The organism is Ruegeria sp. AD5 (genome assembly GCF_056542345.1).
In genome coordinates, this window is sequence record NZ_JBQFZR010000002.1 from 1407923 (window position 1) to 1464968 (window position 57046).

Consider the following 57046-nt stretch of genomic DNA (forward strand, 5'->3'; position numbering starts at 1 on the left):
TTGTCGTGGGCGTTTTGGGATTGTTCATGATCCTGGTCACAATCCCGCTGATGCTGAACCAGCCGGAAGACCCACTAAAGAAGTTGCAGCGGTCAAATTCACCGCCAAAAAACAACAAGAAAGAAAAGAAAGAGCGTCTCAGAACAGCCAGCCGGAACGAACAGCTTGAGAAGTTCGCCAACTTTCTAGAACCAAAGAACGAAGAAGAGTATACCGCCGTTCAACTCAAGTTGAGGCAAGCCGGCTATCAGTCCAAGGACGCGGTTCGTTTCTATCACTTCGCTCAGTTCGCATTGGGCATAATCGGGATCCTGATCGGCGTCTCGCTGGTTACCGTGTTTGCGGGCGATCAGGAATTTGACTCGACACAAATCCTCATTCGCGTTCTGGGACCTGGTATTGCGGGTTACTTCGTGCCCAAATACTGGATCACGCGGCGCGTAGAGGAACGCAAGGAAGCGATCGTAAATGGTTTCCCTGATACGCTCGATCTGATGTTGGTATGCGTCGAGGCCGGGCAGTCCTTGGATCAGGCCATTGTACGGGTCGCGTCTGAGATGAAAGCATCTTACCCAGACATCGCGCTTGAGTTCGAGGTTGTCGCCTACGAAATGAAAGCCGGTAAAGAAAAGGACACCGTTTTGCGCGACTTCGCGACGCGATGCGGCGTTCAGGACGTTAGTGCGTTCGTCACCGTGATGATCCAATCAGCGACATTCGGGACATCCATTGCCGAAGCGTTGCGGGTTTATGCCGATGAAATGCGTGACAAACGCGTGATGCGCGCCGAAGAGGCAGCGAATAAGTTGCCAACCAAAATGACCCTTGCGACAATGATGTTGACCGTCCCTCCTCTGCTGGTCATCCTTGTTGGACCTTCGGCAAAAGGTATTATGGAGTTTGGAAACCGATAACGCCTTCCCGCTTCTTCGCTGGGTTGCCAAATCAGGTTGTTGGCACCTTCGTATGACAATTCAGGCCGCCATGGTTTTCACCATGGTGGCCTCTTGCACTGAAACAGGCGCGATAGACGATCCGTTTGCCCCTGGCGTCGACCCAGATGGGCCTGCGGTAGATGAGGTGACCGTCGGAAACCGATTGATGGCGGCGGGCGAATATGAGCTTGCACTTGAATCCTTCACCCGTGCCGCGTTGCAACAGGGTATGACCCCGCAAATCCTGACTTCGCTTGGGACAGCTAATTTGGGATTGCGCCGGATTGGCCAAGCTGAACCGCTATTGCGTCGTGCTGTCGAGGACGATCCCGAGTGGCCTGTGGCATGGAACAACCTGGGTGTCTTCTTGGTGGAAACGGGCGAATATGCCGAAGCCGCGCAGATGTTCCGCAGAGCCTATGCGCTGGACAATGGCGAAAGTGACGCAATCCGCGACAATCTGCGGTTAGCACTCGCAAAAATGGAAAATCCTGTTAATAATACCCCACAAGAACAAGAATTTGAACTGGAGCAGCGCGGCAACGGGCAATTTGTTCTGCGTAAAATCCAGTAATAGAGGCAGAGCAGTAAAGGACGCACAAAAATGCGCCAACCCTTCTTGATTCCGACGATGCTGGCGTGCGGGCTGGTTTTGGCCGCCTGCGCAAAGGAAACCGAAGAGGAAAAGGTTGAACGTACTTTTCAGGAAGTGAACGTCATCGACGAGACCAACCTGAATGACGTGATGCTGAATGCGGCCGATCCCAATGAGGCGGTGACCTATTTCCAAAGTGCGGCCGCCAAGAACCCCGACCGCATCGACCTGCAACGAGGACTAGCAATCACGCTGACCCGTGCCAAGCGCAGCACTGAAGCTTCCGCCGCGTGGAAACGAGTGCTGAGCATGAAAGGGGCCAACAACGCCGACCGTGTCGAATACGCTGATGCGCAGATTCGCAGCGGCAACTGGGATGGCGCAAAGGCGACATTGGACAAAATCCCTCCTACATATGAAACCTTTAAACGGTATCGGCTTGAAGCGCTGGTGGCAGATGCCAAAAAAGACTGGAATCGCGCCGATCATTACTACGAAACCGCAGTGGGCCTGACGACCCGCCCTGCTGGCGTCATGAACAACTGGGGCTATTCCAAACTGACGCGCGGGCAATATGCGGAAGCCGAGCGGCTGTTTACCGACGCCATTCGGCAGGACAATTCTATGTTCACCGCCAAGAACAACCTTGTTCTGGCGCGCAGCGCACAGGGCAACTACAGCGTTCCTGTTGTCCCAATGACGCAGACCGAACGGGCGAAACTGTTGAACACCATGGCCATTTCAGCCGTGAAACAGGGGAATATCAACCTGGCCAAGAACCTCTATCGCGAGGCGATTTCCACCCACCCGCAGCATTATGACGAGGCGGTCCGCTCGCTTCGGGCCCTTGAGGACGCCTGATCCATGATCATACCAGCGGCAGCGGCGGCGTGGTTTCTACCTTTTGTTCTGCCGATCTGTTTCTACGTTGCCTTTACGGATATGCGTGAGATGCGGATCAAGAACCACGCTGTCGTCGCGCTGGCGGTTGTTTATCTCATCGTCGGGCTTATCGCATTGCCACCGTGGTCCCGACCGTGGATCCCCGGCAACATCGGGCCGTTAAGCCTGTCTCTGCCTGTCTACGGATGGCAGCTGCTTCACATGGTTGTCGTTCTTGTTATCGGCATCGTGCTAAATGCAGCTGGTGTGATGGGGGCCGGAGACGCGAAGTTCTGCGCCGCTGCCGCAGCGTTTGTCTGGGTCGGTGACCTGATGTGGGTCATGGTGATTCTGACGGCAACTCTGCTGGGAGCGTTCTTTGCCCACCGGCTGGCGAAATACACCCGGCTGCGCCAGATCGCGCCACATTGGGAAAGCTGGGATCGAGGTAAACAGTTCCCCATGGGTCTGACGCTGGCTGGCAGCCTCGTAGTTTATTTGATTTTGGGCATAATCCACGGATCGTGAACAATCATCAGCGCGCCTTGCCCGCGCCTTTGTCCTGCCACAAATCCGCGCCAAATTCTTCCAAAGCGGCCCCGCAAGGGCCTTTGGCGTGATTTTTGGATGGACGAGCCCCGCTCATGAATATGCAGACCTCCTCTGTGATTGCCCCCCCTGCCCCTAAAGGCCTGGGAGAAATGCAACTTCCGCTGGTGATGATGCGGGACATTCTGTTGAAGACCGTCTTTCGCAAGAACGTGGATACGGTCAGCGAAATCGCGGGTGCCATCTGTTTGCCCGGGTCCGTGACACAGGAACTAGTTGATATCGCACGCGAGCAGAAACTGCTTGAAGCGACCGGGACTCTGAACGCCAACTCCGGCAATGAAATGGGCTATCAGCTGACCGATGCAGGCAAAGCGCGGGCGTTGGATGCGTTGAGCCAGTCTGAATATTTCGGTGCGATGCCGGTGCCGCTCGATGTTTACCGCGAGCAGGTCAAGCGCCAGTCGATCCGCAACATTCAAGTCACACGCGACCAGCTAACTGGCGCGATGGGCCATCTTGTTCTGCCCGACAGCCTGCTGGATCATCTGGGCCCGGCGGTCAGCGCCGGTCGCTCAATTCTGATGTATGGCCCTCCGGGCAATGGTAAATCCTCGATCTCGAACGGCATTCGTGATGCTTTGGGGGACAACGTCTATGTTCCGCGCGCAATCGAATATGCCGGTCAGGTGATTACGGTCTACGACCCGATCGTGCACACCGCGATCGAGCAAGAAGAGGACGATCCCAGCAGTCTGCGCCGCCGCAAGCGGTTCGACACTCGCTATGTTCAATGCGAACGCCCCACCGTTGTGACTGGTGGTGAACTGTCACTGAGCATGCTGGATTTGGTCTACAACCCCACCGCGCGTACCTATCAGGCGCCTTTGCAGCTGAAATCCACCGGCGGCATCTTCATCGTGGACGACCTTGGACGTCAGGCAGAGCCCCCTCAGGCCCTGATCAACCGCTGGATTGTTCCGCTTGAAGAAAGCAAGGATATCCTTGGCCTGCAATCGGGTGAGAAGTTCGAAGTACCATTCGACACGCTGGTTATTTTTTCGACCAACTTCCACCCGAATGAGATTTTCGACCAAGCGGCCCTGCGCCGGATTTTCTTCAAGATCAAAATCGACGGCCCGAACCAAGAGAACTTCCTGAAGATCTTTGCCATGGTCGCCCGCAAGCGCGGTATGCCACTAGACGAGGCGGCGCTAGTGCATTTGCTGAAGGTCAAATACCCGACCATCAACAACATCTACGCAAACTATCAGCCGATCTTCCTGATCGACCAGATGATCTCAATCTGCGAGTTTGAGGGTATCCCGTATCAGATGAGTCCGGACCTGATCGACCGAGCCTGGGCCAACATGTTCGTGAAGGAAGAAAAGATCATTCACTGATCCCCTTGTCCTGGTTTCCATGGCCTGAGGGCTGCGCTAGGTTTGCCGGATGGTGCAGATTCCCCCGGCAATCCAAAACTGGTTTTCGAACAAAGGCTGGTCGATTCATCCACATCAGCAAGAAATGTTTGAGCGGGCGAATGATCCCGCGACCCTTCTTATCGCTCCAACTGGTGGCGGCAAAACCATGGCCGGTTTTCTGCCTTCCTTGGCCGAGTTGGCGCAGGGGCAGCATGACGGATTGCACACGCTTTATGTGTCTCCTCTCAAGGCGCTGGCAGCGGATATCAGGCGCAATCTGCGCGTTCCCGTCGAGGAAATCGGCCTACCAATTCGGATCGAAGATCGCACCGGCGACACATCGGCCACGCAGAAGAAACGCCAGCGCGTCGATCCTCCACATATCCTGCTGACCACGCCCGAAAGTCTGGCGTTACTTACTTCATACGAAGATGCTCCGCGCATGTTTGCTGGGGTCCAGCGCATTGTTGTCGACGAAATACATGCACTGGCAGAAAGCAAACGGGGGGATCAATTGATGCTGGCGCTGGCACGATTGCAGACACTCTGCCCCGATCTGCGCCGCGTAGGCTTGTCCGCCACGGTTGAAGACCCCGAAGGCATCGCACGATTTCTAGCCCGCAATCCCGATCCTTGCCGAATTATTCAGGCTGATCCCGGCCCTGACCCCGATATCTCGATGCTGCAAACACAAGAGATGCCGCCATGGTCGGGCGGTGGCGCAGCCTATTCCATCCCCGCTGTGATGGAGCAGATCAAAAAGCACAAGACGACACTTATCTTTCACAATACTCGGGCGCAGGCCGAGATTTTCTTTCACAACCTCTGGCTCGCCAACGACGACGCTCTGCCCATCGGCATTCACCACGGCAGCCTGGATCGGCAACAACGCGAACGGGTCGAGGCCGCGATGGTCAGGGGTGATCTGAGGGCAATTGTCTGCACCGGCAGCCTCGATCTGGGGATCGACTGGGGCGATGTGGATCTGGTGATCCAGATCGGCGCGCCGAAGAACGTCAAGCGGCTAGTGCAGCGGATCGGGCGCGCAAATCACCGCTACAATGCCCCTTCCAAAGCTATTCTCGTCCCAGCCAACCGGTTCGAAGTGGTCGAATGTGTTGCTGCACTGGAAGCTGTGCAAGAACATGATCTGGATGGCGACCCCCGCGGGCCAGGACCCAGGGACGTTTTGTGCCAGCATATTCTGATCGCCGCCGCAGCGGGACCGTTTGATGCAGATGCACTCTACGCCGAAATGACGGCTGCCGGGCCTTATGCGCAGATCACCCGTGCTGAATTCGATGCCTGTTTGGAATTCTGCGCCACCGGTGGATATGCCCTGCGAGCCTATGATCGGTGGCAGAGGCTTCAGCAGCGCCCGGATGGAGCCTGGCAATTGCGCGACCCGAGGGCGGCACAGCGTATCCGCATGAACCTTGGCACGATTCAGGACACCGACACGCTGAAGGTTCGGCTTAAGCGCAATCGCGGGGGCAAGCCTCTGGGTGAGGTAGAGGAGGGATTCGCGGCCTCGCTAACCCCTGGTGATACCTTTCTGATCGGTGGTCAGATCGTCCGCTATGAGGGTCTGCGAGAGATGGTGGTCGAGGTCAGCCGCCGCGCTGACCGCAAGCCCAAGATCGCGACCTTTTCGGGTACTAAGTTCGCCACGTCCACCCAGCTGAGCGACCGAATCCTACGGATGTTCGCACAGCCGGATTGGCCTCAACTGCCCGGACATACTGCCGAATGGCTGGGTCTTCAGCGCGAGATATCACGCCTGCCGCAAAGTGACCGCCTGTTGATTGAGAGCTTCCCTGACAGGGGGCGCGAGCATCTATGCGTCTACGGATTTGCCGGCCGCAATGCGCAACAGACGCTGGGCTTGCTGTTGACCAAACGCATGGAGGAAACCGGCCTTGCGCCGCTGGGATTTGTAGCCACTGACTATGCCACCTTAATCTGGGGGCTGGATGCGGTGACCGATCCGCGCCCACTATTTCAGTTGGACGCGCTACGAGAAGGATTGGAGACTTGGCTGGCGGGTAACGCCGTGATGAAACGCACATTTCGTGCTTCGGCCACAATCGCGGGCTTGATCGAACGCAACACTGGTGGGCAGCGCAAGAGTGGTCGGCAGGCGACATTTTCGTCAGATATCCTCTATGACACCTTGCTGAAATACGATCCTGAACATCTGCTGATGCAAATCACCCGCGAAGAGGCCATGCGCGGGTTGGTCGATTTCGGACGGATCGAAGCCATGGTCGCCCGGATCGGAGACCGGATTGACCTGCTGCGGCTAGACCGCGTCTCACCCCTGGCGGCGCCTCTGTTCCTCGAAGTTGGCAAAGTCCCCGTCAAGGGTGAAGCCGAGGAACGCCTGCTTGCGGAAGAAAGTGCCCGTTTACTGCAGGCGGCCGGATTGCAACCGGCATAAACCACTTGCGCAATCCGCAAAATCGTATGAAGAACGGATCATGAACAAGATCGCGTTTTCATTTTCTGGCCAAGACCTGACTGCGCTTGGGTCGGGCGCACTATGGTGGCCGGAACAGGGCTTGCTCTGTGTTTCCGATCTGCATTTAGGCAAATCCGAACGGATCGCCCGCAGAGGCGGCCCGACCTTGCCGCCGTATGACAGCCGCGAAACATTGACCCGATTGGCAAGTGATCTTGCCCGTACCGGTGCCACGACGGTCATCTGTTTGGGGGACAGCTTTGACGATCTCGATGCCTCGGGCGCGTTGGCTGCTGAGGATAGGCAACAGATCACCGCAATGCAGGCTGGTCGACGTTGGATCTGGATCGAGGGGAACCATGACCCCGGCCCGGTAGAAATGGGCGGCACACATCTGTCCGAGTGGGCTTGCCACGATCTGATTTTTCGCCATATCGCCCAGCAAAACAGTGCAGGTGAAGTCTCGGGCCACTACCACCCCAAAGTTAACCTGAATGCCCGAGGGCGCTCGATCACCCGCCCGGCTTTTTTGTTGGATCAATCACGTCTGATCCTTCCAGCTTATGGCGCTTACACTGGGGGGTTGCGCAGTTCAGCAGAGGCTCTGAGCGGCATCATGGCACTGGATGCGCGGGCAATTCTGACCGGCGCGCAACCTCAACTCATCCCGATGCCCAGATAGGTTCTAGAGCAACCCGTCGTCCACGAGCTGTTGCTTGTATTTCCTGCTGACAGGAACCTGATCGCCGTTGCTTAGGTGCAAAAAGGATTTTCCCTTTTCTTTTTCGACCCCAACAATCGCCGAATCCACGACCCAGTGTGAACGGTGCGTACAATGGCCTTGTACCGGCTCCATCTCGGCAATCGCGTCGGTAAAGCGCGAGCGAATTGTAAACGTGCCATCGGACGTGACCACGTCGACATAGTGATCGCGCACGGTTAACCGATAAACCTGCCCCTCGAAAGTGGCGGGCAAACGATTGAAAAGACGTGGTCTGGGTTCGAATACCGGTGCTGCAGTTTCTTCCCGCTGACGCACCAGCAAAAGTCCGGTGGCGAAGAGAAGACCATAAGGGGCGACTTTCAATATGCCCGGTGCCATCAATCCATTTAGCGTGAACAGAATCCAGGTCAGCAACCACAGCGACGGGGCAAACAATGTCAGGATCAACAGGACGAAGGCAAAATCACGCACCAGCAATCCTGATCGATTGAGCCGTTCGCGTACCAACTTTCCAGCCGACCAAGTCGCTGCAAGCGCGAGCAGCATAACACCTGTCCAGAACACCATCCGCTGACTGAATGGCAGTGTCATATCCCGAAAGGGGGCAAAGGAATACGCCAATAAAGGAATAAAAACGAGGCCCGCCACTACCCGTTGAAGGCTTACTAACGAGAAGATCGGACTCAGCTTCATCATACCAGGTAACGCACCTCGCCAAAGGTAAAACCATGAAACACGAACAGACAGGATTATAACCCCTTAAACGGCTGGAATAGAAGGATTATCACCGACCGACGCTAGGTCAAGTCAAGATGTAGTTATATAAATATCCTAATCTAATGAAAAAGGCCGGAGAGCTTTTCGCTCTCCGGCCAATTCAATCATTGACCTTGCGCCCGAATTGAACTCGGAGGTTGCAATTAGGCAGTCAGGCCTTCCGGTTCAGGCAAGCCGTTTGCGCGGCAAGCCGCGGTGAGCGTGTTCGCAAGAAGGCAGGCGATCGTCATAGGGCCAACTCCGCCGGGAACGGGGGTAATCGCACCAGCGCGTTCTGCCGCAGTGGCGTAGTCAACGTCGCCAACCAGCTTGTTCTTGCCGTCGCGTTCGATCCGGTTGATGCCGACATCGATCACGGTTGCGCCTTCCTTGATCCAGTCACCCGGAACCATCTCGGGGCGACCAACTGCGGCGACCACAATATCAGCACGACGCACAACATCGGGAAGATCTTTGGTGCGGCTATGCGCGATGGTCACGGTGCAGCTGTCGCCCAGAAGCAACTGCGCCATCGGCTTACCCACGATGTTCGACCGACCGATCACTACAGCATCCATGCCGGACAAAGAGCCGTGGTGATCGCGCAACATCATCAGACAGCCCAGCGGAGTGCACGGCACCATTGACTTCTGACCTGTTCCCAGCAGGCCCACATTCGAGATGTGGAACCCGTCCACATCCTTTGCCGGATCGATCGTGTTGATCACCAGATCTTCGTTCAGATGCTTGGGCAGCGGCAGTTGCACCAGAATGCCGTGCACCGCAGGGTCATTGTTCAGTTTGTCAATCAGCGCAAGCAGGTCCTCTTCGGACGTGTCCACATCCAGCTTGTGCTCGTACGAGTTCATGCCGACCTCGACGGTCATCTTACCCTTAGAACGGACATAGACCTGGCTGGCCGGGTCTTCGCCCACCAGAACCACCGCCAGACCGGGGGTGATGCCGTTCTCTTCTTTCAGCTTTGCAACCTGGTCAGCCACCTGCGCGCGCACTTTGGCGGCAAAGGCCTTTCCGTCGATAACCTGCGCTACCATTCTTTGATCCCTTCTTTCACAAAACGGATCGGGCGCACTAGGCGCCCGTTTCTTCAGTCTGGGCCGAGCACGCGTTCTTCGCGGGCAATCGACCAATCAATCAGTATACGCCAGAGCTTTTCGGCAAGATCGGGGTCCATACCCAACTCATCCGAGTTCTTGCGGACGCGCTGCACCACATCTTCGACACGTTCCGGGATGCGGGCTGGCAGGCCCTCGCCGGGTTTCAGCTGCGACGCGCGGTCGATATAGGTTGCGCGCGTTACCAGCAATCCAATCAATTGGCGGTCCAGCTTGTCGATCTGAGGCCGCAATTCCTGCATCGAATGACAGTCTTGCGGAGGTATCAGAGTGGGCATTTTGGTCTCCTGCGGCCCGGGGATATCCCCGGACCACGAGATGTCTTATTTGAGCGCTTAGAACAAGCCCTCGATCTCACCTGCGTCGTTAAGGCAGATGGTTTCGGCGGCCGGTTTGCGCGGCAGACCGGGCATGGTCATGATCTCACCGCAGACAACGACGATGAAACCAGCTCCGGCGCTCAGGCGCACCTCACGCACCGGAACCGAATGGCCGGTGGGCGCGCCGCGCAGGGTTGGGTCGGTCGAGAACGAATACTGGGTTTTCGCCATGCAGACCGGCAGATTGCCATAGCCTGCTTCTTCCCATTCGCGCAGCTGGTTGCGGATCTTGTTGTCGGCCAGAACTTCGTCGGCGCGATAGATACGCTTGGCGATGGTTTCGATCTTCTCGAACAGCGGCATGTCGTCTGGGTAGATCGGTGAGAAGTTCGCGGCACCATTTTCGACGATTTCGACAACTTTTTCGGCCAGAGGCGCAGAGCCATCCGAACCCAGCTCCCAGTGACGCGACAGGATCGCCTCAACACCATGCTCGCCGCAGTAGTCCTTGACCGCCTGAACTTCGTCATCGGTGTCGGTGACGAAGTGGTTGATCGCGACGACAACCGGAACACCGAAGGATTTGACGTTTTCGATGTGACGACCCAGGTTGGCGCAACCTGACTTCACAGCGTCAACGTTTTCCGCACCCAAGTCAGCCTTGGCCACGCCGCCATTCATTTTCATCGCGCGCACGGTGGCCACCAGCACCACTGCCGACGGAGCAATACCCGCCTTGCGGCACTTAATGTTCATGAACTTCTCGGCACCGAGGTCAGCACCAAAGCCCGCTTCGGTGACAACATAGTCGGCCACTTTCAGAGCGGTTTTGGTTGCGATGACCGAGTTGCAGCCATGCGCGATGTTCGCGAACGGGCCGCCGTGGACGAAGGCCGGGTTGTTTTCCAGCGTCTGCACCAGGTTCGGCTGCATCGCGTCTTTCAGCAGAACGGTCATAGCGCCTTCTGCCTTGATGTCGCGGCAGTAAACCGGGGTCTTGTCGCGGCGGTAAGCAACGATGATATCGCCCAGACGCTTTTCCAGATCTTTCAAGTCGTTTGCCAAGCAGAGGATTGCCATGACTTCGGACGCCACAGTGATGTCAAAACCTGCCTCACGCGGGAAACCATTCGACACGCCGCCCAGAGACGCCGTGATCTGACGCAGAGCACGGTCATTCATGTCGACGACGCGGCGCCATGCAACGCGGCGGGTGTCGATTTCCTGCTCGTTACCCCAATAGATATGGTTATCGATCATCGCCGACAGCAGCGAGTGGGCCGAGGTGATGGCGTGGAAGTCACCCGTGAAGTGCAGGTTCATTTCTTCCATCGGAACAACCTGCGCGTAACCGCCGCCTGCAGCGCCGCCCTTCATACCGAAGTTCGGGCCAAGCGAAGCTTCGCGGATACAGATCATCGCGTTTTTGCCGATGCGGTTCAAGCCGTCGCCCAGACCTACGGTGGTGGTGGTCTTGCCTTCACCTGCGGGGGTTGGGTTGATCGCGGTCACCAGGATCAGCTTGCCGTCTTCGCGGTCCTGTACCGAGTTGATGAAGTCCTGGCTGACTTTGGCCTTGTCATGGCCGTAAGGCAGCAGATCATCGCTGGAGATACCCAGCTTCGCGCCGATTTCCTGAATCGGCTTTTTGTTCGCCTCGCGGGCAATCTCAATGTCGGATTTGTAGCTCATTGGGCAGGGTCCCTGATTGAATTCCGTGCAAAACCGACGCACGGGCGTCGGCGCTGCGCAACATATACTGATGTACACAACACTGATGGCTAAGGATTCCGACATTTTCATGCCGCGAAACGGCGTTGCGAGAAATCGTAATGCGCAAATCGGAAACGGATTGAACCTATGGGTTCCAAAGGGGCTGATCCGGCACAAACAATTGCATCTTGTCGCCGCGTTTCAGAGCCCCCGGGCGTTCGACCCAAGCCGTTATCCCGCGTCGCCCATTGGCCGCAGGTTTGAATGCAGCCCCGTAACCAGTGTGATCTGCCTCGATCTCGCGGCCCGGAAGAACGCAGGGGGCGTTTACCATGTCCACAGTGATCGTCAACCCGCTCTCGGCCTTCAACCGCGACGATGGAGGGATATGAGAGAAATCGGGAATGCCCTTTAGGACAATCGAAGCCCCAAGGTAAGACGGATCAAGCGTTGCCAACTCCATCTCAGCCGCAATATCACCCAATTCCTCTGCCGACAGCACTGACAGTTGCCGCACATTCCGGATCTCGGTGCCCTTTTTATAGAGATTCGCTACCCGAACACAGGACGCCCGATTGAGCCCCTGATGCCGTTCCCCCTGAACGCCATCAAAATTCAGATCCAAAGCGTTGACAGGCTTGGCCCGCAAAGACTGGCCTGCTGGAACATGGCCCAGCCATACCACCTCGGCTGAATATTCTGTTTCACGCAAGAATGGCATGAGGCGCCCCCCTTCAATGACAGGTTAGCAGGCATAATGCCCAGCAACGCCCTGATGAAAAGAGAAAACCCGGAGGCTGGCTCCGGGTTTTGCAATTATGCAGTGGGTTCTGGTTCCATCCCGCCATCTGGCGGCGATTTCTTGGACTTGGTCTTCGGGATGGCAGTTACGCTGGGGGCGTTGCCCTCATCGGGGCTGTCACCCTCATCATCGCTTTCGGTGGGCGGTTCGCCATTCATGACGCGCTTGATCTCATCGCCGGTCAGGGTTTCGTATTCCAGCAAACCTTGCGCCAGACGCTCCCATTCCTCGTTCTTATCGGTCAGGATCTTGTGCGCGCGCTCATAGCCTTGCTGGATCAGGCGCTTCACCTCTTCTTCGATCAGCTCTTTGGTATGAGCGGACACGGAGAAACCGGCAGTATTGCCCTGATAGCCTTCATGGGCTTCGGCATAATCGATATTGCCGACCTTGTCCGACATGCCCCAGCGCATCACCATGGCGCGCGCCAGTTGGCTGGCCTGCATGATATCGCCCGCAGGGCCGTTCGACACGTGATCTTCGCCGTATTTAATCACCTCGGCGGCCTTGCCTGCCATAGTCATGGCCAGCTTCTGCTCACACTCATCGCGGTGATAGTTCAGACGATCCATTTCGGGCAGTGACACAACCATACCCAGCGCTCCACCGCGCGGAATGATGGTCGCTTTATAGACCGGATCGCACAGCGGCAGTTCCAGACCCACAACGGCATGGCCGGCCTCGTGATAGGCGGTTTTTTCCTTCTGGTCCTGCGTCAGCACCATCGAACGGCGCTCAGCCCCCATCATCACCTTGTCTTTGGCGTTCTCAAAGTCCTCCATGGTGACAAAGCGACGACCGACGCGGGCGGCCATCAATGCGGCCTCGTTCACGAGGTTCGCCAGATCAGCACCCGAAAAGCCCGGCGTGCCGCGCGCGATGATGCGCAGATCGACATCGGGACCCAGAGGCGTCTTGCGCGCGTGAACGCCCAGAATTTTTTCACGGCCTTTGATGTCGGGGTTGCCGACGGTCACGTTACGGTCAAACCGGCCCGGACGCAGCAGCGCGGGGTCCAGAACGTCCTTCCGGTTGGTGGCAGCCAGAATGATCACGCCTTCATTGGCCTCGAAACCGTCCATCTCAACCAGCAGCTGGTTGAGGGTCTGTTCGCGTTCGTCGTTACCGCCGCCATAGCCAGCACCACGATGGCGCCCCACGGCGTCAATTTCGTCGATGAACACGATACAAGGCGCGTTCTTCTTGGCTTGCTCGAACATGTCACGCACACGCGATGCACCAACACCAACGAACATTTCAACGAAATCGGAACCCGAGATCGTAAAGAACGGCACACCTGCCTCGCCCGCAATCGCACGGGCAAGCAGCGTCTTACCAGTGCCCGGAGGGCCAACCAGCAGCGCGCCTTTGGGAATCTTACCGCCCAAACGCGAAAATTTCTGCGGGTTGCGCAGGAATTCCACGATCTCTTCCAGCTCTTCCTTGGCCTCGTCGATGCCCGCAACGTCGTCGAACGTCACCCGGCCGTGCTTTTCGGTCAGCATCTTGGCCTTGGACTTGCCAAAACCCATCGCGCCACCTTTGCCACCACCTTGCATCCGGTTCATGAAATAGACCCAGACACCGATCAGCAGCAGGAAGGGCAGCAGCGTGATCAGGAACGACTGGAAACCCGATTGCTGCTGTTTTTCAGCACGAACGGGGATGTTCTTGTCGATCAGCAGCTTCGTCACCTCGGCATCGGTGGGTTTGATGGTGACAAAGTCCTGATTCTCATTCGTGCGATAGCGGATCTGTTCGCCATCTAGCGTGACGCTGGTGACGTCTCCGGCGTCCACGGCGCTGACGAATTCGGAATAGGTGCGTTCATTGTTCTGAAGCGACCCGCTGGGTCCACTGAACAGGTTGAACAGTGCCAGGATCAGCAGAAACAGAACGACCCAGAAGGCGATGTTGCGAGCGTTGCCCAAGGAAAATCTCCCGAAAGGTTTCGGCAGGTGGGGACCTGCCGGGGTTGTTCCTTAAAATAGAGAGGATTGTGGCAGGTTCAATGAGATAAAATCACCGCATCGAAGTCGGACCTTTCTGGAAGCAGTTCGGCCCGCCATTCGTTTGCAAATCCGACCAGGGGTGCAGCCAGTAGAGTGCCTTCGGCCCAGACCGAGGGCGTCGACAACACTGCAGCGCGAGGTTTGCCCACAGAGCGCCGGTTTTCCAGCTGCAATATACCATCCTCACCAAGCGCCCGGATTTCCGCAACTTCAGTTTTTGGCCCGGATATAATCCAACGCCTGTCCCAAGGTTCTGAGGGGCGCGCGTGCTGATTGCTGACAGCGTTTAGCTCTCTGCAAATCCAAGTTTTTTTGCCTTCCGGGATTAAAATGCATCCCCCCAGGGTGGCCGTCTGAGCAGACGATATCAAATCCAGCACTTGATCCACCGCTTTGTGTCGCGGCGGATATTCTCCCCCTGCGATCCATGAAACAGACGCGGTCACAAGCCGACGACGGATTTCTTCGGGCAGAGTTTCGAAACCTTCGCGATCAATGCAAAGATCGCCATCCGTCACCGTCATGCACCGGAAAGCGGATTCTTGCGCGTATTGCGCCAATGCTTCACGCGCTTGCGCCATATTTTCAGCGACCCGTGATAATGACTCTGCCGTGATCCCGATTTGATTTAATCCGGAAAGTGCCTGGCGGGCTTTGATCCGGTCAAAACGAGGGTCCTGATTCGACGGATCATCAATCCACGAGATACCCTGCGCAATCAGATATTCCCGAAGATTTGAGCGTGTTGTGGACAGCAAGGGGCGCAGCAATGTGACCCGACCTTCTTTTCGCGATACAGCCATGGCCGAAAGCCCCGAAACGCCCGAAGCACGGGCCAGCCGCATCAGTACCGTTTCAGCCTGATCATCCTCCGTGTGGCCCAGCGCAACTGCCTCTAGGCCCTTCGATTCGGCCCACGCGACCAGCAACCGGTATCTCGCACGCCGCGCCTGATCCTGCAGATTTCCGGATCCATCCCACCCCTGCCATTTCAGCGTTTCATGAGGAATGCCTAAGCGCTGCGCCAGTGTCGCGACGGCCAAGGCCTCTGACGCAGATTCAGCTCGCAGGCCGTGATCAACGGTCGCCGCAAACAGCTCGATCTGCTCTTGTCGCGCGATATCAACAAGTAATCGCAACAGGGCAGTCGAATCACTGCCCCCTGATACCGCCACCCCCAGACGGCGCGGCAGTGGATCGGGCAGACCTGCCCGCAAATTGGCCCGAAGCGTATCGGCGTCAGAGGTCAAGAACAGCCCAGTGTTGCCATTTCCTGTGTGGCCGAAGCTGCTGGCGCCGAGGTCGGGAACCGTACGCCAACTTCGCCGAGGGTGATGCAAGCCTGATCGGTTTGGCCCAGCTGTCCAAGAGCTGCGCCCAACTCAAACAACGCCTCGGGTGCCAGAGGCCCTTCGGAGTCGCCCGTGAAGCTGGCCAGAAAGGCGCGCGCCGCTTCGCGTGTATCACCCACCCCTTTCAGCGCCTGCCCGCGCCGCAGATTGGCTTGGCTCGCCAATGGGCTGCCCGGATAGGACTGGTCGAATTGCGCAAACAGATCGGCCGCGGTCTGGAAATCTCCATCCACCAGGGCCTGCGAAGCGGCATCAAAATCCGCTTGTTCACCGACTGCAAGCTCCCCCTGATCAGTGACCGTGGGTTGCGTAGGGTTGGGGGTGGGTGCCACAGCCACATCGGTCGATGTCTCACCACCCAGCGTTGAGGTTTCGCCCAACGCGCTCAGATCACCGCCTTCAAGTTCAACCAGACGAAACTCCAAATCACCGATACGGTTGGAGCCATCGGTCACGACATTCTGCACCCGTTGGTTCAACTGCTCGGTCTGACGAGTCAGGCGCTGTAGTTCGGCCTCGATCGCATCAACGCGCTCAAGCACGGAACTGCCGGACAGGTTTGGCGCAGGGGAACCAGTGGTTGAAAACTCGCGCTTGAGACGCTGAATTTCCACATGCAGCACGGTTAATTCCTGACGGATATCCGCCAGCGTCTGCTGATCCTGTGCCTGTGCCATACCAGCGACGGTCACGACCGCCGCCAGAACCAAACCTGCAATTCGCATCATCTTACCCCAAGGTTGAACCGGTCAGCACCGTCACCGCGCGGCGGTTTTTCGAGTAGCAATCCTCGGTGCTGCAAATTTCGATCGGGCGTTCCTTGCCATAGCTGACGGTGGTCAACCGGTTGCCTGCCACCCCGCGTGAGATCAGATACTCCCGCGCCGCATTGGCCCGACGAGCTCCAAGCGCAAGGTTGTATTCGCGCGTGCCCTGCTCGTCCGCATGGCCTTCGATATTGGCGACAAAATCCGGATTGGCGAGCAGCCAATCGGCCTGCCCTTGCAGAATTGTTTGCGCCTGCGGGCTGAGCGTGGACTGATCGACTGCGAACAGGACCCGGTCACCAACTGTCTGCTGGAAATAGGCTGGCGAACGCGGATCACTGGGTGAGCCCGGAACCAGCGCGCCGCTGCCACCAGCGTCGCCACCCAGAGCCGACGGATCATTATTGGAACAGGCCGCAATCAGGGTCAGCGCCCCAATTGCCGCGACTTTGCTCAACAGTTTCATCTCAAGTGCCTCGTGTTTCGTTGTTTATTGCCGCGCTTCTATCACATTGCGGGTTTGTTGTGAACTTTACCTGCTGTCAGTTCCGATCAATTCTGCAGTGGCCCCCAAGACGGGTCGCTACCGCCATCCGGCGTTCTAACAGGACGCAAGTTACGGCCCGAAATATCCACAGAGTAAAGCGTCGATCGACCGCTTGCCCCCTGCGTTTCGCGGGTGAACATGATGACCCGCCCGTTTGGCGACCATGTGGGACCTTCGTCCAGGAACGAGGCGGTCAAAAGGCGCTCTTCGCTGCCATCCGTGCGCATAACACCGATGTGGAAGCGACCTTTGTACTGCTTGGTAAAGGCAATCAAGTCACCACGCGGAGACCAGACCGGCGTGCCATAGCGGCCTTGCCCAAAACTGATCCGCGTTGCCTCGCCTCCGTTGGCGGGCATGATGTAAAGCTGCGGGGTGCCCGACCGGTCGCTTTCAAACACGATCCGACTGCCATCCGGCGCATAGCTTGGTGCAGTTTCAATCGCGGGCGTATTGGTCAGTCGCACGCTTTGGCCCGAGGCCAGATCCATTTTCCACAAATCCGTGTTTCCGCCTTGGGTCAACGAATAAACAATTGAACGACCATCCGGAGAGAAGCGCGGTGAGAAACTCATGGTGCCTTCCTGCGTTTTCAACTCCTGCCGCTTCACGCGGCCGACATCCAGAACGTAAATACGCGGCTGACCGGTCTCGTAGCTGGTATAGAGCAACTGGTCGCCCGTCGGTGAGAACCGAGGCGCCAGAACAATCGCTGCGCTGTCGGTCAGATACTGCACATTAGCGCCGTCGTAATCCATTATGGCCAACCGTTTGCGCCGTTGATCCTTTGGGCCGCTCTCCGACACGAACGCGACACGGCTGTCGAAATAGGCGCCCTCTCCCGTGATCCGGGTATAAACCTGATCCGCGACCTTATGCGCCATGCGCCTCCAACCGTCGGTTGTTCCTGCAAACTGCAAACCGTTGCCGAGTTCCTGCCCCGAAAAGACATCCCAAACCCGGAACCGGACCGTCAGGCGCTTGCCCGACATGTTGACCGCCCCTGTCACCAGCGCTTGAGCGTTGATCGCCTTCCAATCAGCGAACTGTACCGGCGCATCGAAACTGCTGACGCGGCTGATATATGCATCCGACGAGATTTCACGAAACAGGCCCGTTCCGGTCAGGTCAGACACGACCACCCGCGAGATATCTTGTGCATATTGTGCCGCCGAGGGACCGTCAGGCACAAAGCTTGGCACGGCAAACGGCATAGGTTCGATGATCCCTTCATCGATTTCCAGACGCAGCGGGCCACTTTGGGCGTAGGCCGAGGTCGAAAGAAGGGTCAGGCCAATTAAGAGGCTGGTCAGAAGTTTCATCATTTGATCCGCATCCTCTCGGGATTGAATGTAATCTCAATATCCTGCCATTGATCGTATTTGTCAGCAGGTAGGTCATATCCTTTAGACCCACAGCGCAAAATTGCGCGGCGCGCAGCTTCGTAGGCTTGTTTTGCTGATGCGGCCGAGCCGCCGGTACTGTCGAGTAGCTGCAAACTGCCGCCAACCACTTTGCCATCTCTGGTTAACGAAAACCCGACAACAACCACAGTTTCCAGCGCATCCGTCGACAGGGACCCGACATTCCAACACCGCGACACCGCAACCCGCATCGCGTCTTTTTCACCGCTAGTCAGTGGTGGGCCCGAAGGTTCGGTGCCATTGCCCAATGCTTCGGCCAGGGCGTCATTTATTGCTTGCTCGTTTTGCGCAGGTTCAGTCGGCGCGGGCTCGGGCGTTTCTGCAACCTCAGGCTCTGGCTGGGGTGCCGGTCGGTTCGGGCGCACGCGCGGACGAGGAGAGGTTCGCGGGGCCGGATCTTCGACTTCTTCCGCCTCGGTCACGATCTCGGGCGCGGCCTCTTCTGGTGCCGTTTGATCCTGCTGTTCTTGTTGGATTTCCGCCCCTTCATCCAGCGAAACCGGAGGGGTTTCAATGTCATCCGGCTTGGCCTCGGGCGGAGAAGGAGCAATCTGCTCGGGCGCGATCTTATCCGCAGGGCTTGGTTCTGCCTCTGGGCCTGGGGGCGCAGGAAGCGCCGCCAGCTCAGGCTCGGGCTCTTCAAGCGTTGGAGGCTGTTCTATCAGTTCGGGTTCAGGTGGGATTTCCACTGTTTCTGGTTCTGGTTCCGGTTCCGGATCCGGTTCGGGTTGAGCAACCTGCTCAGGTTCGGGCGTATCTTCCGGCGTCGGGTCCAGTATTTCGATCTCATCAGGTTCTGCAGGCTGTTGCAGTTCAGCCGGGTCAGTCGGCACCTCGGGTGCCTCGCGTTGCGCGGTCATGGCCGCAAACTGCTCAGCCGAGATCACCGAGACATCCTGTACAGCCATCGGCAGCGGCTCGGACCGGAAGTTCCCGCCGATCAGCGCCCAGCCAATCAGGCTGACATGCGCAATTGCCGAAATCTTGGTGCCGGTATCCACCGCGCAGCCTCACTCTCACCCTTCGTCCAGCGTTGGCCCGCCGGTATCGGTCACAAGGCCAACGTTGGAAAACCCACCCGCGTTCAAAGCGCCCATGACCTGCATCACTTGCGCGTAGGGAATCGCGCCGTCAGCACGCAAGAACACACGGTCGCTGCTGCGCTCAGCTGCGATCGCGCGCAGCTTACCGATCAGTTCTTCGCGCAGCACATCCGTGGTCTGGATCTGCACGCGCCCATCTGCGGTCAGGGTCACAGTCAGCGGCTCTTCGTTGTCACCGGGCAAGGCACTTGCGGCAGTCTTGGGCAGATCGACAGGTACGCCGACGGTCAACAATGGGGCCGCCACCATAAAGATGATCAGCAACACCAGCATGACATCAACAAAGGGCGTCACGTTGATCTCGGCCATCGGTTGGGCGCGCCCGCGCCGCCGCCCGCGCCTGCGTCCGTTCCCGCCCGAGCTTTGCTGAACTGCCGCACCCATCGTCAGCTATCCAACTGACGCGACAGGATAGTGGCGAATTCATCGGCAAAGGCCTCGTAGCCGCCGACGATGCGGTCACTGTCTGCGCTGAGTTTATTATAGAATATCACCGCCGGGATCGCGGCCAGCAAGCCAAGACCGGTGGCCAGCAACGCCTCGGCAATACCCGGGGCCACAACGGCGAGGTTTGTGTTCTGCTGCTCGGCAATCTCGATAAAGGCATTCATGATGCCCCAAACGGTGCCAAACAGGCCGATAAACGGCGCTGTCGATCCAACAGTGGCCAGAATGGGCAACCCTTTTTGCAGCCCCTCGGCCTCTTTCGCGATCGCCACGTCCATCGAGCGATCGATCCGCGCCGTCGCCCCTGCGATCAAGCCGCCATCGGTGCGGTGCGAGCGTCGCCACTCGATCATCCCCGCCGCGAAAATCTTCTCGGAACTGCCATCGGGCTGGGTTCCGATCTGCTCGAACAGCTCATCCAGCGGATTGCCAGACCAGAAGCTTTCATCGAATACCTGCGCCTCGCACCGCGCGGCTCGGTAGTTGATCAGTTTCTGAATGATAATGCCCCAGGACCAGATGGATGCACCGATCAGCATCAACATCACCAGTTTGACGATAAAGGTCGCGCGGGCATACAGCCCCCACATGGAGAAATCGATCTCCTGCGCCAGCGCCAGCGTTTCAGCTTCCATGAACCTGCTCTTTGTTTTGCCTGATGGCCATTTGGCCTTGTTTTGCCAAACGCTAACGCAGATGGAGATGAAAAGCCAACAGAACCACCCCGGAGGCTGAAAATGTTACATCAATGCGCGAATCTCTGCCGGAAGACGCACGGGCTTACCCTGCGCATTCATGCAGACAGCCGTTACCTCGGCGCGGAAAATCTCGGTCTCGCCACGCTTGACCAATTGCGACATTGTCAACCGAGCGCCCGATAGCGAAACCATCTCGGTCTCGACCATCAGCTCGTCTTCAAACCTAGCGGCGGCGAGATAATCCGCCTCGATCCGCCGCACGACCCAGACAATGCCTGCGTCCCGCATCGCGTTCTGATCATTACCCAGTTTACGCACCCAGTCCGACCGGGCGCGTTCGATGAATCTCAGATAATTTGCGTGATAGACCACGCCTCCCATGTCGGTGTCTTCGTAATAAACACGGACCGGGTAGTGATGCTTCATTGCGACGGCTCCAATCTGGCGAACAAGCGCAACGCATGAGAGGGGTCCTGCGCGGCACCGGGCAGAACAGGATCGTAGGCGGCGCGGATCAAGGCCGCAATATCAGGCCGCAAGATCGTCGCGTCACCAGCAATCGCCAGAGGTGAGGCGCTGCGAAAGGCAGTATCGGACCAAAGCAAGATCGTTTGCACGACCTGGTTTAGCGCCAGCGTTTCTGCCGGCACTTTCGACAGCTCTTTGTCCATGCGCAAAAACACAAATGCCGCGCGGATAGCGCCGTCATCCTCGAACCGAAATATGCGATACTGATTGGCATCGGCAGCCACCAGCCGGTCGACCAGTGGGGCCAGATCCGGGATCAGGCGATCCAGATCGGGCACGTCCAACAATTCCTGCCACTCACGGAAGAAGAACACCATGCAATTGGCACCCAGTTCGGGATCCGTCTCGGCCATCTTGTGATTTGCCAGAGTGACAACCGCCTCGAACGCACCTTTTACGGTCGACAGCGTTTCATCCTCGACACCAAACACGATGGGCACAATGGGTCTGCCCCAGCGCGCAAACAGAAACTCACCGCTATCGCGTGTGAACAGCGCCTCAATCTCATCGGGTGTCACGCCCAGTCCTTCTTCTCGATTTAGATACGACTGCCTGAGCCTTAAAATCTAATGCGCCCCACTTCAACCAAACAGATCGCTCTGTCCTTTGGGTGCAGCCATCCCCAGATGCGTCCATGCCTTTTGCGCCAGCATCCGTCCGCGCGGAGTGCGCTGGATCAGGCCTTGCTGCAGGAGATAAGGCTCGATCACCTCTTCCAGCGAATCCCGGCTTTCGGACAACGCCGCCGAGAGTGTTTCAATCCCCACTGGCCCGCCCGCATAGTTCTCGGCAATCAGCTTCAAATACCGGCGGTCGGCCCCGTCCAGACCAAGGTTATCGACCCCCAGCCGGGTCAGTGACCCATCCGCCAAGTCGCGCGTAATCCGCCCATCGCCTTCAACAATGGCAAAATCCACCACGCGTCTTAGCAGACGACCGGCGATCCGTGGTGTTCCACGAGACCTGCGCGCGATCTCACGCGCGCCTTCGTCATCCGCAGGTGCGCCCAGTTTGCGGGCATTGCGGGTGACGATCTCGTGCAACTCGTCGACCGTATAGAACTGCAGCCGGGTCGGGATGCCAAACCGATCGCGCAACGGCGTGGTAAGCAACCCCATCCGCGTTGTCGCCCCGACCAGCGTAAATGGCTGCAGCTCGATCCGTACAGTCCGCGCCGCCGGACCTTCACCGATGACAAGATCCAGCTCGAAATCCTCCATCGCGGGGTACAGCACCTCTTCGACTGCCGGGTTCAGACGGTGAATCTCGTCGATGAACAAGACATCCCGCGATTCCAGATTGGTCAGAATCGCCGCCAAATCCCCCGCCTTGGCCAGAACCGGCCCCGAGGTCATGCGGAAATTCACTCCCAACTCGCGCGCCATGATCTGCGCAAGCGTGGTCTTACCCAATCCAGGTGGACCATGGAACAGCGTGTGATCCATCGCCTCACCGCGTTGGCGGGCCGACTGGATGAAGATGCGCAGGTTGGCCCGCGCCTCGGCCTGACCAATGAATTCATCCAGCCCCTGCGGGCGCAGGGCGCGGTCATTGTCCTCGGGCATCGGTTCGGGTCGCAGGGCGGGATCAGAGTCTACCATTCAGTTACCCTTTCACTCAGCCCTTGGGGGCCAGTAGCTTCAGCGCGGCGCGTATCAGATCGGCCTCGCCCGCATCTGGCATATTAGCCGCTGCCTCGGCCACGGCCGATGCCGCCTCGGACGGTCCATAGCCCAGATTGCCCAACGCCGACAGCGCATCCGCAGAAGCAGCGGCAGCGCCCGAGGCCGGTTTCGCCACCCGTTTCGGAACAGGCGCAGGCTCGGTCGTCTCAACCACTTCAAGTGCCGGGCCATCCATCGCTTCGGTCACCGTGCCGCCCATCGCCATCACACCCGGGGCCTTGTCCTTGAGGTCAAGCACGATCCGCTGCGCGGTCTTGGGGCCGACACCCTTTGCGGCCTTCACGGCCCCCCAGTCGCCCAAGGCAATCGCGCGGCTGACACCATCAGGCCCCAGCGCACTAAGAATGGCCAGCGATACCTTCGCACCCACACCCTGAACCGAGCACAGCAGACGGTGCCATTCCTTCTCGACCAAGGACAGAAAACCATAAAGCTGCATCAGGTCTTCGCGCACGACCATATCGGTGTAGATCGACATTGCCTCACCCACCCCCGGCAGGGCCGCCATGGTCCGGTCCGAGCAATAGACGATATAGCCGACCCCCCGCACGTCGATCAGAACGTGATCCGCCGCGCGGTAATCCAGCCGTCCAGTGAGCTTGCCGATCATGCGCGTACCTCTTTCATCCGTGCCTGCGGTGCGGCGCCATAGTAGGAATGGCAGATGGCAATCGCCAATGCATCCGCAGCATCCGCCCCTTTGGGGGAACAACCGGGCAGTTGGAGTTTGACCATATGCAGAACCTGCTCTTTTTCGGCGTGCCCGACGCCCACCACCGTTTTCTTGACGCGGTTGGGGGCGTACTCGCCAACCGGCAAACCCGCCTGCGCAAGCGTCAGAAGCGCAACACCACGCGCCTGACCCAGTTTCAGTGTACCGGCCCCATCTTTGTTGACGAAGGTCTGTTCAATTGCCGCCTGATCTGGATTGTGCTCGGCGATGACTTCGACGATTTGATTGTGTAGCGACAGCAGCCTTTCCCCCAGATCATCACCATCGGATTTACACAATCCATTCGCAACGTGGCTCAGGCGGCTGCCATGCGATTCGATGACGCCCCATCCCAAGGTTCTAAGCCCTGGATCAATGCCCAGAATTCGCATGTTTTGTCTCGGCCTGCTCGGGTTTGTGTGATCTTTTTTCATCGACTAGCACGAAGCGTGAACATTTTCCAAGGAAATCAACTCAAGGTCCAAAACCGACATTCATGTCGCCGCCGGTTCCTCGCGGCCTGTTTGCGACCGGGTTAGGTTCGTTTTCGACGCTTATCCGATCGAACATTAACCAATGATTTAAGGGGTTTTCATCAATTTCGAGCGTTGCAAAAAATGCATAGGACACATGCAATTTCTGCGCTTGCGCACGGCGAAACTCATCACTAGATGCCGCTCAGATCGCAAGATCAGAGTTTAACACAAACCAGAAGGAAACAGGATATGGCTGCACTGGATACCACCCGCACCACCACTGGCTCATTCGGCCTCGTCGGCCGTATCGGCGCACTTTTTGCATCGGTTGTAAACGCCGTTGTTGAATGGAATGACGCCCGCGCAACCCGTAACGCGCTGAACGGTCTTTCTGACCGCGAACTGGACGATATCGGACTATGCCGCGGCGACATCGACGTTGTCGCCGAAGGCCGCCGTTACTGAGATAACGGACTACCGCATACGCCCCTTCCTCCTCCCTGTGGGGCAAACAGAAACACCGCACGCCGTGAGGCATGCGGTGTTTTTATTAGGAGGGTGCAAGATATCCGGTTAGAACCAAACCTTGTTCAGTTGGCTCGAGAAAAACGCGGTCACCGGATCGGCCTGCATGATCCAGGCGCCAGCTTTCTCAACCGGCGTGCCCTGATTCAGGCTTTCAACACGCGTTTCGTACGCAGTCGGGCCAAGATGGGACAGTAAAAAGGCCTTGAAGGCAAAGAAGCCAACCAAACACAGCAACAAAACCCTCGCTGGAACTGCTGAACGCATACGCTGGGGTTTCATCACCACCAGCCCGTCTGAGCGCAACGTGGCACGATAGCCGCGGCTGAGTTTCTGGTGCTTTTTGTTCAAACGCGAGATGCGTTGATCGAATTCGAGTTGTTTTCCTGTCATGGCAGCCTCCGAAAACCGCCCCCCGAGTGCATTGAAAGACGGTAATTAGAGAATGCGACAAAAACGTGGCAAAAATCCACAAAACTCCCGTAAATGGCCTGAATTCAGCCCTGTTTGCTTAAGATTAGCGTCGTCCACTCACCAATCCGATCCTGGCGAACCAGATTGAAGCCGTTTTGGAGATAAACCGAGATCACGTCATCGGACTGTTCATTGAGGATTCCCGATAGAATCGCTTGTCCACCCCCCCGCAGGTTCGCCGAAATTTCAGGCGAAAGGGCCACGAGCGGACCTTTTAGGATATTGGCGAATATCAGATCGTAAGGCGCATGCGCCTTCAGATCCGGGTGATCGAAACCTGCAGCTTCAACACATTTAACCGCACCCGCCATACCGTTCGCCCGTAGGTTGGCCTCGGCCACGTCGACGGCAACCTCATCAATGTCGCTGGCGATGATATCGCCATCCCAGACCCGAGCTGCGGCCATCGCCAGCACGGCAGTACCGCAGCCGATATCGGCAACTTTGGTGGCCGTGAACCCATGATCCAGAAGATGGTCCAAAGCCTTGAGGCAACCAAGCGTCGTCCCATGGTGCCCTGTGCCAAAGGCCATCGCAGCTTCGATCAGCAGCGGAATGCGGCCTTCGGGCAGTTTGTCGGCATCATGGCTTCCATAGACAAAAAACCGACCGGCCTCGACTGGGGCTAGTTCGCGGCGGACATGGGCGACCCAATCCGTTTCGGGCAGCTCCGAGACCACAAAGGGCTTGGCCTCGAACGCGGCGGCCAGAACCGCCAGCGCGGTTTCATCCGGGGTTTCAGTAAAATAGCCGCCGACCTCCCACAGGCCCGAGCCATCCTCGACCTCGAACACGCCGACGCCGGTTGGTTCCGGGTCCAGCCGTTCCATCGCCTCGCCCAATCCTTCGGCGGCTTTCTTGCCGGTCAAAGTGGTCAGAGCAGTGAATGTTGGCATGGGGGCCTCCTGTTTCGATCGAAACAGCGCCTAGGGGCACCGACCGCCAAGGTCAAGCGGAGTCGCTTATTCGGCGGGCGCGGGGGCGTATTTCGACAGGATGGTTTCGTTGCCCGGTTCCGGATGACGCGGGATCAGTAATGACAGCAGAAGCGAGATGATCGCCATTGCAGCGGCCAAACCAAACACAGCGCCGGGCGAAACGACCCATAGCAGACCTAAAAGTGCTGGCAAGAAAACAGCGGCGATATGGTTGATGGTAAATGCCACCGCCGCAGTGGGTGCAATATCCGCCGGGTCGGCGATCTTCTGGAAATAAGTTTTCAAAGCCAACGCCAGAGCAAACAGCACATGGTCGATCACATAGAGAATCGCCGCCAGCAGCACGCCCCAGCTAAACCAGTAGATGCCGCCATAGGCTGCGAAAACGATGGCGAGCCCGGCATATTCAAAGATCAGCGTGCGGCGTTCGCCAAACCGCGCGACTGCCTTGCCCAGCAGCGGAGCCGCCATCATGTTGATCATCAGATTGATCAGGTACAGGCTGGTCAGTTCGTGTACTTCAAAGCCAAATTTCTCGACCATCATGAAACCGGCGAACACTACAAAAATCTGCCGCCGCGCGCCCGCCATGAACTGTAATGCATAATACAGCCAGTAGCGGCGGCGTAGGATCAGCTTCTTGGTCTGCGGCGTCGGCGCGTCGAATTGCGGGTAAGCGATCAGGCAAAACAATGCCAGCAAGGCCGTCACGCCGCCCGCCGCCATGAACACGAAGTTATAGGACAGGTCGAAGCGGTCCCATGTCAGAACGATCAACCCATAGACCACAGCCGTCGCAGCCGAGCCCATAGCCACCAGCCAGCCAAGCACCTGCGGCGCACGGTCTTTAGGCAGCCATTGCAGCTGCAGTGACTGGTTCACCGTCTCATAGTAGTGAAACCCGATCGAGCTGAACAGCGTCACAAACAGCAGCCCGCCAAGGCTGGGAAACCAGGCCGTCACCGCCGTCGCCACGCCCAACATCATCAATGAGATCATGGCCAGTACCTGTTCGCGGATGAAAATGATCACCGCAATCACGCCAACGGCCAGAAAGCCCGGAATCTCGCGTACCGTGTGCAAAAGCCCGATATCCGCCCCGTCGAAGTTCGCCGCCTCGATGACGAAATTGTTCAGCAATGCACTCCACGCGTTAAACGCGATCGGCATGGTCAACGCCATCACGAACAAGAGCGTCATAGGGCGGCGCCAGAGCGGAAGACTCTGCGCCTCAGACAAGGGCATGGGTTTCAGCATGAGGATGCTCTACGCCCATTTGTACTTTTTGGCGAGGGGAAAGCGGCCGGCGCACAGCGGCTCTGCACTGATGCAGGGGTCAGTAGAAGCTTTGTGGATCGATATCCACGGTCAGGCGGATATCGCCTTTCAACTTCAACGGGGCGATCCAGCGGGCGATGGCGTCCTGAATAGGCGCACCTTTCGGGGCTCTGACTAACAGCCGGACGCGGTGACGCCCGCGTATGCGCGCGATCGGGGCTGGAGCAGGGCCAAATACCTGAGCACCAACATCGCGCAACGGCGCATCGTTGCGCGCCATGGCGTTGCCGATGTCGAAGACCGGCCCGACCTCGGGGCCAGACAGGACAATCCCGGCCATTCGACCATAAGGCGGCACCCCGGCGGCCTGACGCCCGGCGGCTTCAGCCTTCCAGAACCCTTCTTCATCGCCCGATAGAATCGCCCGGATCACCGGATGTTCCGGCTGGAATGTCTGCAACAACGCCTGCCCCGGTTTTTCCGCACGACCTGCCCGGCCCGCCACCTGCCGCATCAATTGAAAAGTTCGTTCCGCCGCGCGCAGGTCAGCCCCATGCAGGCTAAGGTCCGCATCGATCACCCCTACAAGTGTCAGCTTTGGAAAGTTATGTCCTTTGGCCACCAGCTGCGTCCCGATAACGATATCCGCATCGCCTTCGGCAATCTCTTCGATCTTGGCCTTCAGGGCACGAGCCGAACCAAACAGATCAGAGCTGAGCATAGCGATTTTGGCTTCAGGGAACGCCGCCTCGGCTTCTTCTGCCAGCCGTTCAATCCCGGGTCCGACCGGTGCCAGTTTACCCTCGACCCCGCAGGATGGGCAGGCCTCTGGCATTGGCTTGGTCTCACCACATTGATGGCACATCAGACGCTTGAGGAACCGATGTTCAACCATTCGCGCGTCGCAATGATCGCAGGCAATCTGCTCCCCGCACGCCCGGCATAGTGTCACGGGCGCATAGCCACGGCGGTTGATGAACAGCAGTGACTGCTCTTCGCGTTCGATACGCTGTTGCACCGACTGCCGCAGCGAGGGGGAAATCCAAGTCCCGGCCTGCATCTGCTCGGCGCGCATGTCGATCGGCTTCATTTCGGGCAGGACTGCTGCACCAAAACGCGAGGTCAGGTCCAGCCGTTCGTATTTACCCGCCTCGGCATTGGCCCAGCTTTCCAGTGAAGGCGTCGCGCTGGCCAGAATCACCCGCGCTCCGCAGATGGCCGAACGCAGAACGGCCATATCCCGCGCACTATAATGCACCCCATCTTCTTGTTTGTACGAGGTGTCGTGTTCTTCATCGACAACTACGAGACCAAGATCGCGAAATGGAAGAAACAGTGCTGACCGGGCCCCAACGACCAGTTGCGCATCACCCTGACCGACCATCCGCCAAACCCGGCGACGTTCGGTCATGGTCGCGCCCGAATGCCACTCAGCCGGACGCGCACCAAATCGCGCCTCGACACGGGTCAGAAATTCAGCCGTCAGCGCGATCTCGGGCAGCAAGACCAGTGCTTGCCGCCCCACGCGCAGGGCCTCGGCGACCGCCTCAAGATAAACCTCGGTCTTGCCCGAGCCCGTCACCCCTTTCAGAAGAGTCGTTCCATAATCTCCCGTCCGTTGCCCGGTCTGAAGCCGCATAACGGCCTCCGCCTGATCTTCGGTCAGGTCCTTTCCCGGCAATTCTGGATCAAGATGAGGATAGGGAAGATCACGCGGGCTGTCCTCTTCACGCACAGCGTTCTGTTTGACCAACCCCTTAATGACCGAAGATGTGACCCCCGCTTGCTCGGCCAGTTCCTTCAGCGTAAAGGCCAAGCCGCCATAGTCTCGCAAAACTTCAAGTACCCGCATTCGTGCGTCGGTCATTCGGTCCGGTTGACCACCGCCCAAACGATAAACCTTGCGCATTGAGGGCGGATCGCCCAACCCCGGCGCGCGCGTTGCTAGCCGCAGCATCGCAGGCATCGGCGTCAGGGTGTAGTCAGCCACTTTCCCCAGAAACACCCGCATTTCTTCACGCATCGGCGCGACCTCAAGCACCCGGTTCACCGACCGCGCCTTGGCCAGATCAAAACCACCCTGCCCCGGCCCCCAAACCACACCCAAGACTTTGCGCGGGCCCAAAGGCACCTCGACAAACGCCCCAAGAAAGCACCCGCCCTCGGGCGCTTTGTAATCCAACGTCCGGTCCAGCGGCTGCGTGGTCAGCACCGCAACCAGCTCTCCTTCGTCGAAAAATCCGTTAGCGCTCACGGCATATCCTTCGCAGGGGGTTCCAGCATGGGTCTCTTTGAGGTAAAGCCATCCGCGACCAAGGCCAACCCATCAAAGGACTGCCCTCATGAAATTCTTCGTAGACACCGCCGAAATCGACGCCATCGCCGAACTGAACGATCTGGGCATGGTGGACGGCGTAACCACTAACCCCTCGCTGATCCTAAAATCGGGCCGCGACATTCTGGAGGTCACCAAAGAGATCTGTGATCTGGTCGACGGCCCCGTCTCGGCCGAAGTTGTCGCCACCGAGGCCGACGACATGATCGCCGAAGGCCGTAAGCTGGCCAAGATCGCGCCCAACATCGCAGTCAAAGTGCCGCTGACATGGGCCGGTTTGAAAACCTGTAAAACACTGACCGACGAAGGCCAGATGGTCAACGTGACCCTGTGCTTCTCGACCAATCAGGCCATTCTGGCCGCCAAGGCGGGCGCGACCTTTATCTCGCCCTTCATCGGACGTCTGGATGATATCAACCTCGATGGCATGGACCTGATCGCAGATATTCGCCAAGTTTATGACAATTACGGGTTCGAGACCGAAATCCTCGCCGCCTCGATCCGCACCGTAAACCACGTGACCGACAGCGCCCGCATTGGGGCTGACGTGATTACCGCACCTCCGGGCGTGATCAAAAAACTGGCAGACCACCCGCTGACCGACAAAGGCCTTGAAACTTTCCTGGCCGACTGGGCCAAGACAGGTCAGAAAATCCTCTGATCCCAAGCATTGCCGCGCGGTGCCATCAGGCACCGCGCCCGGCCCAACGGCAAAAGCTGATCTTTGATCAGCGCCGGGCAGGCGGGAGCGCCCGCCACAGCAGCGATGAAATTCGCCTTTCGCGTGCATTTTTCCCAAGGCAAATCCAGCAACCCATGTTATAAGCCCGGCAAACAAAAAAAACGACCGGACGGGACATGAGCAGCGATCCTAAACTCAAGGACAATCTCCGCGCCGCAATTCTGGCTGAGCCTGACGCTGTGCTGGATGACAAAGACCTGATGCAGGCCTTGGTGGCTGCAAATGAGCAGGCGCGTGGTGACAACGTTATCGACCTGCGCGGTATCGCCATGCAGCGGCTTGAGGCGCGTCTTGACCGACTTGAGGACACTCATCGCTCAGTCATCGCGGCGGCGTATGAGAACTTGGCGGGCACAAATCAGGTGCATCGCGCCATTCTTCGCCTGTTGGAGCCCACCGTGTTCGAGGATTTCCTGCGCGCGCTAGGCAATGACGTGGCCGAAATCCTGCGTGTCGATCACATCACTCTGGTCCTCGAAACAACCGTCGTACGTGATGATCCGGTGGTGAACCAGCTCGGCGGCGTGCTGACTGTGGCTGAGCCCGGCTTTATCGATAGCTATCTGACCGCTGACCGCAACGGTCAGCCGCGCGAGGTTACCTTGCGCGAAATCCGCCATCCCAATCCGCAAGTTTACGGTAAACAAGCCGATCAGCTACGATCCGAGGCCTGCCTGAAACTCGATCTTGGCACTGGCCGCCTACCCGGCATGATTGTCATGGGCGCGCGCGACCCGAGGCATTTCTCACCTCAGCTTGGCACTGATCTTCTTGCCTTCTTTGCCGGCGTGTTCGAACGCTCTATGCGCCACTGGCTGTCGTGAGCCTGATTTCCCCAGCCTGCCGCGATGCTCTGCAGCATTGGCTGGACAGTCTGGGGGCGCTGGCGGGGCGGTCTGAAAATACGCTCAACGCCTATCGCGGCGACGTGACAGAATTCCTGTCCTTCATGACCTTGCATCACAGCGAGCGCCAAGGGCTGGCCGCGCTGGAACGCATCGGCGTTTCTGACATGCGGGCCTGGATGGCAGAGCAGCGCAATTCTGATGTCGGCGCGCGATCTCTGGCGCGCAAGCTTTCTGCCGTCAAAACCTTCTATCGCTGGTTGGCCGAACGCGAAGGGTTCGAACCTACTGCGGTGCTGTCCACCCGAGCGCCCAAATTTACCAAGAAACTGCCCCGACCTCTGGCCGAAGATGCCGCGCGCGCAATGATCGACACGGTCGAGCTACAATCCTCATCGGACTGGGTCGCTGCACGGGATGTTGCAGTTGTGACGCTCCTCTACGGGTGCGGGTTGCGGATTTCCGAGGCGTTGTCTTTGACCGGTGTGGACGCTCCTCTGCCAGAAACGCTGCGCATATCGGGTAAGGGCGATAAGGAAAGAATCGTACCGGTCTTGCCTGCCGCTCGGGCTTCGGTGGATCGCTATCTTCACCTCTGCCCACATCCGCAATCCCCTGATAAGGCGTTGTTCCGAGGTGTCAGGGGCGGCCCGCTCAACCCCGGAATCATTCAGGCTGTGGTCGCCAAGGCACGGATGCAACTTGGCCTTCCCGCAACAGCCACCCCGCACGCGATGCGCCACAGCTTTGCCACCCATCTGCTGTCTGCGGGCGGCGACCTGCGCGCGATCCAAGAGCTTTTGGGTCACGCCTCGCTTTCAACCACGCAGACCTATACCGCAGTCGATACGGCCCGGTTGATGGAAGTCTATAACCGCACGCACCCAAAAGCCTGAAGCAAAGACCCTTTTTGCTTTGCATCTGCGCCTTGCTTCCGTCATGACACCACCATGACACTCAGATTTAAAGCGCTTTCCGTTCATCTCTTCACCGCCACAGGTGCCGTTTTCGCAATGCTCGCCATGTTGGCAGCAGTCGAAGAGAAATGGAGCCTGATGTATCTCTGGCTCGTTGTTTCGTTCATCGTCGATGGCATCGATGGCCCGCTGGCGCGGCACTATCACGTTAAGAAGAACGCACCCGAGTTTGACGGAGTCTTGCTGGACCTGATCATCGACTATTTGACCTATGTTTTCATCCCTGCCTTTGCCCTGTTCAAATCGGGTCTGATGGACGGTTGGACCGGCTGGTTCGCAATCATCGTCATCACCTTTGCAAGTGCGATGTACTTTGCGGATACACGTATGAAAACCAAGGATAATTCCTTCTCTGGCTTTCCAGGTTGCTGGAACATGTTCGTCATTGTGATCTTCGCCCTGGAGCCCAACTTCTGGGTCATCCTGCTGCTGGTCACCTTGCTGTCTGTCGCAATGTTCCTGCCGCTGAAATTCATTCACCCAGTCCGGACCGAGCGTTGGCGCACCCTGTCATTGCCTATGGCTTTTGCGTGGACATTCTTTGCAGGCTGGGCCGCCTGGGTCGACTTTCACCCCGAAAGCTGGGCCCATTGGGGGCTGGTGATCACCAGCTTGTATTTGGTCTCGGCCGGTATTGCGCAGCAGATCATTCCGCCGCGCAAGGCCCGGGATTACAAGACTTCCTGAACCTCGAACTCAGTCCCGTTATGGGTGAACACGTCACCCTCTTGCAGGCCAACCATAGCCAGATAGATTGGGCTTTGGGTCGAAATGCCCATGTAGGTTTTGCCGTCCACCTCAAACCGAGTCGTTGAGACACATACGACGAAGCGGCGATTGTTGAACTTGATTACGGCGCCGGGCTGCACCGTATCCGTGAGGCCAAAATCGGTGTTCTCGATCACGTCAATCTTGGCGTGATGCGCATGAACAGGCGCATCAAAGGCGGCCGCCAGATCTGCATTCTCGCGCGAGGCAGCGATGTCGTCCTTGTCATGCCCTTCTCGGTCATCCAACTGCGAGTCCTTAAGGAAGGCATCATAATGTGCCTGTGCGGTTGCCAGTTCCTGTTCTTCCAAAGACATCAGATGATCGATGATGGCTTTCTTGCGTGCGGCGGGGTCTGTCTGGCCGGTCATTCAATTCGGTCCTTCAAATTCACTATTCGATATAGGTTGGGGCCGTGCCGCTCCGATTGCAACAGATAAGTACCGATCAGATCAACAGGCTGGCAGCACCTTCGTGACGCAGCAGAGCCACTTTGGTCTCAACACCGCCGTGGCCTGAAAACCCAACCATCTTCCCATCTGCACCCAGAACCCGGTGACAGGGAATAATGATGGGGATGGGATTTCCCCCGCATCCGCGCCCAACCGCCTGCGCCGAGTAGCCAAGGTCGTTAGCCAACTCGCCATAGGTGCGCGTATCACCAAATGGGATAGCATACATTGCATCGCACACCTGACGCTGAAATTCCGATCCCTTGATCCGGTAGGGCAGTTCGAACTGCTGCAAACGCCCTTCGTCATAGGCACGCAACTGCGCCGCCGCTTCTCGCAGAACCGGGGTGGCTAGACCTTCGTCACGGCCATTCCAGACAAGACGCGTGATGGCGCCGCTGGTCTCTTCGACACCAAGGCAACCAAACTGAGTTTCTACGGCGATCATCGGCATAAGAGAACGGTTGCAGATGTTTCACCTCACCTGCAACCCGAATCCTGACGATCCGCCTCTTCATCTGGCCAAAAATACCTCGGAGCGCGAGGCAGAGCCTCGCATCAGCGATCTCTCTCTCGCGCTCCGTTCGAATGTCAGCTCAGCGCCTCGTTACAGCGCCCGCATACGCCCGGATGGGCGTGCAGCCCAACATCAGGAAGGATTTTCCAGCAGCGCTGGCATTTGTCACCTTGGGCTTTTTCGAACACTACAGCTACGCCCTCGATTTCTGGCACACGGAACGCCTCGGCCGGAGCCGGATCGCCTGTGACGGCCAGACCAGAAGTGATGCACATGTCATCCACGTCGAAAGTCGCAAGCAGATCGCGGGTTTCCTGATCTTCGACATGCACGATCGGTGCGGCCTCAAGGCTGGATCCGATCACCTTGTCCTGACGTTGAATTTCCAGCGCAGCGGTCACGGCGCGGCGAACGCGGCGGACTTTGGCCATGCTGGCCTCCAGTTCTTCATGGCGCCAATCAGCGGGCGTTTCAGGGAAATCCATTAAATGGACCGAACTATCATCGGCCGGGAACCGTTCCAGCCAGACCTCTTCCATAGTGAAGACCAGAACTGGGGCCAGCCATGTGGTCAGACGGTGGAATAGGATATCCAGCACAGTCCGCGCGGCACGGCGGCGTAGGCTGTCACCGTCGCAATAAAGCGCGTCTTTACGGACATCGAAATAGAACGATGACAGGTCAACCGTGGCGAATGTGAATACGGCGCTGAATACACCCTGGAAGTCAAATGCTGCATAACCTTTGCGCACCTGCTCATCCAGATCGGCCAGTCGGCTTAACACCCAGCGCTCCAGGCGCGGCATATCTTCAGGCGCAACCCGATCCGCTTCGGTGAAGTCCGCCAGCGAGCCCAGCATGAACCGCATGGTATTGCGCAGGCGGCGATAGCTGTCGGCTGTGCCTTTCAGGATCTCCGGTCCGATCCGCTGGTCGGCGGTGTAGTCGGTCTGAGCCACCCACAGGCGCAGGATATCGGCGCCGTATTGTTTAACGACCTCTTCCGGCACGATGGTGTTGCCCAGCGATTTGGACATCTTGTTGCCCTTGGAATCCAGCGTAAATCCGTGGGTCACTACGTTGCGGTATGGTGCACGCCCCTTGGTGCCGCAAGCCTGCAGCATCGACGAATGGAACCACCCGCGGTGCTGGTCGGTGCCTTCCATATAGACGTCAGCGATGCCGTCCGCGGTCCCGTCCTCACGATCACGCAGCACAAAGGCGTGGGTCGAGCCAGAGTCGAACCACACATCCAGCACGTCGAACACCTGATCGTAGTCGTCGGGGTTCGCGATACCGTCGAGGATCTTCTCCTTGAACCCGTCCGTGTACCAGACGTCTGCGCCATCCTTCTCAAACGCCGCCTTGATACGCGCATTGAGTTCGTCATTGCGCAGCAGGTAGTCCGCGTCGGTCGGCAATGCCCCCTTCTTGGTGAAGCAGGTCAGCGGCACGCCCCAGGCGCGTTGGCGCGACAGGACCCAGTCCGGGCGTGCTTCGATCATGGAATACAGACGGTTGCGGCCGGTCTGCGGCGTCCATTTCACCAGTTCATCAATCGAGCGCAGGGCACGTTCACGGATGGAATCGCCCATCTCGCCCATGCCGTCCTCCAGCTTGCGGTCGACCGAGGCAAACCACTGCGGCGTGTTCCGGTAGATGATCGGCGCCTTCGAGCGCCACGAATGCGGATAGCTGTGCTTGATTTTGCCACGCGCCAGCAGCCCGCCAACCTCGGCCAACTTGTCGATGACGGCCTTGTTCGCATCGCCTTCACCGCCCTTACGGGACAGGATGTATTTACCGCCAAAGAACGGTAGATCGGCGCGGAAGCTGCCATCATCCATCACGTTGTAAGTGATGACCTGTTCCAACATCCCCAGATCACGGTAAAGCTCGAATTCCTCCATCCCGTGCGACGGCGCGCAGTGGACAAAGCCGGTGCCTTCGGTGTCGGTCACAAACTCAGCGGCGCGGAAATCGCGGATGTCGTCCCATTCGCCATTGCCATCTTCGGCCCCGGCCAGCGGGTGTGCCAGTTGGATCTTGGCAAGATCCTCCTGCGTGACATCACACAGGCGGCGGTACATCGTATCGTCCAGACGCGCGCGGGCAAACACATCCGCCGCGCGGTCATCGGCCAGTAGATAGCGCTCACCGATCCGCGCCCAGCACTCCTCGGGGCGGCCGATGACTTCGTAGAGGCCGTAGGAGATATCCTCGCCATAGACCACGGCCTTATTCGAGGGCATCGTCCAAGGGGTCGTCGTCCAGATCACCACATAAGCGTTGTCCAGCGTCACATCGCCGGTGTTCACAACCTTGAACTTCACCCAGATGGTGAAGCTTTCCTTGTCGTGATACTCGACCTCGGCCTCGGCCAGCGCGGTCTTCTCGATGGGGGACCACATCACGGGTTTCGAGCCCTGATAAAGCGTACCGTTCATCAGGAATTTCATGAACTCGTCCGCGATCACAGCCTCGGCGTGATAATCCATGGTGATGTAGGGATCGGGCCAATTGCCAGTGATGCCCAGACGCTTGAACTCTTCACGTTGGATGTCGATCCAGCCTTCGGCGAACTTGCGGCATTCCTGACGGAAGTCAACGATGTTCACCTCGTCCTTGTTCTTGCCCTTCTTGCGGTACTGTTCCTCGATCTTCCATTCGATGGGCAGGCCGTGGCAGTCCCAGCCGGGCACATAGCGTGAATCGTAGCCCATCATCTGATGGGACCGAACAATCATGTCCTTGATGGTCTTGTTCAGCGCGTGGCCGATATGCAGATGGCCGTTCGCGTAAGGAGGGCCGTCATGCAGGGTAAAAGGTTTGCGACCCTCTTTCTCGCGCAGGCGGTCATAGACGCCGATCTTTTCCCAGCGGTCCAGCCATGCTGGCTCGCGCTTGGGCAGGCCTGCACGCATGGGGAATTCGGTTTTCGGCAGGTTCAGCGTGTCTTTGTAGTCAGGTGTTTCGGCGCACATTTGGGGCGTCCTCAGGATGTTCTGGTGGTGTATGGATCGAAGCGGTCAGTGCGATAACTCAAGCACCTTTGCCCGGCGTCTCGCGATATCAGAGCGCCGGGGATATAATTCGAAAAATGATGGCCAGCCGGTCAAACATGGCCGCGCTTATAGGACGCCTGCTCTCAATGGTCCAGAGGTTCCGGGTCTTGCGACGAATGGCGCAGCTTGGCCCAGCGATTGAGCCATGCAAGACCCGCCAGTGCGAGACCGAGCGCCAACAGCGAAAACACCCGGATCAGCCCGCCCAATCCGGCAATATCGATCAGAAACACCTTGGCCACCGCGAGGCCAATCACGGCCAAACCGGCCTTGCGCATCAAATCGGACCGGCGGGCCAGCGACTGGTAGAACAACCCTGCGCCGACCACCAACAAGGTGATGGTGTATGAATAAAGCTCGGGCTGGGTGACGCCGTTGCCTTCATACATGCCACCCGCCCCCTGCCAGACATGACGGATTGTAAGCCCCAGCCAAAAAGCGATCAGGGCACCGGCGACCCCATAACTGATCTGCTTCAGTAGCACGGGCTGCGTCACGACGCGCCAAGCCGAAAAGCCGATGGCCAGCGCAGGCAACAGATAGGCCACCGCCAACGTGTTCAGCACCGGCGGGCCGAACACGGGATCGGCAAATGGGTCGAGCAACGGGTTAGCCTCAGACAAAGCCTGAACCAGACGCATCATGCCGTGTGCCGCAAAGAACGCCGCGAGCGCGTAACGCGCGTAGTTCAGCTTACCGCCAAGCTCGAACCGCTGTATTTGTGCAAAAGCCAGCAGCAGCCAGATCACCGCCAGCAGCCCCAGCCCCCAATGGCTGTCTGTCGCGCCGCCTTCTCCGAAGCTTTCCAGCCAGCGCAGCAACAAGAGCGATAGCAGTATTCCCGCCGTTGCCCAGGCCGCGCTTTCAAGCAGCAATGAGGCAATCGGGCGGTCCAAGGACCTTAGCAACGCCCACCCCATTATGAACCCGGCAACCGCCACCGCATAGACCAAGGTCATTTCGATCAACGGCGCGGTTTCGGCCCAATCGAGCCCCGGGTCGAGCACCAGCCGTACGGTCACCGTGAACACACCCGCCCAAATGAACCAACTCATCGGAGCCAAAACAAATCGCCGGTCCAGCGCCACGGCCACAACAATCATGGCGACAAGTGCTACGGTCAATGCGGCAGAGCTGAGTACGATGATGCAGGCAAAGCTAAGGCACGATAGCGCAGACAGAGTTGCCAGTGCAGGCCGCATCCGTTTCTCACCATCGGCCCGCGCAAACCGTTCGGCCAAAACCACCATCATCGCGCCTATTGCGATTGCGTGTAAGGCCCACGCATAAGCTCCGATCACGTTTGCAGGCTGCCATCCGACTTCAAGCGCGATCGCCAGCGTCGGAGCATATAGGGCTGCACCCCCGGCCCAGACCACAGCGTAGCGCCCGGCGTGGAAGGACCGCCACGCAGCGAGCACGCTGATCAAGGCCCCGAGGGCAACCAATAGCGTGACTACCCAAGGATAATCGGCCTCGGCCGTTTCCACGTATGTGTCGGCAAAGCCGCGCCACACGGAGCCACCGTCCAACCCGTGCAGCAGAACAAACCAGATCAGACCCAACGCAGGCAGCGCCGTCACATCCTGCAACGCACGCGCAGCTTTTGTCCAAAGGATCAGCGCCAGTATCAAAGCGGTAAACAGTGCAACGCCCAGCCAAAACTCACCGCTTGAATCCGACCAATGCAGCGACAGGATGATGGAACTGGTGAGAACCGCACCAAAGGCAATTCGGGTTGGAAACTCGGGCCATGGATCCCCTTTCCGTCGCCGGATGACCTCGGCAATCATCGGGCCGGTGTGGTCGGGCCAGATACTGCGCACGGGTATCGCCATCGCAATCAGCGCCAGTGCTGTCACACAGGTCAGATATCCCGGTTCCGTGGAGGGGGAAGACAGCACCAGCAAAAACGCCGCCCCGTATGCACCCACTAGCGTCAGAATGGAAATCCATGCCCAACGCCTGACGGTATCGATACCCAAACCCAAAATGGCGATGATAAAGAAATAACCATAAAGCCAACTGGGATCGTCCGATGCGCCTCCAACCATAAAGGGCGCGGCAAAGGCTCCGATTAGGCCTACGGCGGCGAGCAGCGGCCCGTGGAACCATCCCAAGACCAACGCAAACAGAGCGATGATAACGAGACCGGCCAGAGCGGCCTCGGGGCCGATCAGATCATAAAGCTGGCGCGCGGCAAGGACGCCACCAAACAAGGTCACCAGACCCGCGCCCGAGAAGACCGATGGTAGATAAGCGGTCGACGCGTCCTCGTCATCGCCGAAGCGGCGGCGGATCACTTCACCTGACCCAATCAGCAGAAGGCCAAAGATCAGGGCTGCGGCGACCCGCGCGGTGGGTGGCAACAGCCCGTTCTCAACCCCGTACTGAACCAGAAAAATCCCTGCCAACGCCAGTGACAACGCCGAAACCGCATAGAACCAGTTCTCACGCAACCACGCGCCCAGCGCGGCGATCTTTTCCTCACGAAAAACGATGGTGGCAGGAGGATCGGCGGCCTCAACGGCCTGCGGCGCATCCGATGGGCTTTCGTCAGTGGCAGACGAGGTTTTCGCCGCGGCCCAGGGATCATGCTTGGTTTGCGTCGTCGTCGGCTCCGGCCTTGATGTCTTGGAGGTTTCGGCGCCGCTTTCCGGTATTTGCCTGGCCAATTGCCGCTCAAGCTGTTCGACACGCTTACGCAACCGCGATTGACCAATCAGCAAAGCGATGATCGAAACAGGAATGGCCAGAACGATCAGACCAACGAGGACAAGCAAGGATTCCAACCGAAACCTCCGGGATGCGATGCGCCAAACGTACCGTGCAGACAGGCTGGTTTATAGTCTGGAAATCCGCATGGATACCGCCTGCTGCACAGGTAATCGGCCTAGAAAAGCAGGATGTGAGGGCGTGCCAGCATCAGCCAAGGGATCGCCAGCACTGCGGCAAAGGCCGGAATACCGTAAGCGAACCATCTGCGGAACAGTTTGTAGTAACAGCTTGGCAAGGAGGTACCATCCCGATCAGCCTGCCTTGCATAATCCCTCAGCCGAATCTGAATCCAAACCACCGGCAGCTAGAACAAGCCGGTCACTACGTAAGGCAGCAGTGATATCGCGATCCGACCCTCCGACAGCGACCAGCCCAGTTGCCAGGCCAGCAACACGCCGGTGATCAGCTGGAAAATGACTGAGGTGGCCGTAAAAACTGTGTCGGCCAGCACCACGATTCCCGCCGTATTAGCAATCACCCGTGCATCTGCTGCGCGGTGCGCCATCAGCATGAAAAAGGCGATCCCCGCGCCAGTGCCCAACAGAACGCAGGCTCCGATCACGTGCAGCCAACGCAGGATCAGGTCCGGGTCCATCAGCGGCTCTCCAACATGGGTCGCGCGATCAGTGATAGCACCAAAGCCGGTGCTATCTTGACCAACGGCCCCAAAGGGTCGAGCCACAGTTCAGGCTCCGTCAACGTGGCGGCGATCAGATAGAAAGCGGCGATTGCAGCCTGCGCGAGGCAAGCGCGTGCGGCCCACGGACGCCACAAGATTGCCAGCCCCAGCGCGATATTGATCATCGACCAAAACACCACGCTCGCGTTGGCAATCCCAACGGGCCAACCATTGCGCGAGAGTATCTCGGCTGCCCGCGATAGCCCCGTCAATCCGCCGCCGACTTGAAATCACGTAGATCCCCCGAGATCAGCGCAATATCCGGAAGGACCCTCTCAGCCGTCTTCTGGCTGCGCGCAAGCCGCTTCACACAGGCGCCATCCGCATGCAGCGACCGAACGACCGCAGCACCGATGAAGCCATAAGCGCCTAGCACCAAAACAGTTTTTTCAGGATGATCCGTTGCCACGAGGTGCCTCGCAATGGTTTACAACACCCTAGCGGGTCAGATTCTGAGGACCAGCCTGATCACCCCGTCCGCGACAACAGCACCATTCAGGGGTGAAACAACGAGCCAACCCAGAAGGCGATAGCTGCCGCCGCACCCCCGATCAGCAGGGTTTCTCCGCCTGATCGCCACCAGGGTGCAAGCGACCACCGGCTTTTCATCGCGCCAATGGCAAAGAACACGCCCGCAGTCATCCAGGCCGATACTGTGAACGCATTTGCAACGGATAAGAGGAACGGCAACAACGGAATCATCCCCGCGATCAGAAAGGCAAAGAACGTCGCCATCGCAGCCTTGAGGGGATGCGGGTCGACGCTGCCCAGCCCGTATTCGCCCTCGATCATCAGGTCGACCCAATTGTCGTGGTTCGAAGTGATTTCAGCCGTCGCGTCATCCAGAACGCTGCCTGAAAGGCCTTTTTGTGCGAGGATTTCGCGCACCTCCTTTCGCTCGCCATCCGGATACAACTTGATATGCCGTTCCTCGATGGCTCGAATACGGTGGATGTTATCGAGCTCGGCCTTGGTTCCCGAGTAGTTGCCCGCCGCCATCGAAAAACCATCCGCCAGCACGTTGGCCAACCCAAGTGCCACGATGACAAAAGGCGATAAACCTGCCCCGGCAACGCCGGCAACGATCGCGAATGTCGTGACTGAGCCATCGATGCCGCCATAAACCACATCGCGCAGAACCCCACGACCCGGAGGCGCATTGACCCGTTCGAAAATCTCTTGCTGGCTGTGGCCGTGTTCGGTCATGGCTGGCTCCGTCCTGTTTATGCAGCACAGGTTCAGGCATGGCCTTGCGCCAGATCAAGTCCTGGAGAACAACCCGCTGAGCGCGCGTTTGATCATACCACGGGTCGAGGGCTGGTGGCGTTTCGAGAAAGGCAAAGGTCGACAGACCTCCATCGCAGCGACACCCACGCGGGCGGTGAGCGCGCCGTTGACCAGCCCCTCACCGAACCGGCGCGACAATTTGCTGAGAACCGAGCCGCCTAAAATCGGCTCCAGAAGATCATCCCCCACTGCCACCGCGCCAGTTGCAATCAGATGCACGAATACGGCGCGGGTTAGGCGCCAACTGCCCAAGAAACCTGCTCGACCGCCATAGATTTCGGCAATACGTCGGATCATTCGCAATGAGCTTGCCAGCGCGGTCGCGACATCGGCCAGCGCGAGCGGAACCAAAGCGGTAACGGTGGCAACCTGCCGGGCTGCGGCCTCGACCTCGCGGCTGGCAGCAGCGTCCAGCGGGGCCAGCAATTCGTCTTCGGCCAAGCTCAGCAGGGTTGCCGCATCGAATTGCTCTCCCATGCGTTCGGTCAAACGGTCGCGACCCCAGCGTGTTTCATCGCGTCCCTTATAGAACGCAACCAGCCGCGTGGTTACAGCGCGGGCTTGCGACAAGTCCTCGTCTGATAAAGCTGTGTCCGCCGCGCGCCGCAGCCCGTCGACACGAGACAGACGGCTGATTGCGGCCAACTCGCGCAGTGCAATGATCAGGACGACCAGCAAAAGCGCTGCGATCAGACCGGTGACGATCCAACCCAGAATTGGTGCGCGTTCCAGCAGAGAGATGGCAAAATCCCATGCGGCGACCGAGACCACCGCCCCCACAACGGCTAATGCCAACCCCCAGAACCAACGCGCCAAAACCGAAGGTTTCCGCGCTGCGAACCGTACCGCTGCCTGCATCGCTTGCCCCTGCGGAGGCGCGATGTCCGGAACAGGAGGCGCGGTCGAGACATCAACTGCCGAGGCGTCGTCTTCCAGATCAATCAAAACGGGGCCTTTAGCCATCGACCAACTCCTCGCGCGTCCAGACATATCTGATGTCGGGCAGGTTTTCGTCATTTTCGGACCCATCGCCGCGTGCGACCTCGACAAAGCCGTTGCGCTCATAGAACCGGCATGCGGAAGGATTGGCCTGAAACGCATACAAGTTGAGCGTGGGACGCTGCGCTTTGGCACGATCCAGCAATCGCTGCCCGATCCCCTGCCCGCGCGCCGAGCTCGCCAGATAGAGCGACTGCACTTCGTCCCCATTCAACGCCAGAAATCCGGCCACCTGCCCCTGCTTTTCGGCCACCGTGACCCAGCCGAGATCAATCATCCTGCCGCAAAACGCGATGGTCTCGGCCTCAGAATGCAGCTCAGGCATCCAGTCGTTTTCGCGGGCGAACCCATGCAGAATAGCGCCTGTGGTTCCGGCATCGGTACTGCGAGCAGGACGAAGGATCACGTTCACAGCCGGTCTCCGATCAGAAACTGCGCAGCCCGGTCCAGCCGAATATGTGGCGGACCGTCACCGGGATTCAGGGTCAAATGTGCGGGTGCAAAGGCCATATTGCCATAGTCCTCGCCCAGCCATCCCTCGGCCCCATTGCGCGCGGGGCCCAGCAGATGGGCAGGGTCCTCTGGCAAATCACCGGGGTAAAAGGCCGCCTGCTTACCGCTATCCAGCAGAGTGCCGCGCACGCATGGCAGTTCTACGCCGTTATGGCTGCGCATCTCTTCCGTCGTTGTCCGAAGTGAAGCCAACGATAAGGCCGCAGTTTCAGCCCCGGCAAAGCTGGCGCGGTCGCGGGCCTCACGGGTCAGGGCCTCAATGATCGCGGTCAGGCTTGGGTGCTGCAGATGGTGCAGATGGTCCGCTTTGGTGGCCGCAAACAGGATACGCTCGACCCGCTTGCCAAGCAGCAGCCTGTTGAGCCATGCGTTGCGACCGGGGCGGAAGGCCGACAGGATATCTGCCATCGCGCGGCGCATATTCTCGACCGCTTGCGGGCCTTTATGGATTGCCCCCAACGCATCTACCAGAACGATCTGCCGGTCGATCCGGGCAAAGTGGTCGCGAAAGAAAGGTTTGACCACACGCGATTTGTACGCCTCGTACCGCCGCTCCATCTCGCGGTGTAGTGAACGCCGAATTGACGACCCCGACATCGGGAGCGGCGCGAATGTCAGCACAGGAGACCCGTCCAGATCGCCCGGCAGAAGAAACCGACCGGGAGTGCAGTCATAGAAACCGGCATCACGCGCGGCATTAAGGTAATCGGTGAAGCTGCGGGCGAGGTCCTGCGCCTGCGGCTCATCATGTGGCGCGGTTGGGTCGGTCGCCTGAACCTTTGCCAGAAATGCCCCTGCTTGTGGGCGATTGGATATGTGTTCCAGCGTGTCCCGCGACCAATCTTCATAGGATTTGTCCAGTAGGGCCAGATCCAGCAGCCACTCACCCGGATAGTCCACAATGTCCAGATGCAATGTTCGAGGGCCCTGCAATCCCGAAAGCAGACCTGCGGGCTGGACTTTGAAGGACAGGCGTAACTCGGAAACAGCACGCGTGCTGTCCGGCCAGTGCGGCGCTGGTCCGGTCAGCGCGGACAGATGGGATTCGAAATCGAACCGGGGCACGGTGTCGTCGGGTTGCGGCTGCAGATAGCTGGCGGTGACACGCCCCTCTTGCTGCGCCACAAGACCGGTCATGCGGCCCCGATCCAGCAGGTTGGCGACCAGTGATGTGATGAACACCGTCTTGCCCGACCGCGCCAATCCCGTGACGCCCAGCCGGATGACCGGCTCGAAGAATGTCTCGGACACACGGTCACCCACGGATTCGACGCCGCGCACCAGACTGTCTGCCAAAGATGAGATGACCAAGCTGTCGCCCCGCAATTATCGTTTTGCCCAAGATAGGTAGCGGTTGCGGCACTTGCCAGAGCTTTCGCCCCCTTGCCCGTCCGACCAAGGCGCGATACCAGCGCCCTATGCCCAGATACGCGCTGCAAGTCGAATACCAAGGGGAACCGTTTGCCGGATGGCAGCGGCAAAAGGAGCTGCCTTCGGTTCAGGGCGCGATCGAATTAGCGCTTTCGCGGATCGAACCCGGAGACCACACAATCGCCGCCGCCGGTCGTACCGATGCGGGGGTTCACGCGCTGGGGCAAGTGGCGCATTGCGATCTGGTTAAGGACTGGGACCCGTTCCGCCTGTCCGAGGCGTTAAATTATCACCTCAAGCCGCAGCCTGTCGCCATCGTGAAAGCCGCACGGGTAGATGATGACTGGCACGCGCGGTTCTCGGCGCTTGAGCGGCAATATCTGTTCCGCATCCTGATGCGCCGCGCACCCGCAACCCATGACAAGGGGCAGGTCTGGCAGATCAATCATTCTCTGGACGTCGCGGCGATGCAGGCCGGGGCGGATATGCTGATCGGACGGCATGACTTCACCACGTTCCGGTCTTCCATCTGTCAGGCCGCCAGCCCGGTCAAAACACTGGATGAGTTGCGGGTGGAACAGGTGCAGGGCTTTTCAGGCCCCGAAATCCATTTCCACGTCCGCGCCCGGTCGTTCCTGCACAATCAGGTACGTAGCTTCGTTGGCACGTTGGAGCGTGTGGGGGCTGGGGCATGGACGCCTGAGGACGTTCGCGATTCGCTTGAGGCGGTTGACCGAGCGGCCTGTGGCCCGGTGTGCCCGCCGCAGGGATTGTATCTGGCAAGGGTCGGGTATCCAGAGCCGGTTTTCGACTAAGTCTACAAGGCCCGCAGTAGCAACCCGCTTGCAATCACGGCGATGATAAGACCCGCCACCAGCTCGATGGTCGGGGCCAGTACCGATGCAAAGCGCGTAGCCGAGGCTGAGGCCAGCAACCCGCCACGCAACCCAAAGGATGTCCAACCGACCAAAGTGGTGACGGTTGCAGTGCCCAGAGCCATGGCGAATGCGCCCGCGATGCCGACCATTGCGATACCCATCTGCCATGTCAGGATCAGCACAAACAACGCGCCGGTACAGGGGCGCGCGGCTATGCCAGCGATCAGGATCAACGCCTCACGCAGGCTGCCGACCTGAGCGACCTCATCGGCAGTCGGGCCGTGGCGGTGGCCGCAGTCAGCGCAAACTTCGTGGTCGTGATGATGGTGGTCATGATCATGCGCATGGTGATGGTGGTCGTGGGTTTGAGACGCCTGATTTTTGTGACGCCGGGCAAAACTGCGGATGGCGCGGAAAACCAGCCACAGGCCAATTGCGGCAATTGCGCCGTAGCTGATCGGTGCCATGACCTGTTCGGTCGTGCCGACAAGCGACTCGCGCGACATCTGGAATACCAGCACGCCCGCATAAACCAGCACAACCGCAGTCACGGCCTGCCCTAGGCTCGACAGGACACTGATTGCAGACAACCGCCAAAATGCGACGCGACGGCCCAGCCCGTATCCTCCGATCAGAACCTTGCCATGGCCCGGTCCGATGGCATGAAAAAACCCATATGCAAAACAGACCGTCAGTAGCGTTGTCACAGCTTCGGGCTGCTCGGCGCTTGCTGCGCGCAGGGCGCGGGCGATCTGGTTCTGGAATTCGCGCTGTTCACCGGCGGCCCAGGCGGCAAGATGGTCAAAACCACCGCTGCCCCAGAACCACAGCAGCACCCCGCAGGCGATGGCAACGGGAACGATCAGGTATTTGGACATGAAAGCCGAATCTCGGTTGCGAACTTCTCACCGACCAGAGGGATATCGTTTTCTTCAAGGTCATATTCGGCGTTCAGCGTCAGCAAAAAAGCCTGCATTTGGGCCAGTTCGTTGTCGATATCCGGATCGCTCCGTTCGATATCACAGGTCGTGGGGCCTGAAACCAGAACCGGGCGGGTCACTTCGTATGCGGTATAAAAGCTCTCATCAAAGGCTTTGATCGACAGCGCATCCGCGGGAACGGGGTCTCCCTCGATTGCGCGCAGATGTGTGGTTACGATGCGCGCATCCTCGGTCGTAGCCTGCGGCTCAAGTGGGCCAGAGAGCGGGATCACGGTTTCGCCCATGCGGATGACCAGATCGCCATTGTAGCCTTCGACCCACTGCGCGTCGAAACCGCTTAGAAACTGCTCTTCGGCCTCGGTCAGGACGCCATCCGCGTCCTGATCCAGTCGCATGTCTTCGAGAACCAGCAATGAATAGAACTCATCATAGGCCCAGGTCACACGCACATGGGTCAGGTTGCCTGCGTCATCGACCATGAACTCCAGCCCCGTGTCGATAAAGACATGGGGATGGGCTAGAGCCGGTATCGGCAGAAGGCAGGTCAATGAGAAGGCAAGCCAGCGCATACGGCGAAGATAGGGCGCGCAATGCCATACGGCAATCCGATTGAACGCAATCATGCATAAACCTGCCGCTTTATCCCGGCGGAAACAGGACCAATGTCTGCAGCGCCGTGCCGACCGGCCCCTGCGTATCGAAAAGAACCGACTGCGACATGCCGATCCCCGAGCGCTGCCAGTGCGAGATCGAGTCAGATGCCAGCCAATCCGAGACAGGCTCGCGGTGGATTTGCACCGTTAGGTCAGTATTCATGAAACCCATCTCAGATGTGGGCGCGTTCCACGATATGCCATTGCCGCAATCTGCAAGCGGGCAGAGCGCTTGGATCGGCGATGGGTCCTCTCCTTCCAGCAAGGCAGGTGTGCGCATCCAGACGGTTTTCGGACCCGCCCCTTGGTTGCCATCAGCGGGATAGCCGATCTGGGAGTGATGGGCAAAACCGGGCAACTGATGGCGCATCTCACCGATCGGGAACGGGCCATCGACCATATCTTCGACCCTGGGCGCGGGCAGTTTGACATTAGGCACGGCCCCAAGGTCTTTGCGCACCATATGCATGGTTGTGGCGGTGGCGCAAAGCGTGTCGTCCAGATCATGTACGGTGACCCGTGTGGTCGCCAGCGTCTTGGTATGGCGTGTCGTCTCTGCCGCGACTCGCAAACCAGCCAGAGGCAATGGACGCAGCAGATCGACGGTCAACCGAGTCAACATCTTCTCAGGGCCGACTTCGGTTTCTGCCGCCCGCACGATCAATCCGCTGACTGGCCCAGCATGGCAATGATCGGCCGACCAAGGCCCGCGCGCGGGGTCATTTCCGACAAACACACCCTGCGCATTTTGGTGGAAATACGCCTGCCCCAACACATCCGATGTCATTGTGGTTCTGTCGCCTCAGACTTTTTCCTGCGTGTATTTCTTCAACTCGACGCGAGCGACCTGACGGCGATGCACTGCGTCCGGCCCATCCGCCAGACGCAGGGTGCGCACATGGGTCCATGCATTTGCCAAGGGCGTATCCTGACTGATCCCCTGTGCGCCGAACATTTGCACGGCCTCATCGATCACCTTCAGCGCGACCTTGGGGGCAACGACCTTGATCTGGCTGATCCATGGGGCCGCCGCCCGTGCATCGCCCTGATCCATGTACCAGGCGGCCTTGAGGCACAGCAAACGGGCCATTTCGATCTCCATCCGACATTCGGCGATGATGTCGTAGTTTGCCCCCAGCTGCGCCAGTTTCTTCCCAAACGCCTGGCGCTGTAGTGAACGCTTGCACATCTGCTCCAGCGCAGACTCGGCCTGACCAATCGCGCGCATGCAATGGTGAATACGGCCCGGCCCCAAGCGCCCCTGCGCGATCTCGAACCCGCGCCCTTCGCCCAGTAGAATGTTTTCGGCCGGGACCCGAACTTCTGTGAAACGGATGTGCATGTGACCATGGGGCGCATCGTCGTGGCCATAGACCTCCATCGGGCGCAATACCTCAATACCCGGCGCGTCTGCTGGGACCACGATCATCGACTGGCGCTGGTGCTTTGGCAGATCGTCCCCGCCGGTTTTGACCATCACGATATAGACCTTGCAACGCGGATCGCCCGCCCCAGACGACCACCATTTCTCGCCGTTCAGAACATATTCGGCCCCGTCCCTCACGCAGGACATCGAAATGTTGGTGGCATCCGATGAGGCCACATCGGGTTCGGTCATCAGATAAGCCGAGCGAATCTGCCCGTCGAGCAAAGGCTTCAGCCACTGCTCTTTCATCGCGCCTGACCCGTAGCGTTCAAACACCTCCATATTCCCTGTATCGGGCGCGGAGCAGTTGAAAACTTCGGCCCCCAAGGGCGTCTTGCCCATCTCCTCGGCGAAATAGGCGTATTCAACTGTACTGAGGCCAAAACCTTTGTCGCTGTCTGTCAGCCAGAAGTTCCAAAGCCCCGCCGCCTTGGCCTTGGCTTTCAGCCCCTCGAGAATCTCGGCCTGTCGCTCGGTATATTTCCAACGATCGCCTTTATTGATTTCTGCCTGATACTCATCTTCAAGCGGCATGACCTCGTCGTGAATCATATCTCTCACCCGCTGTAACAGGGCGCGGTTTTCCTCACGCAATCCGAAAGTCATGGTCATGTCTATTCCTTCCCTGTGGCGCAATGCGGGTCTTTGGCTTTGGTCCGAGGATGGCTTAGTGGCCATGAGCGTGTCCAGCTAAGTGACGGTACGTCATTCACGCAAATTGAGCCCGGTCCAGCATCAATGCGATGCCCAGCAGGGGGCCTGCGGTAAAATTAGCTGGAGCAAATCACAAGGGTGCAGCTGTGCTAGTTCGGGTGCTGGCCAAGGCAACGGCCTTTAAGGTGTCAGGATCCAGTTCCCATCAGCGGTCTTGCAGCGGCGCGTTCTGATATCGCGGGCCTGTGCAGCACCTTCAGGCTGCACAAAGTGCTGAAGTATCACACAATTGCCCTGAACGCTTTGCACGCGGATTGTCCCCTTCGAGCCGGTGTCCTGATTGAGCCAAGCCCTCTCCTGCCCCACGGATGGAGTGCCCGTCGACAGCAACGCGTTTGAGGTGTCGTTCAACACCTCAAAGTCAGCGGGGCTCAACCCCATTTCCGCGATGATTCGGGAAAGTGGTTTAGCCTGTGCTATTCCACCCACCCCCAGAAAAAGTGCAGCAACCAGCGCTGTGTAAACAAAGGCTTTCATCAAAGGGCCTCGCCGATTTGAATGACTTTCACGTCCATAGATATACCTCTATGCGTGTGCGGCCAAGCCCCACTTGGCCACCTTCAAATTATCCCGAACAAACCTTTCGCAAGGCGGGCGCTAGGTCCGCCCGTGAGATCGCCTCATATTGTGCCCAGACGAAGCAGAGGCATTTGATGACACATCCTAAATATTATGCACCGATAGGCGGACATCCGGGGCAAGAGCAACTGTTGACCGACCGTGCCATGTTCACCGATGCCTATGCGGTAATCCCCAAGGGCACGATGCGCGACATCGTCACCAGCTTTCTGCCTTTCTGGGAGAATACACGTCTTTGGGTCTTATCCCGGCCTTTGAGTGGTTTTGCCGAGACATTCTCGCAATACATAATGGAGGTGCAGCCCGGCGGTGGCAGCGATACGCCTGAAACCGACCCAAATGCGCAAGGGGTGATCTTCGTGGTCGAGGGCAGCGTTACGCTGACCCTGAACGAAGCGGATCATGTTCTTGAGATCGGTGGATATGCCTATATCCCCCCGGGCAGCGACTGGACGCTGCACAACCATGGCGATTCAGTTGCCCGGTTCCATTGGGTGCGCAAGGCTTATGATGCAGTGCCCGGCCTGCCCGCCCCTGACCCGATCATCACCAATGAACGCGACGTGGTACCCAACGAAATGCCCGGCACCGAAGGCCGCTGGTCTACCACCCGTTTCACCGATCCGCAGGACCTGCGTCACGACATGCATGTCAACATCGTCAATTTCGAACCTGGTGGCGTGATTCCCTTTGCCGAAACCCATGTGATGGAACACGGCCTTTATGTGCTTGAGGGCAAGGCCGTTTATCGTCTCAATCAGGACTGGGTCGAGGTTGAGGCCGGCGACTACATGTGGCTGCGCGCTTTCTGCCCGCAGGCCTGTTACGCAGGCGGACCGGGACGGTTTCGCTATCTGTTGTACAAGGATGTGAATAGGCACATGCCGTTGTCTGTACCGTCTAGGTAGCTGACGATCGGGGCTTTACCGGGTCAAGTTCTGGTAAAGGGGTTCACAGAATCGCTGGAATCTGATGAAATCAAATGAGTTTTCAGCACTGGAGATTGTTCGATGTTACTGCGCGGTACGATGATTGCACTGGTTGCCACTCTTGGCCTTTCGGCGTTCAACGCCGCCCCGGTCGCAGCCAAGGAAGAAACCAAATCCGTTTTCGTCATGAGCCGCACATGGGCGGTGACGCAGGTCTCGGACGCGCCTGTGGTTTATCGGGCGACGCGGGATAATAACAATCTGAACCCCTTTGGCCCGCCGCCACGTCTTCGCACCATCCAGGCAATGGCCGCGATACAGAAGGCGACTGGCTGCAAGGCGATCTATTCCAGCATGTATCAGAACATTTCGGGCCAGTTCTTTTCGCAGGTCAGCTGCAACTGAAATTGGTACAATACTTTGATTGAGATCGCCTGATCTGCCTGCCATAGCTTGCGCATGAAACTCGCGATCAACGGATTCGGCCGTATCGGCCGCACCATTCTGCGTCAGGTCTTAAGCCTGCCGCAGCATTCGGATGTAGAACTGGTGCTTATCAACGATATCGCACCGCTGGAAACATGCGCATACCTGTTCAAATATGACAGCACGTTTGGCCCCTATCAGGGTTCGGTCACGACCGAAGGTGAAGCACTGAATATCGATGGCCGCGTTATTCTGATGTCTCACAGCGCCGATTTGGCACAGGTCGATCTGTCCGGCGTCGATGTCATGCTCGATTGCACCGGCATCGCGCGAACATCCGACGTGGCCAGCCGGGGCTTGACTGCTGGGGCGGATAAAGTGTTGATTTCCGGCCCTTCACCCGCTGCCGAAGTCACACTGGTGCTGGGGGCAAACGAAGATCAATTGGGCAGCGCACGGATCGTTTCAAATGCATCCTGCACCACCAATGGTCTGGCACCGCTCGTCAAGCTGATTGATGAAATCGGCGGGCTTGTGTCCGGGCACATGACCACCATCCACTGCTATACAAACAGCCAGCCGATGGTCGATGCGCCACGCGGGGATCTAGCCCGATCGCGCGCCGGGGCATTGTCGATGGTGCCCACGACCTCGAGCGCGACGCATTTGATTGATATCGTCTTGCCAGACCTGGCCGGTCGTGTGTCGGGGGCCGCGGTGCGTGTTCCGACGGCCAGCGTATCTGCCGTTGATCTTGTCGCCACGCTCGAACGTGGCATGAGCCCAGATCAATTCGAACAAGCGTTTCGCGACGCGGTCGCAGCTTCTGCCGTGCTGGGATGGACCGATCTGCCCTTGGTGTCATCTGATCTGCGGTCCCGCCCTGAGTCACTGGTGGTGGCGGGGCCCGAGACGCGCATGGTTGGAGAGAGGCAGATCAGGGTCTTTGGCTGGTACGACAATGAATGGGGGTTTTCAGCCCGCATGCTGGATGTCGCACGCCTGATGGCGAAAGCAGGGTGATCCGCAGCGCTGAAGCACGCTGCGGATTACTTCAAGACTTCAATCGTGAGGTAGGCTACCCGCCCCGTGACCGGCCATACCCCCTGAAACCTCTTCAGTCGATTCTTCGGCCAATTCTTCTGGCAGGACCAAATTCAGTACAATGGCGATCAGCGCTGCGGGCAGCAGGCCGCTGGTCATCAGGATACGAAGTGTATCAGGCAGGTGCTGAACTGCGCCGGGTTCCAGCTGCAACCCCAGACCGATCGACAGTGAAATCGCGAAAATCACCATGTTGCGGCGGTTCCAATCCACGTCCGACAGCATTGAGATACCAGCTGCAACCACCATGCCGAACATGACGATCACGCCACCGCCCAGCACTTCGATGGGTACGGTGCGGATGATCGCTCCGACCTTTGGCACGAGGCCACACAGGATCAGGAAGATTGCACCACAGGTCACCACATGACGGCTCATCACGCCGGTCATCGCAATCAAGCCCACATTCTGGCTGAACGAAGTATTGGGAAAACCGCCGAACATGCCGGCAACGGCGGTACCGAAACCATCTGCATAGGTGGCACCAGCGATCTCCTTGTCAGTTGCTTCGCGACCTGCACCACCTTTGGTGATACCCGATACGTCTCCGACGGTCTCGATGGCCGAGACGAAGGACATCAGACAGAACCCGATCACAGCAGCCAGCGAGAACTCAAGGCCATATTTGAAAGGCACCGGCAGAGCAAATGCCGAGGCGCGTGACCAACTTGTGCCAATGGCCTCGAACGTCACCATCCCGACCATCAGGGCATAGACGTAGCCGATGGCCAAACCAACCAGTACGGCAGACACCGACAGCATACCGCGTGCAAAGAACTTGAGGCCAAGCGTCACAACAACCACAACCAAAGCTGCCGACCAGTTAAGCAGCGATCCGTATTCCGGGGTGCCAATCGCAGGCACACCACCAGCGGCGTATTGAATACCGACCTTGACCAGCGCCAAACCGATCATTGTTACGACAAGTCCGGTGACCAGCGGCGGAAGCGCAAACCGTATCTTGCCTATGAAGAGGCCAAGAAAGGCATGAAACAAGCCGCCAACCAGGACACCGCAAAACAGCGCCCCTAAGGCATCCACGCCTTTTCCGGCGACCAGAGGGATCATGATGGGCAAAAACGCAAAGCTCGTTCCTTGTACAATCGGCAGAGCCGCTCCGACCGGGCCAATCGTGATAGTCTGCAGCAGGGTCGCCAGCCCAGCGAACAGCATCGACATCTGAATCAAATACAGCAGTTCGGGAAAATCTGGAGAGTTCGATCCGAATCCGAACCCGGCTGCGCCCGCCACGATGATGGCCGGTGTTACGTTCGAGACGAACATCGCCAAAACGTGCTGAATGCCCAGCGGTATCGCCTTGTGCAAGGCGGGGGTGTAGTTTGGGTCCCGAAGCTGTTCAGGCGTCCCTATCGAAGTTTCAGCCATGATCTCAATGTCCTCCCTAAGATCCAATGGGGTTCTTACCGCTTCTCTGGCGGCTTCGGTTCTGGTTTCAGCGGTTGACCACCTCATACGGTGTGCTGAACCAGTGTTCTTCCAAATTCGGGCCGTCTCCGATCCGATCAACGACGGCGAACAGACCGGGCCCATACAAAGGTGTCAGAACTCCGTGCCATGTTCCTCGGTGATAGTTTACCGCCTGCCCGGGCTGCGTAATGAACGCGCGAGGACGACCCGGTTGCCCCTCCTCATCCGGGGCGACAATTACCAGAAAGGGCTGTTGGGTCATCGGAATGAACGCCTGGCTGCCATCGGGATGACGCTCAACCATCTCCAGCACATAAGGCATCTCGCGGGGGTTGGCGTTGAACAGGCTGATGCCCGCGCGACCGTCAGCGAAATCCAGTTCGGCACGGTCATGGTATCGTCCGCACTGACCCTGATTGATGATCTTGTCGGGCTCGCCCGAGATATCGATCAGATCACCAAACGGTGCAAAGCCTTCGACCGAGATCGATTCCGCGACAATCTGAGTCATGAGGGCAGCACATCGCGCAAGCGGAACTCGGCAATCCGCTCGACCTGTCGGCAGGCCTCGGCGAACTCGGTCTCGCGATCCTGTTCGATCCGCCGTTCGAAAGCGCTTAGGATCGAGGCCTTGTTGTGGTCCCGCACGGCAATGATGAACGGAAAGCCGAATTTTTCCGTATAGCGCTGGTTCAGTTCGGTGAAGGTGGCGCGTTCCTCATCCGTCAGCGCATCAAGCCCTGCCGAGGCTTGCTCGGACGTACTTTCCTGTGTCAGCCGCTTTGCCTGCGCCAGTTTGCCTGCCAGATCAGGGTGGGCTGTCAAAACACCGAGCCGTTCCTCGGTTGAGGCGGACCGGAACATGCGCGTCAAAGCACTGTGTAATCCGACTGCCGTGTCATGCGCCGCGCCCAATTCCAGATCATAGGCGCGCTCGGCGATCCAAGCGGAATGCTCGAAGATACCTCCATACGCAGAGACGAATTCTTCGCGGCCCATTTGCGAGGGTTGTGGACGCTCAGCCGCCGGGTGCTTTTCGGCCCAATGCTCGGCAATCTGCAATCGCGTTGCGAACCACACGTCCGAGAACCCACGCGCGTAATCCAGAAACCGTTTCAGCGCCATGACGCGTCCCGGTCGCCCGATCAGGCGACAGTGCAAACCGATCGACAGCATCTTGGGTGCACCGGCCTCGCCTTCCGCATAAAGCGCATCGAAACTGTCTTTCAGATATGAATAGAACTGATCCCCGGCGTTGAACCCCTGTGGCGTCGCAAAGCGCATGTCGTTGCAATCCAGCGTGTAGGGAACAATCAACTGATCCCGACCACCGGTTTGCATCCAGTAGGGTAGATCGTCTGCATAGGTATCGGCAACATAAGCAAAGCCACCTTCCTCGGCGACCAGACGCACGGTGTTGTCCGAACAGCGCCCAGTGTACCAGCCGCGCGGGCGATCCCCTACGACTTCGGCATGCATACGGATCGCTTCGGCGATCTGGGCCCGTTCTTCCGCCTCGGGCATATCCTTGTGCTCGACCCATTTCAGGCCATGGCTGGCAATCTCCCACCCTGCCGATTTCATCGCCGCAACCTGATCTGGCGAACGCGCTAACGCGGTAGCCACACCATAAACGGTGATCGGTAGGTCTTTCATCAAGCGATGCAGGCGCCAGAACCCCGACCGCGAGCCGTATTCATAGATCGATTCCATGTTCCAATGACGCTGGCCCGGCCACTGCGCCGCCCCAACGATCTCGGACAAGAACGCCTCGGACGCAGCGTCCCCGTGCAGAACACAGTTTTCGCCACCTTCTTCGTAGTTCAACACAATCTGCACAGCCAGTTTTGCACCGCCGGGCCATGCGGCGTCAGGTGGGTTGGCTCCGTATCCGATCATATCGCGGGGGTAACGAGGCGGCTGCATAGGGTCTTCCAGTCCGATTAGGTGTTTTGACAGCTTTACCGCAGAAACGGTCCATTGATTATCAAATCAATCCGAACACTGTTTCCAGTTCTTTCGGCATTTCAACCATTTTGCGGTTTGGCCCAGACTGTGGCACACCAAAAGAAACACATAGGAGAGACCCTTGGCTGGCTATCTGACAACCCACGTTCTCGACACGGCGCGCGGCTGCCCCGCTGAGGGGTTGAAAATCGCGCTCTACAAAGTGTCAGGGAACTCGCACCGTAAACTGGTCGAGATGGAAACCAACGCGGATGGCCGAACCAATAGCCCGATCTTACCGCAGGACGACTTTAAAACCGGCACTTATGAGCTGATATTCTTCGCCGGAGATTACCTGCGCGCGACAGGTCAGGATGGCGATGATCCTCTGTTTCTGGATCAGGTGCCGATCCGCTTTGGCATGTCCGATGCGGACGCGCACTACCACGTTCCGCTGCTGTTGTCCCCCTACGGCTACTCGACCTACCGGGGCAGCTAGTCCTAGACTTCGGCGCTTCGAACCACTTTGCCGATCCGGTCAATCATGAAATCCATAAACAGCCGCGCCTTCGGGTCCTGATGGCGGCGATGCGTATACAGGCAGGCCATTTGCACGGGAACCGGAGGCGTCTTCATCGCCACCGGGATCAGCCTCCCCGCCTTCAAATGCTCTGACACTTCAAAAACGGGTTTCATGGCAATACCTTGCCCAGACAGCGCCCAATCGGTCAAAACATCACCATCGTCACATTCATACCTGCCCGAGACAGCAAATCGTTTCGGGCCATCGGGAGTTTCCAGCATCCACTGAAACTCTGCCGCGCCAGGGAAGCGCAGGTTCAAGCATTCATGCTTGCCTGAAATCAGATCGGATCCAGCTTCTGGCATCCCACATCGGCTCACGTAATCAGGGGCTGCACATAGCACACGCTGGCAATCCGCAATCTTGCGAATGCGCAATGTACTGTCTTCGGGCTGACCGATGAAAAAAGCCAGATCCAAGCCTTCGGTGGTCAGATCAACCGAGCGGTCTGTTAGTCTTAGACGCACATCAATCTCAGGGTATTCTGACAGAAAATCAGGCACATGAGGCGCCAATAACCGGCGCCCGACACCCAAGGGCGCAGCAACAAACAGAGACCCGCGGGGGGCTTCGGTCAGATGCGTGACTTGGGCTTCTGCCTCATCAACTGCATCCAGAACCGCAACCGCGCCGGGGTAGAACGCCCGCCCCTGTTCCGTTGGTGTCAGGTTCCGGGTTGTGCGCTGAAACAGGCGCACTCCCAGATGATCCTCCAACTGCGATATTCGCGCCGACGTCACCGCAGGTGAAATTCTCATATCCCGCCCGGCGGCTGACATGCTGCCCAAGTCATAGACCCGGACAAAGGTTCGAATGTTGTCGAGATAGGACATCTTATCGTTTTTTT

Annotated in this window: 58 protein-coding genes and 1 pseudogene (1 of these 59 only partly in view); 17 read left to right on the forward strand and 42 right to left on the reverse strand. The window is 58.4% G+C overall.

All coding sequences use genetic code 11. The features are described from left to right. From ACR0JG_RS15605 to pdeM, 7 genes are all read left to right on the forward strand, one after another. Positions 1 to 914, forward strand: the 3' portion of a protein-coding gene (locus ACR0JG_RS15605; protein WP_170397360.1) for a type II secretion system F family protein. 64 nt of this gene lie to the left of the window's left edge; the window shows 914 of its 978 coding nt (coding positions 65–978); its start codon lies beyond the left edge, outside the window; its stop codon occupies positions 912 to 914. A gap of 52 nt (positions 915 to 966) precedes the next feature. Further along, entirely contained in the window at positions 967 to 1509 is a 543-nt protein-coding gene (locus ACR0JG_RS15610) for a tetratricopeptide repeat protein (protein ID WP_480570891.1), read from the forward strand. Between the two features lie 30 nt (positions 1510 to 1539). Beyond that, the gene (locus ACR0JG_RS15615) at positions 1540 to 2391 is read left to right on the forward strand and encodes a tetratricopeptide repeat protein (RefSeq protein ID WP_170397362.1); all 852 of its coding nucleotides are present in this window, start codon (positions 1540 to 1542) and stop codon (positions 2389 to 2391) included. Between the two features lie 3 nt (positions 2392 to 2394). Continuing rightward, entirely contained in the window at positions 2395 to 2940 is a 546-nt protein-coding gene (locus tag ACR0JG_RS15620; protein WP_170636429.1) for a prepilin peptidase, read from the forward strand. A 116-nt stretch (positions 2941 to 3056) separates the two neighbouring features. Continuing rightward, a complete protein-coding gene (locus ACR0JG_RS15625) occupies positions 3057 to 4364 on the forward strand; it encodes an ATPase (RefSeq protein ID WP_170636430.1) in 1308 nt (435 codons plus the stop codon). Positions 4365 to 4413: 49 nt separating this feature from the next. Continuing rightward, a complete protein-coding gene (locus ACR0JG_RS15630; protein WP_480570894.1) occupies positions 4414 to 6825 on the forward strand; it encodes a ligase-associated DNA damage response DEXH box helicase in 2412 nt (803 codons plus the stop codon). Positions 6826 to 6865: 40 nt separating this feature from the next. Further along, entirely contained in the window at positions 6866 to 7528 is a 663-nt protein-coding gene (pdeM, locus tag ACR0JG_RS15635) for a ligase-associated DNA damage response endonuclease PdeM (RefSeq protein WP_480561156.1), read from the forward strand. Between the two features lie 3 nt (positions 7529 to 7531). Here pdeM and ACR0JG_RS15640 read toward each other — a convergent pair whose 3' ends face one another. The 18 genes from ACR0JG_RS15640 to ruvC all read right to left on the reverse strand — a co-directional run bounded on the left by ACR0JG_RS15640 (position 7532) and on the right by ruvC (position 23964). After that, on the reverse strand, positions 7532 to 8161 hold the full coding sequence (locus ACR0JG_RS15640) for a LytTR family DNA-binding domain-containing protein (protein ID WP_480570896.1): 630 nt from the start codon (positions 8159 to 8161) through the stop codon (positions 7532 to 7534). 329 nt (positions 8162 to 8490) lie between these two features. Continuing rightward, positions 8491 to 9381, reverse strand: coding sequence for a bifunctional methylenetetrahydrofolate dehydrogenase/methenyltetrahydrofolate cyclohydrolase FolD (folD, locus tag ACR0JG_RS15645; RefSeq protein ID WP_480570899.1), 891 nt, complete (start codon positions 9379 to 9381; stop codon positions 8491 to 8493). Positions 9382 to 9434: 53 nt separating this feature from the next. After that, a complete protein-coding gene (locus ACR0JG_RS15650; protein WP_480570902.1) occupies positions 9435 to 9740 on the reverse strand; it encodes a chorismate mutase in 306 nt (101 codons plus the stop codon). A gap of 57 nt (positions 9741 to 9797) precedes the next feature. Then, positions 9798 to 11474, reverse strand: coding sequence for a formate--tetrahydrofolate ligase (locus ACR0JG_RS15655; protein ID WP_170404366.1), 1677 nt, complete (start codon positions 11472 to 11474; stop codon positions 9798 to 9800). A 166-nt stretch (positions 11475 to 11640) separates the two neighbouring features. Then, positions 11641 to 12216, reverse strand: a complete 576-nt coding sequence (locus tag ACR0JG_RS15660) for an MOSC domain-containing protein (RefSeq protein WP_480570905.1) — start codon at positions 12214 to 12216, stop codon at positions 11641 to 11643. Between the two features lie 95 nt (positions 12217 to 12311). After that, positions 12312 to 14228 carry an ATP-dependent zinc metalloprotease FtsH gene (gene ftsH, locus ACR0JG_RS15665; RefSeq protein ID WP_170424311.1) on the reverse strand — a complete coding sequence of 639 codons (1917 nt, stop codon included), beginning with the start codon at positions 14226 to 14228 and terminating at the stop codon, positions 12312 to 12314. A 77-nt stretch (positions 14229 to 14305) separates the two neighbouring features. Continuing rightward, positions 14306 to 15559: a tRNA lysidine(34) synthetase TilS gene (gene tilS, locus ACR0JG_RS15670; protein WP_480570908.1), complete on the reverse strand. Its 1254-nt coding sequence runs from the start codon at positions 15557 to 15559 to the stop codon at positions 14306 to 14308. Next, positions 15556 to 16386 carry a tol-pal system protein YbgF gene (gene ybgF, locus ACR0JG_RS15675; RefSeq protein WP_480571134.1) on the reverse strand — a complete coding sequence of 277 codons (831 nt, stop codon included), beginning with the start codon at positions 16384 to 16386 and terminating at the stop codon, positions 15556 to 15558. The genes tilS and ybgF overlap by 4 nt, the downstream gene beginning before the upstream one ends. Before the next feature lie 4 nt (positions 16387 to 16390). Next, positions 16391 to 16894: a peptidoglycan-associated lipoprotein Pal gene (gene pal, locus ACR0JG_RS15680; RefSeq protein WP_170564691.1), complete on the reverse strand. Its 504-nt coding sequence runs from the start codon at positions 16892 to 16894 to the stop codon at positions 16391 to 16393. An 86-nt stretch (positions 16895 to 16980) separates the two neighbouring features. Further along, positions 16981 to 18300, reverse strand: a complete 1320-nt coding sequence (tolB, locus tag ACR0JG_RS15685; protein WP_480570912.1) for a Tol-Pal system beta propeller repeat protein TolB — start codon at positions 18298 to 18300, stop codon at positions 16981 to 16983. Next, positions 18297 to 19400, reverse strand: a complete 1104-nt coding sequence (locus ACR0JG_RS15690; RefSeq protein ID WP_480570915.1) for an energy transducer TonB — start codon at positions 19398 to 19400, stop codon at positions 18297 to 18299. Before ACR0JG_RS15690 ends, tolB begins: the two co-directional genes overlap by 4 nt. A gap of 15 nt (positions 19401 to 19415) precedes the next feature. Next, positions 19416 to 19886: a protein TolR gene (tolR, locus tag ACR0JG_RS15695; RefSeq protein WP_170424320.1), complete on the reverse strand. Its 471-nt coding sequence runs from the start codon at positions 19884 to 19886 to the stop codon at positions 19416 to 19418. 2 nt (positions 19887 to 19888) lie between these two features. After that, on the reverse strand, positions 19889 to 20584 hold the full coding sequence (tolQ, locus tag ACR0JG_RS15700) for a protein TolQ (protein ID WP_480570918.1): 696 nt from the start codon (positions 20582 to 20584) through the stop codon (positions 19889 to 19891). Between the two features lie 105 nt (positions 20585 to 20689). After that, positions 20690 to 21073, reverse strand: a complete 384-nt coding sequence (gene ybgC, locus ACR0JG_RS15705; RefSeq protein ID WP_170404386.1) for a tol-pal system-associated acyl-CoA thioesterase — start codon at positions 21071 to 21073, stop codon at positions 20690 to 20692. After that, positions 21070 to 21693 (reverse strand): hypothetical protein, encoded by a 624-nt coding sequence (locus tag ACR0JG_RS15710; protein ID WP_170397395.1) that lies wholly within the window; start codon positions 21691 to 21693, stop codon positions 21070 to 21072. Before ACR0JG_RS15710 ends, ybgC begins: the two co-directional genes overlap by 4 nt. Before the next feature lie 63 nt (positions 21694 to 21756). Then, positions 21757 to 22776 (reverse strand): Holliday junction branch migration DNA helicase RuvB, encoded by a 1020-nt coding sequence (gene ruvB, locus ACR0JG_RS15715; RefSeq protein WP_480570920.1) that lies wholly within the window; start codon positions 22774 to 22776, stop codon positions 21757 to 21759. 16 nt (positions 22777 to 22792) lie between these two features. Then, entirely contained in the window at positions 22793 to 23470 is a 678-nt protein-coding gene (ruvA, locus tag ACR0JG_RS15720; RefSeq protein ID WP_170424326.1) for a Holliday junction branch migration protein RuvA, read from the reverse strand. Beyond that, positions 23467 to 23964 carry a crossover junction endodeoxyribonuclease RuvC gene (gene ruvC / locus ACR0JG_RS15725; RefSeq protein ID WP_170404395.1) on the reverse strand — a complete coding sequence of 166 codons (498 nt, stop codon included), beginning with the start codon at positions 23962 to 23964 and terminating at the stop codon, positions 23467 to 23469. The genes ruvA and ruvC overlap by 4 nt, the downstream gene beginning before the upstream one ends. 333 nt (positions 23965 to 24297) lie before the next feature. Here ruvC and ACR0JG_RS15730 point away from each other — a divergent pair, with 333 nt between their 5' ends. Further along, positions 24298 to 24513, forward strand: a complete 216-nt coding sequence (locus tag ACR0JG_RS15730) for a DUF1127 domain-containing protein (RefSeq protein ID WP_170397404.1) — start codon at positions 24298 to 24300, stop codon at positions 24511 to 24513. 108 nt (positions 24514 to 24621) lie between these two features. On the opposite strand, the gene ACR0JG_RS15735 is transcribed toward ACR0JG_RS15730, so the two are convergent. From ACR0JG_RS15735 to ACR0JG_RS15750, 4 genes are all read right to left on the reverse strand, one after another. Then, on the reverse strand, positions 24622 to 24966 hold the full coding sequence (locus ACR0JG_RS15735; protein WP_170397406.1) for a hypothetical protein: 345 nt from the start codon (positions 24964 to 24966) through the stop codon (positions 24622 to 24624). A gap of 104 nt (positions 24967 to 25070) precedes the next feature. Then, a complete protein-coding gene (locus ACR0JG_RS15740; RefSeq protein WP_170397408.1) occupies positions 25071 to 25943 on the reverse strand; it encodes a 50S ribosomal protein L11 methyltransferase in 873 nt (290 codons plus the stop codon). Between the two features lie 66 nt (positions 25944 to 26009). Then, complete coding sequence (locus ACR0JG_RS15745; RefSeq protein WP_170511419.1) at positions 26010 to 27242, reverse strand: MFS transporter; 1233 nt, start codon at positions 27240 to 27242, stop codon at positions 26010 to 26012. 79 nt (positions 27243 to 27321) lie between these two features. Continuing rightward, positions 27322 to 29517, reverse strand: coding sequence for a primosomal protein N' (locus ACR0JG_RS15750; RefSeq protein WP_170511421.1), 2196 nt, complete (start codon positions 29515 to 29517; stop codon positions 27322 to 27324). Between the two features lie 88 nt (positions 29518 to 29605). Between ACR0JG_RS15750 and fsa the strand changes: the two genes are divergently transcribed. The 4 genes from fsa to ACR0JG_RS15770 all read left to right on the forward strand — a co-directional run bounded on the left by fsa (position 29606) and on the right by ACR0JG_RS15770 (position 32849). Continuing rightward, the gene (gene fsa, locus ACR0JG_RS15755) at positions 29606 to 30259 is read left to right on the forward strand and encodes a fructose-6-phosphate aldolase (RefSeq protein ID WP_170397415.1); all 654 of its coding nucleotides are present in this window, start codon (positions 29606 to 29608) and stop codon (positions 30257 to 30259) included. 197 nt (positions 30260 to 30456) lie between these two features. Beyond that, positions 30457 to 31164: a DUF484 family protein gene (locus ACR0JG_RS15760; protein ID WP_170397417.1), complete on the forward strand. Its 708-nt coding sequence runs from the start codon at positions 30457 to 30459 to the stop codon at positions 31162 to 31164. Beyond that, positions 31161 to 32081, forward strand: coding sequence for a tyrosine recombinase XerC (locus tag ACR0JG_RS15765; protein WP_480570924.1), 921 nt, complete (start codon positions 31161 to 31163; stop codon positions 32079 to 32081). Before ACR0JG_RS15760 ends, ACR0JG_RS15765 begins: the two co-directional genes overlap by 4 nt. A gap of 54 nt (positions 32082 to 32135) precedes the next feature. Then, positions 32136 to 32849: a CDP-alcohol phosphatidyltransferase family protein gene (locus ACR0JG_RS15770; protein ID WP_170397421.1), complete on the forward strand. Its 714-nt coding sequence runs from the start codon at positions 32136 to 32138 to the stop codon at positions 32847 to 32849. Here ACR0JG_RS15770 and ACR0JG_RS15775 read toward each other — a convergent pair. The 11 genes and pseudogenes from ACR0JG_RS15775 to ACR0JG_RS15825 form a co-directional block, all read right to left on the reverse strand. Further along, positions 32834 to 33301 carry a hypothetical protein gene (locus ACR0JG_RS15775; protein ID WP_170397423.1) on the reverse strand — a complete coding sequence of 156 codons (468 nt, stop codon included), beginning with the start codon at positions 33299 to 33301 and terminating at the stop codon, positions 32834 to 32836. The two genes, ACR0JG_RS15770 and ACR0JG_RS15775, sit on opposite strands and share 16 nt — an antisense overlap. 76 nt (positions 33302 to 33377) lie before the next feature. Then, complete coding sequence (locus ACR0JG_RS15780) at positions 33378 to 33836, reverse strand: methylated-DNA--[protein]-cysteine S-methyltransferase (RefSeq protein ID WP_170397424.1); 459 nt, start codon at positions 33834 to 33836, stop codon at positions 33378 to 33380. A 137-nt stretch (positions 33837 to 33973) separates the two neighbouring features. Then, positions 33974 to 36883 (reverse strand): isoleucine--tRNA ligase, encoded by a 2910-nt coding sequence (gene ileS, locus ACR0JG_RS15785; RefSeq protein ID WP_170511423.1) that lies wholly within the window; start codon positions 36881 to 36883, stop codon positions 33974 to 33976. Between the two features lie 164 nt (positions 36884 to 37047). Next, a complete protein-coding gene (locus tag ACR0JG_RS15790) occupies positions 37048 to 39756 on the reverse strand; it encodes a DUF2339 domain-containing protein (protein ID WP_480570927.1) in 2709 nt (902 codons plus the stop codon). Positions 39757 to 39857: 101 nt separating this feature from the next. Further along, positions 39858 to 40337 (reverse strand): annotated as a pseudogene (locus ACR0JG_RS15795) (DUF2269 family protein). Next, a complete protein-coding gene (locus ACR0JG_RS15800) occupies positions 40337 to 40633 on the reverse strand; it encodes a DoxX-like family protein (protein WP_480570930.1) in 297 nt (98 codons plus the stop codon). The pseudogene ACR0JG_RS15795 and the gene ACR0JG_RS15800 overlap by 1 nt, the downstream one beginning before the upstream one ends. After that, entirely contained in the window at positions 40630 to 40830 is a 201-nt protein-coding gene (locus ACR0JG_RS15805; protein ID WP_170663888.1) for an NAD-dependent epimerase/dehydratase family protein, read from the reverse strand. The genes ACR0JG_RS15800 and ACR0JG_RS15805 overlap by 4 nt, the downstream gene beginning before the upstream one ends. An 86-nt stretch (positions 40831 to 40916) precedes the next feature. Then, entirely contained in the window at positions 40917 to 41627 is a 711-nt protein-coding gene (locus ACR0JG_RS15810; RefSeq protein WP_480570933.1) for a VIT1/CCC1 transporter family protein, read from the reverse strand. A gap of 54 nt (positions 41628 to 41681) precedes the next feature. Next, positions 41682 to 42671, reverse strand: coding sequence for a YcjF family protein (locus ACR0JG_RS15815; RefSeq protein WP_223117666.1), 990 nt, complete (start codon positions 42669 to 42671; stop codon positions 41682 to 41684). Continuing rightward, a complete protein-coding gene (locus tag ACR0JG_RS15820) occupies positions 42664 to 43119 on the reverse strand; it encodes an N-acetyltransferase family protein (RefSeq protein WP_480570936.1) in 456 nt (151 codons plus the stop codon). Before ACR0JG_RS15820 ends, ACR0JG_RS15815 begins: the two co-directional genes overlap by 8 nt. Continuing rightward, positions 43116 to 44531, reverse strand: a complete 1416-nt coding sequence (locus ACR0JG_RS15825) for a YcjX family GTP-binding protein (RefSeq protein ID WP_480570939.1) — start codon at positions 44529 to 44531, stop codon at positions 43116 to 43118. The genes ACR0JG_RS15820 and ACR0JG_RS15825 overlap by 4 nt, the downstream gene beginning before the upstream one ends. Positions 44532 to 44638: 107 nt before the next feature. Between ACR0JG_RS15825 and truA the strand changes: the two genes are divergently transcribed. Beyond that, positions 44639 to 45406 carry a tRNA pseudouridine(38-40) synthase TruA gene (truA, locus tag ACR0JG_RS15830; protein WP_480570942.1) on the forward strand — a complete coding sequence of 256 codons (768 nt, stop codon included), beginning with the start codon at positions 44639 to 44641 and terminating at the stop codon, positions 45404 to 45406. A gap of 2 nt (positions 45407 to 45408) precedes the next feature. Here truA and ACR0JG_RS15835 read toward each other — a convergent pair whose 3' ends face one another. From ACR0JG_RS15835 to ACR0JG_RS15855, 5 genes are all read right to left on the reverse strand, one after another. Then, positions 45409 to 46347 carry a nickel/cobalt transporter gene (locus ACR0JG_RS15835; RefSeq protein WP_480570945.1) on the reverse strand — a complete coding sequence of 313 codons (939 nt, stop codon included), beginning with the start codon at positions 46345 to 46347 and terminating at the stop codon, positions 45409 to 45411. Further along, positions 46332 to 46979, reverse strand: a complete 648-nt coding sequence (locus ACR0JG_RS15840; protein WP_480570948.1) for a DUF1007 family protein — start codon at positions 46977 to 46979, stop codon at positions 46332 to 46334. Before ACR0JG_RS15840 ends, ACR0JG_RS15835 begins: the two co-directional genes overlap by 16 nt. 70 nt (positions 46980 to 47049) lie before the next feature. Next, positions 47050 to 47850, reverse strand: coding sequence for a thioesterase family protein (locus ACR0JG_RS15845; protein WP_480570951.1), 801 nt, complete (start codon positions 47848 to 47850; stop codon positions 47050 to 47052). A gap of 15 nt (positions 47851 to 47865) precedes the next feature. Beyond that, a complete protein-coding gene (locus tag ACR0JG_RS15850) occupies positions 47866 to 49101 on the reverse strand; it encodes an acyl-CoA dehydrogenase family protein (protein WP_170404455.1) in 1236 nt (411 codons plus the stop codon). 222 nt (positions 49102 to 49323) lie between these two features. Next, complete coding sequence (locus ACR0JG_RS15855; protein WP_170404458.1) at positions 49324 to 49680, reverse strand: hypothetical protein; 357 nt, start codon at positions 49678 to 49680, stop codon at positions 49324 to 49326. A gap of 176 nt (positions 49681 to 49856) precedes the next feature. Here ACR0JG_RS15855 and ACR0JG_RS15860 point away from each other — a divergent pair, with 176 nt between their 5' ends. From ACR0JG_RS15860 to ACR0JG_RS15870, 3 genes are all read left to right on the forward strand, one after another. Further along, on the forward strand, positions 49857 to 50690 hold the full coding sequence (locus ACR0JG_RS15860; RefSeq protein WP_480570955.1) for a bifunctional allantoicase/(S)-ureidoglycine aminohydrolase: 834 nt from the start codon (positions 49857 to 49859) through the stop codon (positions 50688 to 50690). 102 nt (positions 50691 to 50792) lie between these two features. Then, positions 50793 to 51116: a hypothetical protein gene (locus ACR0JG_RS15865; RefSeq protein WP_170397457.1), complete on the forward strand. Its 324-nt coding sequence runs from the start codon at positions 50793 to 50795 to the stop codon at positions 51114 to 51116. A 54-nt stretch (positions 51117 to 51170) separates the two neighbouring features. Further along, complete coding sequence (locus ACR0JG_RS15870; RefSeq protein WP_480570958.1) at positions 51171 to 52160, forward strand: type I glyceraldehyde-3-phosphate dehydrogenase; 990 nt, start codon at positions 51171 to 51173, stop codon at positions 52158 to 52160. Between the two features lie 39 nt (positions 52161 to 52199). Here the strand turns inward: ACR0JG_RS15870 and ACR0JG_RS15875 are convergent, their stop codons facing one another. The 3 genes from ACR0JG_RS15875 to puuE form a co-directional block, all read right to left on the reverse strand. Beyond that, positions 52200 to 53627, reverse strand: coding sequence for a nucleobase:cation symporter-2 family protein (locus ACR0JG_RS15875; RefSeq protein WP_480570961.1), 1428 nt, complete (start codon positions 53625 to 53627; stop codon positions 52200 to 52202). A gap of 67 nt (positions 53628 to 53694) precedes the next feature. Next, complete coding sequence (locus tag ACR0JG_RS15880; protein ID WP_480570964.1) at positions 53695 to 54180, reverse strand: ureidoglycolate lyase; 486 nt, start codon at positions 54178 to 54180, stop codon at positions 53695 to 53697. Continuing rightward, positions 54177 to 55595, reverse strand: coding sequence for an allantoinase PuuE (gene puuE / locus ACR0JG_RS15885; RefSeq protein WP_480570967.1), 1419 nt, complete (start codon positions 55593 to 55595; stop codon positions 54177 to 54179). The genes ACR0JG_RS15880 and puuE overlap by 4 nt, the downstream gene beginning before the upstream one ends. A 163-nt stretch (positions 55596 to 55758) precedes the next feature. Between puuE and uraH the strand changes: the two genes are divergently transcribed. Continuing rightward, complete coding sequence (uraH, locus tag ACR0JG_RS15890; protein WP_170404478.1) at positions 55759 to 56115, forward strand: hydroxyisourate hydrolase; 357 nt, start codon at positions 55759 to 55761, stop codon at positions 56113 to 56115. 2 nt (positions 56116 to 56117) lie between these two features. On the opposite strand, the gene ACR0JG_RS15895 is transcribed toward uraH, so the two are convergent. Then, entirely contained in the window at positions 56118 to 57032 is a 915-nt protein-coding gene (locus ACR0JG_RS15895) for a LysR family transcriptional regulator (protein WP_170511345.1), read from the reverse strand. Positions 57033 to 57046: the final 14 nt, after the last annotated feature.

Bases quoted from the DNA above. Each gene is read 5' to 3' on its own strand.
- tolB (WP_480570912.1), bottom strand. From the start codon at position 18,300: ATGATGAAACTTCTGACCAGCCTCTTAATTGGCCTGACCCTTCTTTCG.
- ACR0JG_RS15610 (WP_480570891.1), top strand. From the start codon at position 967: ATGACAATTCAGGCCGCCATGGTTTTCACCATGGTGGCCTCTTGCACT.
- ACR0JG_RS15660 (WP_480570905.1), bottom strand. From the start codon at position 12,216: ATGCCATTCTTGCGTGAAACAGAATATTCAGCCGAGGTGGTATGGCTG.
- ACR0JG_RS15770 (WP_170397421.1), top strand. From the start codon at position 32,136: ATGACACTCAGATTTAAAGCGCTTTCCGTTCATCTCTTCACCGCCACA.
- puuE (WP_480570967.1), bottom strand. From the start codon at position 55,595: ATGCAGCCGCCTCGTTACCCCCGCGATATGATCGGATACGGAGCCAAC.
- ACR0JG_RS15640 (WP_480570896.1), bottom strand. From the start codon at position 8,161: ATGACACTGCCATTCAGTCAGCGGATGGTGTTCTGGACAGGTGTTATG.
- ACR0JG_RS15650 (WP_480570902.1), bottom strand. From the start codon at position 9,740: ATGCCCACTCTGATACCTCCGCAAGACTGTCATTCGATGCAGGAATTG.
- ileS (WP_170511423.1), bottom strand. From the start codon at position 36,883: ATGTGCGCCGAAACACCTGACTACAAAGACACGCTGAACCTGCCGAAA.
- ACR0JG_RS15810 (WP_480570933.1), bottom strand. From the start codon at position 41,627: ATGACCGAACACGGCCACAGCCAGCAAGAGATTTTCGAACGGGTCAAT.
- tolR (WP_170424320.1), bottom strand. From the start codon at position 19,886: ATGGGTGCGGCAGTTCAGCAAAGCTCGGGCGGGAACGGACGCAGGCGC.
- ACR0JG_RS15620 (WP_170636429.1), top strand. From the start codon at position 2,395: ATGATCATACCAGCGGCAGCGGCGGCGTGGTTTCTACCTTTTGTTCTG.
- ACR0JG_RS15815 (WP_223117666.1), bottom strand. From the start codon at position 42,671: ATGGCTAAAGGCCCCGTTTTGATTGATCTGGAAGACGACGCCTCGGCA.
- ACR0JG_RS15895 (WP_170511345.1), bottom strand. From the start codon at position 57,032: ATGTCCTATCTCGACAACATTCGAACCTTTGTCCGGGTCTATGACTTG.
- ACR0JG_RS15760 (WP_170397417.1), top strand. From the start codon at position 30,457: ATGAGCAGCGATCCTAAACTCAAGGACAATCTCCGCGCCGCAATTCTG.
- ACR0JG_RS15855 (WP_170404458.1), bottom strand. From the start codon at position 49,680: ATGAAAGCCTTTGTTTACACAGCGCTGGTTGCTGCACTTTTTCTGGGG.
- ruvC (WP_170404395.1), bottom strand. From the start codon at position 23,964: ATGCGAATTCTGGGCATTGATCCAGGGCTTAGAACCTTGGGATGGGGC.
- ruvA (WP_170424326.1), bottom strand. From the start codon at position 23,470: ATGATCGGCAAGCTCACTGGACGGCTGGATTACCGCGCGGCGGATCAC.
- ybgF (WP_480571134.1), bottom strand. From the start codon at position 16,386: ATGCGAATTGCAGGTTTGGTTCTGGCGGCGGTCGTGACCGTCGCTGGT.
- tolQ (WP_480570918.1), bottom strand. From the start codon at position 20,584: ATGGAAGCTGAAACGCTGGCGCTGGCGCAGGAGATCGATTTCTCCATG.
- ACR0JG_RS15730 (WP_170397404.1), top strand. From the start codon at position 24,298: ATGGCTGCACTGGATACCACCCGCACCACCACTGGCTCATTCGGCCTC.
- ACR0JG_RS15865 (WP_170397457.1), top strand. From the start codon at position 50,793: ATGTTACTGCGCGGTACGATGATTGCACTGGTTGCCACTCTTGGCCTT.
- fsa (WP_170397415.1), top strand. From the start codon at position 29,606: ATGAAATTCTTCGTAGACACCGCCGAAATCGACGCCATCGCCGAACTG.
- ACR0JG_RS15780 (WP_170397424.1), bottom strand. From the start codon at position 33,836: ATGCCGATGATCGCCGTAGAAACTCAGTTTGGTTGCCTTGGTGTCGAA.
- ACR0JG_RS15625 (WP_170636430.1), top strand. From the start codon at position 3,057: ATGAATATGCAGACCTCCTCTGTGATTGCCCCCCCTGCCCCTAAAGGC.
- ACR0JG_RS15735 (WP_170397406.1), bottom strand. From the start codon at position 24,966: ATGACAGGAAAACAACTCGAATTCGATCAACGCATCTCGCGTTTGAAC.
- ACR0JG_RS15845 (WP_480570951.1), bottom strand. From the start codon at position 47,850: ATGACATCGGATGTGTTGGGGCAGGCGTATTTCCACCAAAATGCGCAG.
- pdeM (WP_480561156.1), top strand. From the start codon at position 6,866: ATGAACAAGATCGCGTTTTCATTTTCTGGCCAAGACCTGACTGCGCTT.
- ACR0JG_RS15740 (WP_170397408.1), bottom strand. From the start codon at position 25,943: ATGCCAACATTCACTGCTCTGACCACTTTGACCGGCAAGAAAGCCGCC.
- ACR0JG_RS15850 (WP_170404455.1), bottom strand. From the start codon at position 49,101: ATGACCATGACTTTCGGATTGCGTGAGGAAAACCGCGCCCTGTTACAG.
- ruvB (WP_480570920.1), bottom strand. From the start codon at position 22,776: ATGGTAGACTCTGATCCCGCCCTGCGACCCGAACCGATGCCCGAGGAC.
- pal (WP_170564691.1), bottom strand. From the start codon at position 16,894: ATGAAACTGTTGAGCAAAGTCGCGGCAATTGGGGCGCTGACCCTGATT.
- ACR0JG_RS15630 (WP_480570894.1), top strand. From the start codon at position 4,414: ATGGTGCAGATTCCCCCGGCAATCCAAAACTGGTTTTCGAACAAAGGC.
- ACR0JG_RS15875 (WP_480570961.1), bottom strand. From the start codon at position 53,627: ATGGCTGAAACTTCGATAGGGACGCCTGAACAGCTTCGGGACCCAAAC.
- ACR0JG_RS15870 (WP_480570958.1), top strand. From the start codon at position 51,171: ATGAAACTCGCGATCAACGGATTCGGCCGTATCGGCCGCACCATTCTG.
- folD (WP_480570899.1), bottom strand. From the start codon at position 9,381: ATGGTAGCGCAGGTTATCGACGGAAAGGCCTTTGCCGCCAAAGTGCGC.
- ACR0JG_RS15840 (WP_480570948.1), bottom strand. From the start codon at position 46,979: ATGCGCTGGCTTGCCTTCTCATTGACCTGCCTTCTGCCGATACCGGCT.
- ACR0JG_RS15835 (WP_480570945.1), bottom strand. From the start codon at position 46,347: ATGTCCAAATACCTGATCGTTCCCGTTGCCATCGCCTGCGGGGTGCTG.
- ybgC (WP_170404386.1), bottom strand. From the start codon at position 21,073: ATGAAGCATCACTACCCGGTCCGTGTTTATTACGAAGACACCGACATG.
- ACR0JG_RS15880 (WP_480570964.1), bottom strand. From the start codon at position 54,180: ATGACTCAGATTGTCGCGGAATCGATCTCGGTCGAAGGCTTTGCACCG.
- ACR0JG_RS15860 (WP_480570955.1), top strand. From the start codon at position 49,857: ATGACACATCCTAAATATTATGCACCGATAGGCGGACATCCGGGGCAA.
- ACR0JG_RS15655 (WP_170404366.1), bottom strand. From the start codon at position 11,474: ATGAGCTACAAATCCGACATTGAGATTGCCCGCGAGGCGAACAAAAAG.
- ACR0JG_RS15775 (WP_170397423.1), bottom strand. From the start codon at position 33,301: ATGACCGGCCAGACAGACCCCGCCGCACGCAAGAAAGCCATCATCGAT.
- truA (WP_480570942.1), top strand. From the start codon at position 44,639: ATGCCCAGATACGCGCTGCAAGTCGAATACCAAGGGGAACCGTTTGCC.
- ACR0JG_RS15615 (WP_170397362.1), top strand. From the start codon at position 1,540: ATGCGCCAACCCTTCTTGATTCCGACGATGCTGGCGTGCGGGCTGGTT.
- ACR0JG_RS15745 (WP_170511419.1), bottom strand. From the start codon at position 27,242: ATGCTGAAACCCATGCCCTTGTCTGAGGCGCAGAGTCTTCCGCTCTGG.